Below are 42,518 nucleotides of genomic sequence, written 5' to 3'. Positions count from 1 at the left end.
TTCTGTTCGTCAGCTCGGGATTTTGCCGCCGGCTTCCTTCAGATTCCACCTCGCGATGGACACCCTTGCCTTGGGCTAACAGTTCCTACTGCCAAGCCTGTTGTGGACTTTCACCACGTAGCATTTGCGCATGCTGGGCGCACCAAAAAAATGAGATGTCCTAAAAACTAGGACATCTCATTTTTATTTCAATTTATTGTATTTCATCTGTACCTGTATCCGTTAAAGAATCTCCGTATAATGATTTATAATAACTTGATGTAGCTTCCTCAATAATCTTTTGCAATTCGGTTGTCGAAATAACATCCGATGCTGCTGGGAATTTTGGAAGTTTTGCTGAATCTGTTGTTTTCATCGTGATTGTAAATGCCATCGTTTCTGGATTTTCTTTATCTTTCGTGTCGGTAAGCTTCACTTTCATCTTCATGTTCTCGATTGTATCATCCTTACCAGGTGTTACTGTCGCATCGATTGTGATCGCCGCATTTTTTTTCTTTTTTCTAAGTCTGCAATCGCGTCTTTCATGGACTTCACAGTAGATGTATATTGTTTATCAAAGTCAGCTTCGGATACACCTTGTGATGTCACGATGACTTTCAAATCAGCTTTCACATCTTTATCATCGGCTAATTTCACTAATTGATTCGCTAATTTCGTGATATCTGTTTTCGTTAATTTCACGGTTAACTCGCCATCATCGCCCTCTTTAAAACGATCTTCTGGTAAGCTATTGAAATAATCGGTTACTGTTTTTGTCACTTTTTTTGCTTAGATCTTTCGTTGCTTTTTCTACTTCTTTTGTATTTGTTGCTTCTTTTTTCGCTTCTCCATCGCTTAAGTCTTTTGCAACCTCAGATAGTTCCACGTATTTCGTCGCTAAATCAGGATTGTCTTTCTTGATTTGTGAAAACATGCCGCTTGTTAATTGATCTAATAATGTTGTTAAATTCCCTTTATCGTCGTATAAATCGCTTAATGGGAAATATACTTTCTCTGCTTTTGAATCTATTAATAGATCTACCGTCGCGTCTAGATTAACTAACCCTGCCGTTTTAACTGCAATCGTAGCCGCAGATTTTTGTGCTTTTTGGTCATTGGCTACCGTCATTTTGACAGATAAGCCTTCTAGCATTGCCGTACTTTGATCCGCTTTTAACGTCGCTGGTAATTCATCGATCTTAATTCCAATGGTTGATGTGGATTGATCGGCTGGTTCTGATGTTTTCTCTACACTTTTCGTAAATTTCTCCTGTGGTGTACTCCCACACGCCACTAAGACAAGTCCCATAACTAAGGTTAAAACTAATAATGTAAGCTTTCTCATTTTTATATTCCCTCACTCTCTTTTATAGTCTAAACTTATCATAAAAAATAGCGGAACTCAATCTTATTTCTTGTTTGTTCACAAATTTGGCAAAAATACGTGAAATATCATTTAAATCTCGCTATTTTACACACTGAAAAGAATTGACTTGCCTTTCCAAAAGCATTCCAAGTATACTAGAGTAGGGAGACACAGAAATGAGGTTTTTTTATGTTATTAGCTTATATTGCAGGTTTTTTCATTATTTTATTTTTACTACTATTCTTTATTGACAAAAGACGGGTTAGCAATGGGTTCTTTCTCACATTGGCTCTATTTTTCTCCATCCTTGCCGTAGCCTATGGATTAATGGCAACAGGTAGCAACATTATAGCGCTCATCGTTGTCGGTGTATTCTTCCTTATCATGGCGCTTTCTCCATTTCTCATTATCGGATTGGGCATCGGATTGGTTTACAATGGGCGACTCATGGTAAAACGAGAAGGTCGAAAAATACCGAATCTACTCACGTTATTTGTTGGCATCATGATTCTTGCGCTCATCGTCCTAATCATATTGCAAGTCACGCTATTTAACTCAGTTTGGCTAAGTATTTTTTTTTACCGCCCTATTCTTGATTTTGGGTTACTTTTCATTCCAACTTATCAGCTTTCTACTTTCCTCTTTTATTTATCAGTACAATCGGCCACGCCTAAAGCAGGACTTCATTATTGTACTAGGAAGCGGATTAATCGATGGAACCAGAGTACCCCCATTACTTGCTAGTCGACTGGAGCGGGCCATTGTATTTTATTATAAACAAGCTGCGAAAAAATTTGCCCCACAGATTATCGTTTCTGGCGGTCAAGGGCCTAATGAACTCGTATCTGAAGCTTTTGCAATGAAAAACTATCTCCTAGATAAAGGTATTCCAGAAGAACATATTTTAATGGAAGACTTATCTGTTAATACATTGCAAAATATGCGTTTTTCAAAAACCTTGATGGATGATTTAAAGCCAAAATACCGCAGCATCTTTGTTACGAATAATTTCCATCTTTTCCGAGCTAGTCTCTATGCGCGAAAAGCTGGTTTGAAAAGCCAAGGAATTAGCTCAAAAACGGCGTTGTATTATTTGCCAAATGCATTGATGCGCGAGTTCATTGCGATTATCATGATGTATAAATGGTGGCATATTACAGTCACATCACTTATTTTGCTAGGGATGCTTGCAATAGGTGCTGTGACGGCATTTTTCGGTTAGATACAAAGAGCGGTGACTTACATTTTTTGTGTAAGTCACCGCTTCTTTTCGTAACCGTATTAAGCATTCTCAATAAAATGAGACGTATCGTTCAAACGTTCAATTTTGAATAGGCCATTTTCGTAGGTTAGAACCGTCACGCTCGCGTTGTCCAGCACAAAATCAGCTTTTACGCTTGGCTCTAGTTCATGTACGATATTGCGAATCGTATTGCCGTGTGCGACGATCAACACATTGCCACCCTCTTCACGATGTGCATTGACTACATGCAGAAAACCTTGCTCTACTCGATTCCAAAATGTCATAAAATCTTCCGCATCGTGTGTTGGATCAGCAACTTTGGTACCGTTCATCGTCTCACGTACATTTGCTTTGGCGTAAAGTTCAGCTTTCGACGCAAACCCCATTTTTTTTAGCTACTCTATCCCATGTCATCGCACTCGCATCGCCTTCGAAAGAGCCGAAAAATGTTTCGCGGAATTCACTGCGCGGTTCGAGCGTCAAGCCAAAACCGTGTTTATTTTCCTTTAAGATAAGCTCTGCCGTCGCAATCGTACGGTGCAAATCACTTGAGTAAGCCGCAACAAACTCTGTATCAGCAAGGCCTCGTCCGCTCGCTTTCACGATTTCTGTTCCCTCGGGAGTTAATGGTGAATCGGCCCAACCTTGCATTTTTTCATATTTATTTAAATACGTTTGACCGTGACGCACAAAATACAGTGATAATGGTTTATTCATTCCGTTCCCCTCCAAATCGATATGTACTTTCTTTACTATACCATATTTGGAGAGTTCGAAAAAATAATAGACCTAGCTTATTTTGCTAGACTTCGACGCTTCCATGCGATTTTCAACCATTCGATTCGCCGCTTCGACTGGTGTGACTTGCTCCATTTTGGCAATATCAAAAACTTTCCCAATCTGATCAAAAATTTCACCAATTTTCTTTTGTGCGCGTGCCTCATTGTATGTGTTCAGTTCGTCGGCGATATTGATGACTCCGCCAGCGTTTACAATGTAATCTGGCGCGTATAAAATGCCTGCGTCTGCTAACATTTCACCATGTTTGGTTGCGTCTAGCAGTTGATTGTTAGCGCTACCACAAACAGCCACAACTTTTAAGCTAGGAATCGTTTGATCGTTTAGAATACCTCCTAGGGCGCATGGGGCAAAAATATCGGCTTCAACCGCATAAATATCTGTTGGGGCAACTGCTTTCGCTCCAAATTGGGTAACAGCACGATTTAGAGCTTCTTCGTTGATATCCGTCACGATTAAATTCGCGCCGTCTTCATGAAGCAATCGACATAATGCAAATGCTACGTTTCCCACACCCTGTACTGCAATCGTTTTGTCCGCTAATGAATCAGAACCGAAAACCTCTAAAGCAGTACGTCTCATCGCGCTATATACGCCAAATGCCGTCATTGGACTTGGATTTCCAGATGAACCGAATCGCTCGGAAATTCCCGTCACATGTTTCGTTTCTTCATGCACCGTATCCATATCAGCAACTGTTATACCAACATCCTCCGCAATAATGTAACTCCCGTTTAACCGCTCCACGAAGCGTCCTAATGCGCGGAACATTTCTTCTGATTTATCTTTTTTCGGATCGCCAATAATGACTGTTTTTCCACCGCCAAGGTGAAGTCCAGCAGCCGCATTTTTATATGTCATGCCCCGAGCCAAGCGAAGTACGTCCTGAAGCGCCTCTTCCTCCGTTTCATACGGCCACATTCGGCAACCACCAAGCGCTGGCCCAAGTGTCGTATCATGAACGGCAATAATTGCCTTTAGCCCCGAAGCCTTATCCTGACAAAAAACAACCTGCTCATAATCATACTGTTCCATCTCCTCAAACAACATAACAATCCCTCCTCGTATCTTCCCTTTCATTATACGAAATGAGACAATTGAAGGGAAATTTTTAGATTATATATAACATTTTTCATACTTTATATCTAAATTAGGGTTAATAGACCTAGAAAGCGCTTTCTTGAAAATCGCGAAAAAAAGGCGAATAAACCTAGGTATAATCTATCTGTTTCCACTATTTTTGTAATATTCCTGTTTGCTGAAATACATAAAAAAGAAGCGCCTAACTTGTGTCATTTTTGTATTTAAATGGCGTGAAATTTATAGGTTAAACGGCGGGGATGGGACATCCTCAACTTTCAAAGTCTTCCCTCTCACATACTACACCCTAATCATACACCCCTATTAAGTTTATTCGGATATAGTTTTATACCCTTATCAGACATTTACTTTTTGTTCAAACAACAAAAAAACCACCGCGGAAAAGGGAGTAACCGCGACGGCCAAAAAGGGAGTTAACATTTTCACGCTTCGGGGGGAAAGTATGAAAATGGATTTGCTTGTTGTTAGCTTATAAACCTATAGTACACCTTAAAGAAAAAAAAGTAGCTGTGATCTAGATTAAAATTTCATGAAAAATAATGTTCCCTTTTCAAGGCTATTTTCAGAGTGTACTGGACGCTTTTTTTAGGAATCCACGCAACAAGTCAAAATCGACGGTATCTCCCTCTTTAATTTTCAACCATCTTCTTTCGCCTGGTCCACCAAAATGCTTTGGAAACTCCAAATCAGTCGTATTCATAATCATAAAGGTAAGCGCATCCTTAGATGGGGAAATAACAGCTGCGTAATGTCCATTTTTCAAAAAATGAGGCTTCTTATATTGTATCCGCTCCTCCACTTCCGGAATAACTTCATGAACCAATTTTCGTAAGGTATCTGCCACCTCCACTTGCCATGGTTGACTAAGATTCTCAATAAAAGTGCTCACTTCTGGATTCATTTTTAAAACCTCTTTTCTTTCCATATCATATAAGTTAATCACATAAACAAATGAGATAATAATTATGTCACCATTTAGAACTATTACGTGATAATCTCAGTGTAAACTAGTGTTCAGCTAAAATCTATACAACAAAATGTCGATATAGGTATCTTTCGCACGTATCTCCTATTTGTTGATAGTACAACATACTGAGATTAATGAATGGTCACTGTTTCTGACTCTCCACCTTTCGAGCACTCACACTTCTTTCTGTCTTTATTCCATGTATCATCCGAACATAAACAATTATTGCTCTCGACATGGTATCGACCTCCTTATAATGCAAATCTTTTATACTGTTCAATGGATTCTGCTAAATCTTCGGTTGTATTATGGCCCATTTTTTCATACCAATGAGTCGCTTTGCTATAATAATTGATGGCACTTTTTGTATCTTCTAAAAGTAAAGAAACATCGGTTAAGAGTACATATACTTGGAATATAGCTGCGGGGGATTCTTCTTGTAAATCTGCTCTTTTTATTGCGCTTTCAAGCATTTTTCTAGCTTCTATAGGGCTTTCGTGAGAATAAGCGAGCGTGTTACTTTTCCAATATAATTTTTCAAATCTTGTTTTGTTTGAATGGTCTTTTTTATGGCTATAAGCTTGTGAAAATATAAATTGATTTCCATTAGGATCCGTAATACTAAACCTTCTATCAGCATTCAAATTCTTTGGAATTCCGACTCTAGGTAAGCCAGTTCTAGGTGGAATCTTTCCATTAATCTTTTTATAATTCGATATAAAAAGGTCGTATAATGAATCAATATTCTCGACTCCATATAAATACATATTAGTAGGAGTAGGTATTTCCAATTTTTTATAGGCATAGATTTGAAAATCTATATACCCATTATCCATAATCGCATACCCACCCGAGCGTTTTTCATTTTCATATAGATTGGTAAAACCAAGCTCCTTATAAAATTTTACTGTCTGCTCCATTGAAACTGCTGGTAGAAGTGGTATCCTTTTTTTAACTACGATTTCTTTCATTGAAATTCCTCCTTTAAATCTAGATATAGTATATTTTTTATGCTATATCTAAATCATAGCATATTAATGCAAATGCTAATGTTTCAAAAAAAAGGATGTGTGTTATAATTGTTTTATACATAAAAGCTGTCCTCTACTTTAAGGATTGATTACAAGGAGAAGGAGCCAAAATGAAAGGTATTGACATCGCAAAAAAAACTAAATATTAGTACAAGTGCGTTGAGGCACTATGAATCTTGGGGAATTGTACCTAAAGTAGCACGGGGGGGGAAATAACTATCGCATTTATACCGATGAGCATGAAGCATATTTCTATTGCATCCGAGCTATGCTTTCAGGTTTTGGGATGGATTTTGTAAAAGAAATAATGCCTTTAGTTATCCATGGAGAAATCACACAAGCTCTATGGAAAATTAATGAAGCACAAGTAAAGCTTCATTCAGAAAAACAAATAGTTCAGCATACCATAGATATACTTGACCCAACTGTACTATTAGACATGCCCAAATATAAAGAGCGGAAATATTTTTCTATTGGTGAAGTTGCTAAAGAAGCAGCTGTGTCTACTTCTGCCATTCGCCACTGGGAAAAGGAAGGTTTACTAAGGCCAAGTCGAAATAAAGAAAGTAAGTTTCGAGAATTTAGTGTTCACGATATTAGAAAAATTTTCATTATTAGGACTGTGCAGCGTGCAGTGTTTTCCTTGGGAATAGTTAAAGAAGTGTTAGAAGGTTTTGATAATAATGATATCAGCCATACACGAGAAATTGCAGTTAGTATATTACAACACATTGATGGCATATTATTGGAACAAATTAAGGGAATAGCTTCCTTCAATAACTTATTAAATATAGTAAGGCAAGGAACTAAAATATAGTAATATTAAAACCGCACCGCTTCAAATTATATTACTGGACAGGTTATACTAAACTGGACAGAAAAAATAAGGTGTGTACAATAAAAGAAAAGCACACTGGAGGAATGCAAGATGATAAAAAGGACAAAACGAACATTTACACCGGAATTTAAAAAACAAATGGTGGCATTATATGAATCAGGAAAGCCTCGTAAAGCAATAATTGAAGAATATGATTTAACGCCTTCGGCATTCGATAAATGGATACGTCAGAGTCGAACAACAGGTTCTTTTCAAGCGAAGGATAACCTAACATCAGAGCAAAAAGAACTTCAAAAATTACGCAAACGAAATACGCAGTTAGAGATGGAGAATGATATTTTAAAGCAAGCGGCGCTGATATTCGGACGAAAATCCAAGTAATCCAACAAAATAAACACAAATATCCAATAGCAGCGATGTGCCGTATCTTAGGTGTTTCGAGGAGCACGTATTATTATCAAGCAAGACCTAAAAATTCAGAGGCAGCCCTAGAGCAGGCTGTTGTAGAAGAATTTCATAAAAGCCGTCAAAACTATGGGACACGGAAATTAAAAGTAGCGCTAGCCCTTGGGGGCTTTACCGTTTCTAGACGCAAAATTGCGTGGATTATGCGAAAATTCGGCTTGATTTCAAACTATACCAAAGCGAGTTACAAAGGGCATAAAACAGTTGTCAACGAAGCACCTATTAGGAACCAGTTGGAGCGTCAATTTAAGCAAGAACAAGCACTAAAAGTGATTGTCACCGATTTAACCTATGTTCGAGTAGCAAACAAGTGGCACTATGTTTGTTTCATTCTAGATCTGTTTAATCGTGAAATTATCGGGCATAGTGCAGGACCACATAAAACAGCCGCCTTGGTGAAAGAAGCGATCTATCACATTCCCTTTCCACTGACAGATGTTCAAATGTTTCACACAGACCGCGGAAGTGAATTTGATAATCGAGAAATCGACGAGATACTGGCTAGTTTTGAGATTCAACGTTCGCTCAGCAAGAAGGGTTGTCCTTATGATAACGCAGTTGCCGAGAGTACCTATAAGTCATTCAAAAAGGAGTTTGTGTACCCGAACCAATTTCAAACATTAGAGCAACTACAAGTACAGCTCTTTGATTACGTGAATTGGTGGAATCATATCCGGTTTCACGGGACATTGAATTACCAGAGTCCGGTTAGTTTTCGCATCGCGAAATCTATCGAAAATAAAGATATCACAGGCTAAATCCTGTAACAAGAATTTAGCTGCTTAACACCTTATAAATTTTGTTCGAAAAAAGGGTTGCCATTCCACCTGGATAATCACGCACTTTTTTTCAGCACGTTATATAAATACTTTTTCAATTCATCTTGCTCCACATTATGTCCTCCTTAAATATATTTGCATTGAGCATTATCCACTATATAGAATTTCACTATATTTCCCAACATAAACAATAATCTAGATAGTGTCAAAATTCCTATCCTTCTTTTGATATATTTCAAAGCTTACTTCCAGACATTTTGAAACCGGATTTTCATTCCTTTTAGAAAGTGTCAAAAAGCATACTTTTTGACACTTGAAATAAAAAGCGTGCTAATAGCACGCCAGTTACCGAATTCAATCTTTTCCACCGCTAGTATAATAATGGGTTATTGATCCATAAATGTTTTAACTTCTTTTTCATTCTGAGCTTGATTTAAAACTCCCATTATCTTACCATCCTTCACTTTTGCTAAGTATGGAATTTCTTCAACTCCATACTCAGAAAGAACCTTTTCAAAATCAGTATCGCCTTTATGAGATTTTGTATCATAATAATAAACATTCATTCTATTTTCATTAACAACCTTTTCTAATTTTGGATAGAATTTTTTACAGTACGGACAATTTTGCCTCCCAAAATAAACAAATGTAGTCTCTTTTGAACCATCGTTTAATAGACTTAAAATTTCCTCTGATTTCTCAACCTTGTTAATTCCAACATCATTACTACATGCTACCGACAAGGCAATAAATATTATTGTTATTACAACTATTATATACTTCAATCTTAACTCCCATTTCTATATATCATATTGGATTTAAATTTTTTAAAGGCATGCTAGACTAATCAGTGTATCTAGCATGCCTCATTATACATAGTCTCAATTCAAACAAATATTACTTACTCCCATTCCTTTTTAATTGCTTTAAAAAGATAGATAAGGAAAAGTACACCTGCTACAAGAATATTAGACCACACAACAATGCTAGTCAGTTGCGAATTACCTACTATAGAGCCATCATCTAATGCAATTCCGTAGTTTATGATTTGCCATATGGAAAATACAAAATTACCTGTTATTAACATGCTCGATAATATATATACTTTAGCCTTTCTATCTCTCCAAACCAAAGCAAAGATAAGAACATAGATAAGAATATAAATATAGATATCTTGATTAAACATTTACGTTTTCACTCCTATCTTTTAAATTAGTTACATGTGATAGCTGATGTTTTCTTTTTATAAGGTTCAATATTCCACGGCGTCTTTACGCCTTTCGCGTGGTCTATGTGACACATATATTGTTTTTTTCAATGATTTTTGATTATACCATTTTTTGCTTCCTCCATGTTTTTTCTTGAGACGATCGAAACTATCATTAATGATATAATTTCGTTGAGTGGGACTCACAAATACACCACCCTTTAATGGATTTTTTGGAGAGATAGACAAACTAACCTTCTTACTTCTCGTAATCCATTTAGACGATGAAAAGTAATATGAATATGCCTTCTGACCATTAGCATCAGTGTAGACTACTGGATTATTATTGGTATAATTATATCCGTTCATTGTAAGCGGATCCTCTTCATTCCCTGGATCTGGATCAGAACTGATAAATACACCTTGATCTGGTGCATAGTATCTAGCAATTAAATAGTACATACCAATTTCCTTATCGAAAGTATACCCTGCATATCCAAAGGAATTTTGCTTTGCTTCCTCGGTATTTTCAATAGAGTTCAGGATATTTCCCCATGCATCATAGCTATAACTTGCCACAAGTATACCAGCATCATCAGTTAATCCAATCACGTCTCCATGTGCGTTGTAGTGGTAATAAAGCGTCTTCCCAGCTACTTTCATCGCCAGGCGGTTCCCGTTATCAGAATACACATATTGACGTAACACATTACCCGTACCGTCCGTTTCGTATAACACATCAATGCTATCACCATTATAATAATACTTTATTGCTTCTCCATTAACCGTTTTCTCAATACGACGATCGTCATCGTCGTATTTGTACACTGTAAATGGTGTATTTTCGCCTTTTTTTTGTCACAGCTACAAGTTGATCATTAGCGTTCCATGAATAACTGTACTTATCATCACTCGTTCGGTTACCATTTTTATCATAGGTGAAATTTTTCCCGTTCCAATCAATTAGCTGGTTCTTATCGCTATACTTCGCTTGCACCGTTGCACCTTTCGAGCTTTCAGCTTTGATACGGTTACCAAAGTCATCATACGTGTATAACAATTCTGTACCATCTGGTAAACTCTCTTTCGTTAGCTGATTAATTTCATCATATTTATAGAGCGTTTTTCCATCCTTTTTATTATCGATACTAACACGATTTCCTAGCGCATCATATGTGTAGCTCTCTTCTAATATATTTGCACCTGATTTGTTACCTATCGTAACATCACTTACCTTGTTAGTATAATCATAAACATAGTTTGCCCCTACACCATTACCAGACATATAGGTACTGATATTATCTTGTTCATCATAATAATAAAAATAATTTTTCGTACCATCACTAATTTTTGTGTTTTGATCTAAATTATTATACTCATAGGTGGCTTTATAACTATAGTTACCTTGAGAAGCAGTGATTTCTCCAACTTTATCAGTCTTTCCTTTATTATCTTTTGTAGGCTTATCTTTATAAGCCCAAGAAACACTACTACCTCTTTCTGTTTGCTTGACTATCCTATCAGCGTCATCGTATACTTTGTCACGTGTTAAAGCATTTATTGTATCAATTACTTTTATTTCATTTCCATTTGCATCATATTGGAAATTAAAAGACTGCGAATTATTCCATTTAACTCCTACTTTTCGATCTGCTGAATCATATGCAGTTTCAATCACGTTTCCATTAGGTAAACTGGTTTTGGTTTCATTTGCATTATTGTCATAATCATATGTTACAGTGTTTCCTATAGCATCGGTGAACTTTGTCATCTTATTGTCCACATCGTAAGCGTAACTATTAAGCTGCTCCTTTCCATCTGCAGTAATTCGCTTTTCAGCAATACTCCCATTGTCATCATAAACATATGCAACGGAAGCTCCATTAGCTAACACGACCTTTGCTAATTGATTATCTTCATTGTAACTCATTTTTTTTGTATTATCATTTGCATCTTTTTCACTTAGCTTATTCCCATATATGTCGTAGCTATAGCTTACTTTGCGGTTATATTCATCCTTGCTTTGAATGATATAATTACCTTTTTCATCATATACATTTTCATATAGCACTTCTCCATCAATGATTCGAATATTATCGAACCAAGTTTTCCCAGTATTATTACCCCGGAATAGTGTCCACACATACAAGGATGTGATTGGCTTAGATGCTTCTACAGTGACCGCACTTCTATTCCAATCATTTGTACCTGTAGGATAAGGTGCATAGAAGGATTTACTTGTCCCATCATTATACATTACTTGAGCAAATAAAGCATAATCATTAGATAGTTTTTTCCCATCTGTATTGACTACATTCTCAGATTTCGACATCCCTGTCAAAGTGACATTCTTTCCTGTTTTTTGATTCAAGAAAATCTCTTGCCCATAACGACTATCTGCATCATTTACTGTAGTCCTAGCGATATGTGCTGAAAAATCATCAGTAAAGCCTTCTGTATCGATTGCTAGCTTAGTTGCTCCTGGATTATTATTTGTTTGCCAGTCGGTTGCTACCGTTTCACCTGTATTCCCTTCAAAACTGCTATTAGAGATAGGATTGAAAGTAGACATGACGTCTCCTCTTTTTTCAACTTGCAAATTATCAAACCATGCCGTACCTGAGCCACCGGTTGCAAGTGGTTGTTCTACTTCTAAAAACAGATAACCTTTTGCAGTGTTTTTACTCGTTTGAAAGCTAAACTGACGCTTGGTCCAAGACCGATCAGCTTTAATCTCACTGTACCTATTATTTACCCATACCGTACCATCTGTAATCTGTTTGCCAGTTGCATCTCGTAATTCCATATTGAGAAAAGCGCTCGCATCTCGTATATCACTTGTCTTGATGTATCCACTTACTGTATACGTCGTATCCGGCTCAAGCTCAATCAATTGTTTGGCAGCCGTAAATCCTTTAGCACCACTAGTTGTCGTAACTTTGATAGATGCTCCGCCGCCAATACCTCCTGGGGCAACTTCCTTTTTATCTTGAATAATATTTCCAACAGATACGGAGTTCTGAGTAAACCAATCCGTTGCTGTAAAAGCTTTTTCAAAGCCTGCATTTTTTAATAGATTATCACCTGTTGTTAATGCACTTGATCCTTGAACTTCATTTCCATATTGGTCATATTTACTAACACTGGATGTTGCTGCACCTGACTGATTGGTTTCAGAGATAGCATCTTGACCATCGTATGCAATTGTTGTTTCATTATTGCTTGTATCAAATGAAGAGATAACATTATTACTCCCATTATATACATATGATTCTTTTCCATACGGATCTACTGAGCTTATAATATTTCCTTCTCCATCATAAGTATAACTATCTACTTGGCCTTTCGGACTAACTTCTTCAACCAGATTGTTTGCCTCATAAACATATCTTGTTGTTAATTTTAAATTATTAGCATCGACAATCGTTTGTTCAGGGTTACCCGCTAAATTATACTTATAAATGGTTTTCATACCTTTTGCATTTGTTAAAGATGCTTCTCGGCTACTTGGATTAAAAGCCAAACTGTTTACCTTGCCAAGTGGATCTGTTACTTTAGTTAGTTGTTTACCCGTGTATTCATACACTGTTTTATATGGTTTTTCTACCGTATGTTTTGGGTTATAAATACTTGTGAGTAAGCCATCTGTATAAGCATAACTATATTTTTTCCCACGCGCAGTTGTTAAATCCGTGAGCTGTTTATTCGTATCATAAGTGAAATTTAGTGTTCGGTTTTCTGGTGCTGTTATTTTGCTGACCATCCCATTTGTATACGCAAATTTTATGGAGCGACCAGATGCGTCAGTCAAGCTACTAATTTTTTTTATCTGAGTTATAGTCATACGTCAACCGATTACCACTTGGATCTTGGGTGTAAATAACCTTCCCATCGCTTGTATACTTGGTTTCAGACATATTTTGATCTATCAATATATAATTATCAGAGTGTTTAACCAATGTACTATACACACCCGCCGGTGCCTCATAACTGATTCCTTTCTTTGTAAACCGTTGAATCTTATTGTCCGCCTCTACCATTATGACATCGCCGTTCGGCTCTTCTCGTAAACCAGTCTCCACTGTACTAGTCCACCCTTTTCCAAACAATCCAATTTCCTCATTTTGACTGTTAAAAGTACGTGTAATGTTAATCCTTGGACCGCGCCCCTCCAGTTCAAAATCTGTCACACTAAACAAAAAATTACCATTCGTGGCATTAACTGCTCCACCAATTACAGGAATAGATGTCCAATAGTCAACCATCCCCTGCTGCGAACCCGCTTGTGGAATAATCGGTGTATATACATCTGAAATCTTACTTTCTGCTTGTTTGCCTGTTTTCGTATAGGCTTGAACACGGAACCAATAATTTTTACGTTCCCCGTATATTCCACCTGAATTTCGGTATACTTGCGACGGATCTTGTGCTAATTCAGCACCTTTACCATCTGTATGAATTGTCCATCCACCACCAGCAACTTCTGCTTCAGTTGGCCAAATTCCTTTGCCTTGTGATGTCCATGAATTCGTATTCCCAACATCAAATAAAACATTTTTCTTTCCATCGAAAATAGAAACTTTATACCCTTCTGCATTGGCTACTTGCTCCCAGTTTAACTGTACATAACCGCTGTTACTGCCTTCTAAATTCGCATAGGCTCTCCCATTTGGTGGTGCTGGTGTTTCAAGCGGCATATATACATCTGTTATATCTGATGTAGGGCTATCTCCCCACGGATAAACAGCTAAAATACGCACAATATATTTCTCCTGATTACGCAAGCCAAACGTACTTCCTGCTTGGTAGCCGTTTTCGTACAACGCACGTGGATCACTCGCAAATTCTACACCTTTGCCATCTTGGTGGAACTTGTATTGTTTATTCGCTATTTCCGCTTGTGTTGGGAATATATTCTTTCCTTTGGTTGACCAACTGGTCACATTACCCGTATTAAAATACTCGTAGTTGTAGCCATTCCCGATGACTACTTTATAATCAATAGCACCTGGTACTGCTTGCCATGTAATATCCATATGCCCCGTTCCCGTTCCTACACCACTAGATGTCGTTTTGATGGTCGATTTCTCTGGTTTCGCTGGTAACGTTTCTGGTGGCATTACCGCCTCTGTAATGTCCGATGTTGGCCCATCGCCACTCGTATACGTCGCTAAAACACGCACAATATATTTCTTTTGACCGCGCAATGTCCATGTCGTCCCTGCTTTAAAGGTGTTCTCGTATAGCTGCGTCGGATCATTCGCAAATTCGGTTCCTTTTCCATCGGTATGGAAGCGATACAATCCCTTGTCTAACTCTGCTTTGGTAGGAAAAATACCTTTGCCTTTCGTCGTCCAGGATGTCACATTCCCTACCGTAAAATACTCGTAGTTATAGCCGTTTCCAATAATCACTTTATAACCCGTTGCGCCTGGCATCGCTTTCCATGACAAGTTCATCGCACCTGTCCCTGTTCCAACACCATTCGACACGGTTTTAATCGTTGCTTTTTCTGGTTTCTCTGGCGCAACGCTTCTTCCTCTTCTTACAGTCTCATAGTAAGGATCTTTCCAATCCCCATCCACCTTTACCGAAGGTGCTTCTGTGTCTTCTACTGCTGTCACTTGTGTGTCTTGTGGCTCTTTTTCCACCTGTTCCTCGACAACTTCTGTTTTTTCTGGTGTGCTTTCTACCGTTGTTTCTGTTGGTGGTACGCCTTGTTCCGCATGCGGTTCGTATGCTGGAATCGTAGACACAATCATCGCAATGGCGATCATGACTAATAGTACTCGTGATAGTCCCTTTTTCATCTTGTTAATCCCCTTTTCTGTTTGTAATTGTACTCCTTGCTACTATAGCAATACAGCTCAACTAAAATGTAGCATATTATACATGAGGAAGCAATATCTTTTTTCTTATATATGTAAATATGGGAGAACCATTGTCGCGCATTTCTCCCATTAATCCACTAGAAAGCCTTGCTAATATTGGGTTCATCTAAAACTTTCGACTCCTAGTTATGACACTTCAAAGAACACGGAAACACCCCACATTAAAAAGAGTGCCAAAACTTATAAGTTTTGACACTCTTAGAAAAATTAGCGCTGCACATGCTTCCATTTCACCATTCTTGGCTATGACCATAAATCAATAAGCGTCATTTATCTTAGACAATTTACGCCAGTTAAATCCAAAAGTGACACCAACTTAAAAAGGCGCCTCTCCTATTTACTCGGTAACAATAGCCGTGATGCCTTCTGTTTCAGAGAAGCGTAATTCTAAGCCACAATTTGGATCAAAATGAGCTTCTTTCGTTGCCCAGTATCGAATGGCTTGGATGAGTGAAAAATGGTCTAATGCCTGAACTAGCGTATTGTTTTTCATGACATCTGCGCCAAAACCTTTTTGCTCGTCATATGTCAAAATAACTTCGACATCTTCTAATTGTAGGCCTTTCTCGTGTGTGAAGAAGTGGATGACCGCGTTGGAAATGTTTCCTTCATCGAGAACGATGGTGCTACTCCCTGTTTCCTGCGTTGCATTCGTCGTTCCTTGGTGATCGAAAACGTTCACTTTTGGCTTTGGATTATTGCGATTACGCCATTTTTGGAAGAAGTAAATCAATAGGCGAATGATGACAATAATCGCGATAACATTGATAATCAGGGCTAAAATATCGCCGAACCCACCCATATTGCCGAGCATACTACCGAATAGTAGACCGGCTAATCCACCGAACATTAAGCCGCCCCAGAAGCCACGATTAGATTTTTTGGCAGCTTGGTTGTTTGTTGCTTTGTTTGTCGTGTTGTTGTTGCGTTTGACCTGGTTGTTATTTGGTCGGTAAGAGCGGCTTGGCGAGCGGTAGCCCTTTGCGTGCGCCTCACTTACTTGTTCGTATTTTGACGGCATGACGGTGTTGTATGTCACGGTGCCTAGTGGTGAAAAAACGAGCATCATTGACATCACGAAAAAAAGTAATTTCTTCAATAGTTTTCCTCCTGTTTTGACTAGATTGTTCGCATCAACTTGCCTGAGCTACTCTGCCATTTAAGCGCAAGAAAAAGACCTCACGAATAAACGTAAGGTCTCGCAAACAATCGACAAAAATTGCTAACAATGCCGGGGTTTTATCCCGTACTGACGACATTGCTATACTGCTACTCCCCTTATCGGGCGTACTGATTTTGAATAAGATAAGTATAGTATATTATGCGGATGTTCGCAAGTTATTAAGCCTTTACTTGCCCTATCTCTTCTTGGAAATCGACCACTTTATTCTGCTCGCCTGCTTCAAAAATAGCTTCGATTAGGCGGAGAACGCGGTGTACTTCTTCATTTTTTACGATGGGTTCTACTTCGCCGTTTAGGACTGATGCAAAATTATCGTAGAAACCAGACATGTCTGCTGCTACTGGCGTGATTGCGCTTCTCGTTGTGGATTCTTCGGATGGTGGTGCCATTGTTTTTGTGAGGCCTTGGCCTGCTTGGATTGGTTTTGGTTCTACTTTTGCTACGGTACGGTCTGGTGCGATGATTTCACCGCTTAGATCCCAGTCTTGGATGACCGCCGTGCCTTCTGTGCCTTTGACGTACCAGCGTGGCAGTTTGACATAATTGGTTGTACCGACTTCGATTAGGGCTGTGACTCCGTTTTCGAAGGTGATGAAGCTTGTGAATCCATCATCGACTTCATCGCCGAGAATGAAGCTTAAGTTCGCTGACACGGTTTTGATATTGCTGTTGGTCATGAATAGGAGTTGATCTAGCAAGTGTACGCCCCAATCGAGAAGCATCCCGCCGCCTTGTGCTTTGAGGTGACGCCAATCGCCGGGGATTCCGTTCGCGCCTTGTACGCGAGATTCGACGTGAAATACGTTGCCGATTTTGGCTTCTTTTTGAACCATGTCGCGTACGATTAGGAAGTCAGAATCCCAGCGCCTATTTTGATGAACCGTGAATGTTCGGTTTTCTTTTTTTGCAACGGTGAGGATTGCTTCTAAGTCGGCACTCGTTATTGTGACTGGTTTTTCGCAGACTACGTGCTTGCCTGCTTCTAAGGCTGCTATCGCCAGTTTTCGGTGACTGTCGTTCGGTGTGGCGATTAGGACGGCGTCTACTTTTTCATCGGCAAGAACGGCTTCGAAGCTTGGATATGTTTCGAGGCCTTTTTCCGTGGCTGCTTGGATGCGATCTGGTGCAATATCATAGACACCGGTGACCGTGATTCCACTTGCCGCACCAACTAGCTCGACGTGATACGAGCCCATACCGCCAAAACCTACTATAACTAAGTTTTTCATTACGCCCACCACATGTCTAGCGGTTCATCGTTAATTAAAATCGTTTGCAAATTGGTCACGGCGCGCTGGAATCCTTCGTCAATCGACATCAGCGGATCTTCGTGCTCGATGCTGACAACGTAGTCATAGCCGTATGTGCGCAGGGCACTCATCATGTCGGACCACTCTTTCACGCTATGCCCACAACCCACTGAACGGAACGTCCACGCGCGTGTTTGTACATCGCCATACGGTTGCATATCGAGCAGGCCGTAGCGGTTGATGTTGTCTTGGTCGAGGTACGTGTCTTTCGCATGAAAATGGTGAATCGCGCCTTCTTTGCCGAGAATCTTGATGGCGCCAACTGGATCGATGCCTTGCCACCAGAGATGACTTGGATCGAGGTTCGCGCCAATTGCTGGACTCGTTGCTGTGCGCAGTTCTAGAAGCGTGTGTGGTGTGTGAACGAGGAATCCGCCGTGCAGTTCGATGCCAATTTTGACGTCGTATTCTTCTGCTAAGCGCCCAATTTGTTTCCAATAGGGAATCAATTTTTCTTCCCATTGCCATTTCTTGATATCGCTGTAAACTGTTGGCCAAGGCGCTACTGGCCAGTTCGGAGCTTTCGCTTCGTCACTGTCACCCGCGGTCCCTGAGAACGTGTTTACAACTGGAACGCCCATCATCGACGCTAGACGAATCGTTTTTCGCAAAATTTCATCAGCAGCGCGTGCTTCTTCTGGGTCTGGTGAAATCGGATTATCATGACAACTAAACGCACTAATAATCAAACCACGATCGTCAAACTTCTTCAAATACGCCAAACGTGCTTCCTCACTTGCGAGTAATTCATCGGTTGGGCAATGATGGTTTCCGGGATTTCCGCCTGAGCCAATCTCTACTGCGCCAAGCCCCGCCGCTGCTACTTTATCGAGCATTTCGTCCAAACTTAAATTTGCAAATAGTGGTGTAAATACGCCTAATTTCATGTTATTTTCCTCCGATCTTTTCTAGTGGTTCTGCGTTACCATATTTCGGGTATACCCAAGAAGTCGGGGCACACCAATTGACGCCGTTTGTGATCACTTTTTGAATGGATTCGTTATGATAGGTTGGATACGTTTCGTGGCCCGGCTGGAAGTAAAAAATCTTGCCGTTACCACGCTTATACGTTGCGCCACTGCGGAATACGTGCCCGCCTTCGAACCAACTAATGAAAATCAATTCCTCTGGAGCGGGAACATCGAAATGCTCGCCGTACATCTCTTCTTTTTCAAGGTCAATATATTCCGGAACGCTGTCTGTGATTGGGTGATTCGGCGCCACGACCCAAAGTCGCTCTTTCTCGTCCGCCTCCCGCCATTTCAAATCGCAACTCGTCCCCATCAACTTCATGAAAATTTTCGACATATGCCCAGAGTGCAATACAACTAAGCCCATTCCTTCCAAAATTCGCTTATGGATGCGGTTCACAATTTCCTCGTCGACCTGGTCATGCGCAATGTGTCCCCACCAAACAAGCACATCTGTATCAGCCAAAACTGCCTCCGTCAAGCCGTGTTCTGGCTCGTCCAGCGTCGCCGTTTTGACATCGAGTCCTGCTGTTTTTAAAAAGCTCGCAATTTGACCGTGAATGCCATCTGGATAAATCGCAGCAACTTCTTCGCTCTCTTTTTCGTGGCGAAATTCATTCCAAACCGTTACCTTCGTCATTATTTGCCCACCATCTTTCTCAAGTTCTTCAGACCAATCTCCACACTCACAAGCGGCGCCTTTTCAAATGCTTCTTGCTCAATCACGAACCATTTCACGCCATTTTGTTCTGCCAGTTCTGCAAAACGTCTCACTGCCAATACACCGTTGCCAATTTCCGTACTTTCGATTGGTGCGCGTTTCATATCTTTTAAATGAATCAACGGCATCCGGTCCGACCAACGCGCCATATATGGCACCACGTCAACGCCTGCATGATGCACCCAATACGTATCCAACTCGACTTCCAAGCCATGGACACCCGCTAGCAACACGTCCAGAATGTAATCATTGCCCAGCTTTTCAAACTCATGCGCATGGTTATGGTACACGAAATGAAGTCCAGCCGCGCGAATTTTGTCGGAAATCACGCGTAGCGACTTCGCGAATTCAATCCACTCCGCCTCCGTCTCGAACTGTGCATAGGGACAAACGAGGTAGTCATTTCCTAGCTCCTTTTCAAAAGCAATCACGGCATCCAGCTCATCGCGCAACCGTTCATACGGAATATGCGAACCCGCAATCCCAAGCCCCAGTTCCGCCAATTTCGCCTTCAAATCTGCCGCCGACTTATCATAATAACCCGCGAATTCCACGCCATCATAGCCCATTTCAGCGAGGTGCCTAAGCGTTCCGAAAAAATCCTCCTGGCACGCGTCCTGCACACTCCACAACTGAATCGCAATCGGCGTCGTCATTGGAAAAATACCGGTTGTCCCGTTTGCGATGACTCATAAATCGCTTCTAAAATTTGCGTCACCACAAGCGCCTGCTCCGGTTTCACAACAGGATCCGTCCCGTTCAGAATACTATCAATCCACTGCTGCGCCTCAAGTACCGCCGGATCATCGCCCGCACCATCGTAAAAATCAACGCCGCCCGCTTCCAACTGAATTTCCGTCTCATACATCTGGCTATGCGATTCACCATTAATCCGCAAGCCGTTTTCCATATCCGCGCCGCCTTCCGTCCCGCAAAGCGACGTCTTCGCCTCACCAACATCCAGCGTATTTAGCGCCCAGCTCGACTCGAGCACAATCGTCGCCCCATTTTCCATCGTGATGAAACCAAACGCCGAATCCTCCACGGTGAACTTCGATGGATCCCAAGGTCCCCACGCGTTCGCCGCATTCGCACGTTGCGATAACTTATGATACGCATTCCCAACCACATATTTCGGCTTATAATTGTCCATCATCCAAAGTGTCAAATCAAGCGCATGCGTCCCAATATCGATCAACGGACCACCACCTTGCGCCTCTTCATCCAAGAACACACCCCAAGTCGGAACCGCACGACGACGAATCGCTTTTGCCTTCGCATAATAAATCTCGCCCAACTCATTATTTTCACAAACCTCATGCAAAAATTGCGAATCTTTCCGGAACCGATTTTGATACCCAATCGTCAACTTCTTCCCAGTTTTCACGCTAGCATCAATCATCGCTTGCGCTTCCGCCGTTGTTTTCGCCATTGGTTTCTCGCACATCACGTGTTTCCCAGCATCCATCGCCGCAATCGAAATTTCTGCGTGCGAAATATTCGGCGTACAAACATGAATCACATCGATCGTTTTATCTGCCAATAATTCCTTGTAATCCGTGTATACGCTTGCATTCGGTGTTCCAAAATCCACTTTCGCTTTCTCTGCACGTTCCACTACGACATCACAAAACGCGACCATTTCTGCTCCTGCTACACTCGCCAAACTCGGCATATGTTTCCCATTTGCAATACCGCCACAACCTATAATTCCAATTTTTAAAGTCATCAAAAAACCTCCATTTGTTTTATTATCTCCATGATACAAAACAAACCGAAGTTTTTCTTCCTATTTTATTGCTTACTTATTCCCGAATATTGTCCTCCTGTATTTGAGCGGTGATACACCCATCGCACGCTTGAAGGCATGATGAAACGTCTTCACACTACTAAACCCGGCCAGCTCAGCCACTTCCGTCACCGGCGTCTCCTCATTTAGCAAGATCCATTTCGCCTTGCTGAGTCGGTAATCGTTTACAAATGTCATAAATGTAATCCCCATATTGCGCTTGAAAAGCTTCGTGAAATAGTACGAACTAAACCCAACATGATCCGCGACCTGCTGCAACGTAATCGTCTCCTGATAATGATCCTCGACATACGCAAAAATCTGTTGCAATTTTTCAAGCGTTTCCTGTGATTTACTCGTCGCGTCCTCCGCAGAATCACGCACAAGCCTTGGCACATCCCGCTCCAAAACCGCCAGCATCTCGTACAATTTCGCCTTCACAATATAGCGATAGCCCGCCTTGCGCTGCGAACTCTCCCGATGAATCACCTGCAAAAGTCCCGCAACCAGCCGCGCCACTTCCGGATTCCAATCCGCACTCGACGGCGACACATGCAAAAACAAATCGCGCAACCGCTTGCCCTCGTCCTCCGTAAGCGAAAATTCCTGAAAAACATTCAAATCAAACTGCAACACAATCCGCTCACTGTTCGGCGATGCCAAAAAATAATGCACATCGCCGCCGTTTATCACATAAATTTCGCCTTCTGCCATCTGAATCGGCACATCATTCACGCCAAGATTCAAACGCCCCTCAATCACGTAAATCAGCTCAATCTCCTTGTGCCAGTGAGGATACACGATAACGCCACCCTCATTCGTAAAACTCCGCATCGGAAAATCCTTATCTAGCGCTGGAAACTCCAAATACAGCCCCATAACGCTACGCCGCCTCGTTCATCTGCATAATCTGGATCAAATTCCCACACGTATCATCAAAAACCGCAATCGTCACTTGTCCGTGCGATACAGGCTCTTTCGTAAACACAACACCAAGCGCCCGCAATCGCTCGTGTTCCTCATAAACATCATCGACCGCAAACGACGTAAACGGAATCCCCTGCGCATAAAGCGACGTCTTAAAAGGCCCTACAGCAGGGTTCTCATCCGGTTCTAAAACCAGCTCCACGCCATCCGGCTCCTCTTTTGACACCACCGTAATCCAACGAAACTTCTCCGTTATCGGCACATCCTCTTTTTTCACAAATCCTAAAATTTCCGTATAAAAATGCAACGCCTTGTCCTGATCATCTACAAATACACTCGCTAAATTAATTCTCATTTTTCACAGTCCCCTCACGTTAAATATGGATTTGTCGCTTTTTCATGGCCAATTGTTGTTGCGTCACCATGACCCGCATACACGCGCATCTCGTCTGGCAACACCAACAGTTGACTCGTAATGCTTTCAATCAACGTATCAAAATCCCCCGTATATAAATCCGAACGTCCGATACTTCCTTTAAATAAGGCATCTCCAACCACTACAAAATCATCGAAAATAAAGCTCACACTACCAATCGAATGCCCCGGCGTTGGCACCACACGGAAATTAAAACCTTCTATAGAATATTCCCCAATCTTAAACTCATTCTCCGCAGGCACACAAATAATTTCCTTGTTGCTATACTGCGACATCCCAACCGAGCCATTCAACTCCGGGTTTCCAAGCCACTCCTGCTCCAGCGGACTTACATAAACCGGCACCCCGTAATGCGCCCGAATTTCCTCAAGTGCTCCGATATGATCATAATGACAGTGCGTCAACAAAATCGCGACTGGCTTCGTCCCAGTTTCCTCCACTTTGGCAATGATATTTTCCGCGTCACTCCCCGGGTCAACAATCAAACAATGTTTCCCATCCGAAATCACATAGCAATTCTCCTGCAATAAACCCGTCGCTAAACCACTAATTTCTACCATTATATGCGCCACCTTTTTCTTCTCATTTCCTAAAGTATAGCGCAAACGAAAAAATTAACCAAGGAGGAACCTATAAAAGAAGATGGCTCCATTAAAATTAGAAACCATCCTCTTGCGTTACTTCCTTTAAAACGTTACTATCTCACACTTTTTCTATACCAAAGTAAAACAGCTCCAAAAAGAAGTAACAGACCGCCGAGAAGAATAGAGCGTTCCTCTGACTGATCTCCTGTTTTCACTAATTTCATTGGTTTTACATCTGATTTAAGCTTCGTATCCGGCTTATCGATTGGTAATGCAGGAATATCAGCATGAATTTCTGGCTTATTCTCCGGTATCCGCATTTCCAGTTCTGGCAACACAGGCTCTGGCGTGAGAGCGTGACTATTTTCCTTCACCACTTCCACAGCTGTATCATTTTCCCCAATCCCAAATTCAATCTAAAGCGACACATAAATGTAACAACCCTATATTATACTTCTATTAATCACAATCTTTTTAAGAAAGGCGGTTAGAAAATGAAGTCCACCAGATTCAAAAAAAAAGAAAAAAGATGCGGTTTATTCTCTTTTTATTATTCGGTTTACTAATCATTGGAACCCTGGTCTATCTCTGCATCCTTTACGTCAAAGCAGAAAAAGTATGGAGTAAGGCTTATCATCCTATCTCCTCGACAAACAAAAAAGCAACAGAAGATACGTTGATGTTTTTAGTTATGGGACTAGACAATAATGCGACTAGAAATCTTGGCAGTTCCAGAACAGACGCGATGATGCTAGTCAGCTTAAATAAGCGCACCAAAAAAAATGACGCTCTGTAGCATACCTCGAGACAGTTTTGTACAAATACAGTCCGATAATTATACCGGCATGCAACGAATTGAGTCCGCTTATACTTACGGAGGCCCAACAAGCGCTGTGGATACGGTGAAAAAATTGTTTAATATCCCAATTAATCACTATGTTGTTCTTAACTTCGATTCCTTCATCAACGTAATCGACGCGCTCGGAGGCATTGATGTAAACGTGCCGAAAACATTTGCCGGACCACTTTTCGATACCGGGAAAAAAGTCCATTTCGAAAAAGGCATCCAACATCTAAATGGCGAAGAGGCTTTAGCATTTTCTAGAGAACGCAAAATCGACAATGACATCATGCGCGGTTTCAGGCAACAACTCGTTCTTGAAGCGGTGAAAGACAAAGCCATGCAACTGAATTCCATTTCAAAATATATAAAAATCATCGAATCTCTAGAAGGGCAAATGCAAATGGATCTCAACATGCGCCAAATAAAAACAATATTACAAGACTTTCTGATTGGTAAGGATTATGAGGTAGAACAACTCGCCTTTGATTGGCGTGCTTTTAGTAACCGCGGGCATAGTATGGTGGAGTTATATCAGGACAGCATTGACCACGTCGCACACCAGCTACGAGTCTCACTTGGGCTAGAGAAAAAGGATGAGCGTGACAATAAAAAATTCCAAACAAACGGAAAATATAAGTACAAAAGCGACCACACAACAGCAACCCCAGAATCAGAAAAAAAATGCGGATACATTCCCTGGTGAAGGGCTTTACATTGGGACAGAAGGAAATACAAAGACAGGTGACTTACCAAATAAGAAAACAACGCATGGGTTTTATGATTAATAATTATTAGAAAGAGGCATAACAGTCGCTTGCAAATCTATTTTTGGTTTCAATCGACTGTTTATGCCTCTTTCTAATTCAAGTTAATAGTATGGGAGGGGGATTTTTAGATAATGGTTATACATTAATTAAATCGTTTCCTAATTTGCAATGGCTATATTGACTTGTAAACAACCGCTACTCAACCAATTCCTCTGTGTATATTTATATCAGCCCTTTCTAAGCTATAAAGTTATATAGTAATTCGCATAGCAGCATAAGCTTTTCGGTTTAAAAACAACAAACGATGGGAAACCTATATAAAGAAGCAATTTCAAGAAAGGATGTAACACATATGCCACTAAAAACCAAAACAAAAACCAAACTAAAACAAGCAGGAGAACTCGCCAAAACAAACTGGAAAAGCGCTCGAATCACCTCCCACGCCGCCCAGCTCACCTTTTACATATTGCTATCCATTCTCCCAATGATGCTCGTATTCGGCAATCTGATACCACTCCTGCCAATTCCAAAAGAGGAAGTCTACACCACGCTCCAAACATTCATGCCACCAGAAGTGTACGATATCCTGCACCCCGTCATCGAAAGCATGCTAACCAACGCAAGCGGCACCGCCATCTCACTCGGTCTAATCACCGCGATTTGGTCCGCCTCAAAATGTTTCAGCGCCCTACAAGAAGTCCTAAATATCGTCTACCAAGCCCCTGATCGCAAAAATTTCATCGTGACTCGCATCATGTCTTTCCTTATGATGCTCGTTATCATCGTGATCCTCGGCGCCGTCGTCTTCATTTTCGCATTTGGCGAACAAATCGTAGGTTTCCTACAAGACCAATTCGACCTGAATCTTGATGCCCTCGCCAATTTAGGCGCTGCAAAATGGTTCATCACGCCGATTTTCTTATTCATCCTGTTCCTCATCATCTACTGGCTCGTTCCAAACGTAAAATGGAAAATCAGAAAAAGCGTCATCGGTGCCCTATTCGCCACAGTCGGCTGGCTCGCTGCAACCGAACTACTTTCCGCCTATGTTAGTTTTCAAGGCGATAAAATTCTCGGTTTCGGCAGCCTTAGCATCATGATCGTCATCATGCTCTGGCTCTACTTCGTCTCGATTATCCTACTACTCGGCGCGTTTATAAACGTCATCATCGACTCCTACAAACAACAAAATTTGTAATCAATGCACGGATATATTACAATGAAAACGAGAGAAAATCGCTATTTAGGAGGAATTTTATCATGACTATCAAAATGCTACATACGTGTATTCGCGTCAAAGACTTAGACAAATCGCTAGCTTTCTACACCGAAGCATTTGGCCTGAAAGAAACACGTCGCAAAGACTTTCCGGACCACAAATTCACACTCGTCTACCTTGCATTTGAAGAAGGCGGATTCGAATTGGAACTGACTTACAACTACGACCAAGCGGAAGGCTACGATCTTGGAAACGGCTACGGACACCTCGCAGTTGGCGTCGATGACCTATCCGCAACACACGAAACCTTCGAAAAAGCCGGCTACAGCGTCACCGACTTAAAAGGGCTACCAGGAACAAAACCATCCTATTTCTTCGTGATGGACCCAGACGGCTACAAAACCGAAGTCATCCAAAACCGCTAATTAGCACGCAAAAAAGAGAGCAGTTTCCATCATTGCTCTCTTTTTACTACATATAATTAGGAGGAAACACGTTATGCAACACGCACAGTTTCAGCAAGACATCTACAATCTCGTCCGCCAAATCCCACGCGGAAAAGTCACGACATACGGTCAAATCGCGTATATGCTCGGTCGACCGAAAAATTCGCGTCTCGTCGGTCAAGCCATGCGCCTGACACCCAGTGACGCTAGCATCCCGAGCCACCGCGTCGTCAACTCCCAAGGCCGCCTCGTTCCGGGCTGGTCCGCCCAATACGGCCTACTAAAAGCAGAAGGCATCCCCTTCACACCAAATGGCAACGTTCGTTTAAAAAGCTGTTTTTGGCAAGGCTAAGCCTCCAATCGCAACAACCGTTCCTTCATCGCGACACCACCACGGTACCCCGTTATTTTTCCATTTTTTCCAATCACACGATGACACGGCACCACCATCAAAACTGGATTCGCCCCAATCGCCGTCCCAACTGCCCGTACCGCTTGCGGTTTCCCAATCTCACTAGCAATCTCCGAATACGTCCTCGTCTCTCCATAAGGAATCGCGACTAGTGCCTGCCAAACCGCCTCCTGAAAAGGCGTCCCCGCAATATCCAGCGACAAATCAAAATCCCGTCGCGCCCCCATCAAGTACGCCGCAATCCCCTCGGCATAAGGCTTCACCCGCACCTCATCCACTATCAAATCCGCGCGAACCCTCTCACCCCACTTTTCCAACTCATCTATATCCGCCCCATCCGAACCAACAAACGCCAATCCCCGCTCGCTAATCCCAATATAAAGCGCCATCCCGGCAACCTGCAACCGATTATAAAAAATCTGCTTCATCACACATGCAACTCCTTCCAATTTTTCCGATACCCACTCGGCGTCACGCCCTGCGTCCGCTTAAACAACGTCGCAAACTGCGCCGCATTCGGCATCCCAACCGCAGCACCAATCTCCATCACCCGCATCTCCGTCGTTTCCAGCAACACACACGCCTCCCGAATCCGCACCACATGCACAAAATCAAGCGGCGTCATCCCCGTCTGCGCCTTAAAAACCCGATGCAGATGATACGCACTGCCATGACACCCATCCGCAATCCTTGAAAGCGTCAAATGCTCCCGATAATGCTCATCAATATAAGCCTCAATCTGCGCGACCCATTCCGCGTCCGGCAACCTCACGCCACCCGACTTGCACCGCTTACAAGGTCTGAACCCCGCATCCATCGCATCCTCCGCACACAAAAATACCCGCACATTCTCAAGCTTCGGCGTCCGCGACTTACACGAAGGCCGACAAAAAATCCGCGTCGTACTCACCGCATAAAAAAACTGCCCGTCATACTCCGCATCATTTTCACAAATCGCACGCCACTGCTCCACCGTCACCAATTCCGCCAGCCCCTTCCACTTATCTATAAACCCATTATACCGCGTTTCCTCAAAAAAAATAACCCGTTAGAGACATAAAAGCAAGATTTGAAAAGCTAATCCGTGATATAACTATCTATATCAACCAAAACCAACCAAACAAAAAATCGAGCAGCTCGCTAAAAAACGGACGACATTGGAAATATAAATCATGTTTTACCTCTAGCAAGGCATTATAAAAAAACCGTATGCAAGCAGTCCCCAAACACTGCTTGCATACGGCTTTTCCATCACTCATAATTTTCTCTAATCTCCAGAACCATCGCATCAAAAATACTCTCCTGATACCCAGCCTTTCCTTTTTTCAAAATCGCTCGTTTCAAACGAAGCAAGGAATCCGACTGGACCCCATCCAATTTTTTCATACTAGATTCCGTAATCACGCCCGCTGGATTCGAGCTCTCATATAATTCCTCATTCATCGCGAAAACCCGCGCCTGATCCACAAATCGCTGTAATAACGTCTCCGCCATCAACAAGCCCTCCGGATCAAAATCTCCCGCATAATAAAACATCACATTCCCAGGTGCCATCCTTTTCAACAACAACCACGTCGCAAATCGAAACTGACCATGCGTACAAATCGCAGGTAAATCAGGAAATACATCCAAAAGCGCCGAATAAATACTCGAGTTTTCAATCAACCAAACCGAATCCCCATTCGCCGGATAAGCCACATCAATCTCTAATAAATGTTTTGCTGGCACATTCCAAGGCACATTACCATCTACCGCTGCACGCCACATTGGATGCACTTTCCCATCTCGCTCCCCCAGCAGCCCATTAACCGTCACAAAATTCATAATATCATCACGAATAATATTATTCTCCAACAACACCTGATTTTTCCGCTCCGTATCAGAAATGCCATACGCCACATCATCCGATTTCACAAGTAACATTCGGTATAAAAGCCCGCCTAATTTCCCATGCAAATCAAAAGCATGCGGATTCCCCGTCACTTTCTGCGCAAAAACAGGAAGTCGCATCGGCACATCAGGCAACATCACCATCGCCTCATTCAAAATACTTAGCTCAGCATCCGTAAGCTCCGCATCATACAAAAATTTCTCGTTTCCCATCATAAATAGTAATCCATCAAACGCCATCAGCTTCCTCGAAAATATCTCTCGTTCCATTTCCATCCGCTCTCGCATTTCCGAATTACTAACTAAAGGCACGCCCGTCACCTTCGCAACAACCTCTTCAAAAGGCACCATAGCAAAACGCCCACGCGCATAAACCTCCAACCACCGCTTAAAAGAAATACGCTTCTTACCAACAAGCTAAATTCCGAAACCCCTAAAAAATTCGCAATATCCGCCAATTCAGCCTCATCAAACGACGCTAACGAAAACGAGCCAGTCACCTTCCCATACGTCCGATATTTCTTTTCAGCAAGCTCACAAATCTTCACATACGTCTTATTCCCCTTGAAAAAAAGAACAGCCTCATCGAACAGCTTCTGACTCATCAACTTCTTCTCCAATCTGCACACGCTTATTCCCGTTCCAGTGATATGCCAAATAGGTGACAAAGTTAGCATTTTTCGGTCTGATAAGCTGATAAATATTCAAATCCTGCACCGTTGCATAATCACCCCAAAGCGACTGCGAATTAAGAATATAATCAAACCCAAGTTCCTCCGTCGCTTTAAATAATTCCGCAATATTCAGCTCATCTATACCAGCAAAAGCCTCATCCAAAGCAATGATGTACGGCGCCATATTCTCCGCATCCTGGTATCTCGAATACACCGCAGTAAATAATGGCAAATACATCGAAATCGCTTTTTCACCGCCACTAAACTGATAGAATTTAGTATTGGATAACTCTCTTTTCGGCTCATTTTCCTTCTTATAACTCAGTTTAAACTCAAACCACTTACGATAATCCAGCACATATTTCATCACATCATGAAGCGTCTGAATCTCCTCATCCTTCTCCATCACAACTTTGGCATAATCAATCTTAGAACGAAAATGCTGAATCATTCGCTCCACTTCCTCCTCACTAAGCGTTTGAGGTCCTCTGCGCAACAACTCCACAAGATCCTTCGTATGCAGCTCCGCTTCCTGATCCGCCGCTTTCGCTCTCCATTCAATCGATAAACTAAGTCCCGAAGAATTCTCCTGCCGTTTCAAAATTTGGTTCATCTGAATCGCCCATTTCTCCGCTCGATTAATCAATTGCCGCAACACATTTCCAATCGAATGAAGCAAAATCTCTTCAAACAACTTGTGATCCTCCGCTTTCAAATAACCCTCTTGCTCCGAAATATACATCTGCAACTCCTCAATAACTGCAAAAATCGAAGCTCTCCGATTTTGCTCATCCGCCACATCTAGTAACTGCCGAACCGAGTATTCGCGCCACTCCGTAACCATCATTTGTAAATCATCGGAAAACGCTTCTTCCATCCAATTTTCCATAGGCAACATCACCGATTCCTGCAATGTCGGACTATACTTACTTAAATCCTGCATCAATTCCACCGTCAAACTAGCCAACCTTTTCCGCGTACTAACCGCCCCATCTTCCTTAAATCGCTCCTGATAATAAAGCGCTAAAGACGACCAATCCGCCCCTTCTCCATCCTCGTAACGCACATACTCCTGCTTGAAAAGCCGCTTCCAAGAAACCGTAATTTGCCCATAAAAATGATTCTCCGTTTGCAATTTCGCCAGCAACTGATCTGCAGTTCTTAAATCAGCTAAAATATAAGGATGCTTATTGCGCAAACGCACTTCCTCCGCCGCAAGTACCGTTTTCTCCTTCAAACAACTATCAATACGAGCTAATATCTCTTGCTCCCCTTCCAATTGCAGTTGCGCCCTAATCGAAGCTAACGAATCCACTACCTTCTCCAATTGCTGTAACCGATCTGCCAACATCAGTTTCTTCTCCTCGACTTCCTCACGAAGCCCATCTAACCGCAACTCACTATCCACAATATTTCGCTCCGTATGACGCAAATTACGACTATTATCTTGCAAATCGCCAAGCGCTCCAATATAATCGTTCGCAGATTTCATACTATCTAAAATATCCACTTCCGTCATTTTAAGCCCATATTCCTTCCTCCACGCATTTAACTCCAACTCAATAATAGAATGCGTTTCTTTTTGCTCGGCTAATTCTTGTTTCAATGCCTCTAACCGCGCTTCAAATTCCCGCAACCGCGCACGAGTAGCCTTTATTTCCTTATCAGCCACCATCAAATTCGTATCCACCGGCAAACGGAGCAATTCACTATTTCCCATTTCGATTCGCTCCTCAATGTGCTGAATCGAATGCTGTAAGGCAACCTTTTCCTGTTCTATCGTAACAATAACTGCTTCCAATTTCTCAATTTGCGACTGCCGATAACGTTCCCGATTCTCACGCCCCACATACATCGCCTCATACATCGGCAAACTAGTCCCATCCAAAATCCCAATCCTATAACTACCATCACTCGCAATAACCGTTGTCGATTGCGCTAAGTCAGAATCCACCTCAATCGACTGCAAAACCGCAGCCACATGTTCCGAATTAATCCCTACCATTTCCACAGGATACAAAAAATCCTCTAAAGTTTGCGACAATAAAACCGGATTTGCAATAATTTGCTTGTTCGCCTTTAATTGCAACGGCTTCTCAGAAACAAGCGCATCCATAATTCCCGCCTGATTCAAAGCCCCTTCCATACGATTCCTCACATCTTGCGGCACATGCTCATGAAAATCAACCAATTCATAAAATGACCACACCCGTTCCCCAGCCAATTCAAGTTCTCGCCGTTCCTCATTCAAAGCAGGCTCACGTCCTGGCTCCGGTATCTCCGTCTGTTGCCAAGACTCCAGCTCCCGCGTCGTTTCCACTAGCCACCTCTGCTTCATCTCCATTTTATAATTCAAATCCACTTTCCTGAGCTCAAGCTCTCCCTTAAAACGATCCAAAGCCTTGCGAATCGGCTCCAACGCAAGATAAAAACTCGGTGTCTCATCATATAATAAATGCAACCTTTGCAACACCTCTTGCCACTCCGAATCAGAAATCGGAAAAATGCTTTCCTCCTTCCATCCCAAAAGCGAGGTCTCTATCTTCTCCATTTCCACATCAAAAATTCGCAACCAATCCTTCTCTTGAATTTGCTCCGTATCCCGCGCCTTCTCACATTCCCCAACTTTCCGAGAACTCACCACAAGCGCCTCCATCAATCGATCCTGCTCCACAATCTTCGCCCGAATATCCGTCAATAAAAGCAAATGATCCCGCGCCCCTTTCGACCAATAAGAAAAATCCATTTCCCCAAGCAACCGCGCATAATCCTCATTCAACGTTTCGTGTGCCTTAAAACAACTCCCCTGCGCATGATCCTCCAGTTCCTCTTGCAATTCCCGAATATCCTTTTGCGTCATCTCCAATTGCATCACAAGCGCTTCCGATGCCACCTGCTGAGCCGTCAAATCTCGTTTCTTACGACTAAGCTGATCTTCCACATCCGCTAGCTCCTTCTTAAGCCGACTCTCCAACTCCTCCAGATTTTTGCGCTCCTTGCCCAACATAAACACATTATGCTGCTTCAAACTACTCTCTTCCTCATTCAAAATTACCAATCTATTACGAATCACATGCAGTTCCCGCTCCATCTCTTCTTTTTGACGCGACAATGAGTTCTGCTCTCGTTCAGTCTCTATAAGATCACTTTTTTTCTGCGCCAATTTCTCCTCAACATACAACCACTTATCTGCAATCTTCGCAAGTACTGCCCGATGATACTTCGAATAAACATCCCCCAGCCTCTTCAAAAGCTCAAACTCCTGTTTCGCCTGCTGCAATTGCCCCTGCGCCACATCAATATTTTCTAACGAATCCGATACAGAATGAAGCGTGTCATCCTTTAACGGTGGCAACGCATCCTCAAGCAAACTATAAATAACCGTTGGCGTAAAATCCTTCGACAACTTAGGTTTCCGCAATTCCACCAACAAATTAACCATATCCTCAAAAGCATCCATCGTTTCAAACCCAAATAAAAAACGGTTCACAAGCTCTGCATACTCCCGTCTTGTCTGAACAACAAAACCACCACCAGCCACAACATTCTCCAATTGTTTACGCGAAAGTGGACGCTTCGAATCCCCTTCCTTTTTTTAAAAGTTCAATATCCGTCCCAATTCGCCTGCCATCCGTAATCACAAAATACCACTTCGTTGGTTTATTATCACGCCTCGCCTGAATCCCAATCCCCGTCGTAATATACTTCTCCATCCCCGCACTTTTATACTCCAACATCAAATAACCAGTACGCTCCTCATACGTTGAAACATCCTTCTCCCCAAGCAAATAATCCTCAATCTTCCGCGCCCCCGATCCAAATGGGTCAAGCCTTGTCGGATTCGTTTTACCATCCAAAAGCATCGGCAAAAGACTCGCCGTTGTCACCGATTTTCCCGATCCATTAGACCCGCGCAACAACATCTTCCCGCCTGCAAAATCAAAATACGTCTCATCATAATACCAATAATTAAAAATCCCAGCTCGATTCAAATGCCACTTGGCCTCACTCATTTCTCCACCTCTTTCTTCTCATTCAAACTATATTTCCCAGCAAACCTTGCAAAAGTCGGATACATACAAATTCCCGTCACTTCCCGATCCAAAAATCCCCACGCCTTACCATGTTTCATAATCGCTACTTCCAAAGCATCCTTCTTTTTATCCCGATATTCCTTCGACCAACCATATTGATAAATCGCAATTAACTCATCTATTAAATCATCCCATTGCTCCGTCGACACATGCATTTCACTGAACGCATCCACAGGATAATCATGCTTGCGTACCAAAGCCATCAAATGAAGCAAAATATCATCCAACGCCTTATTTGCTGGAAACGATATATTCCTCGCCTTATTCTCATGCATCACCAACATCGCGACATCCTTGTACAACTCCAAATGATACTCCGAATACCGCTCCGCAAAATTCTCAATCGACGGGCGCTGGTTTCGTATGTAATAAAAATCCGCCTCACTCAGTTTCCCACGCAATAATTGAGGTTGCATAAATAACTTTTTATAGACCAAATGACGTTGCGCGTTCTCATTATCCTGGGTCTCATCCTCTATTAAATCCGACCAATGTGCATAATCATAAATATTTTGAGGATACGGCCGCATAAAATAACGCGCATACACCGTCGTCACATAAAGCACTTCTGCATCATCCTCAAACAAAAATTTCTTCACATCTCCATCAATCGTCTCAATCAAATGCAAATCCAACATCTTCTTAATGACCCGAATCAATGACTTCCGATGATTATAATTCAACCAATCCACTTTCGGCGTCCCTGGGTAACTCTCCAATATCTCCTCACAAATATGACTCAACAAAAAAATATTCCTTAATATCCTTCTCCTCAAAAAAAGCAAGACCACAACAAAACAATGCATAATCCATCGGCTCCTCAAATTCAAGCAACCCCATCCAAGCTTCCGGCTCCACAGGAATTTTCTCTAACTTAATAAAATCCGTATGAAAATACACACGACATCCAAATTTATCCGAAATAATCTGACGCAAATCCTTCTCCATACTACGCAAAAACTGATATTCCTTAGGCAAAGCGCTCCGTAAAATCCAATAATTATCCATCAAAAGTTGCAGTCCTTCTTTTAATTTATCCTCTTTCGTTAACATCGATGTCACCATCCTCAAATGTAAAAATAATTTTTGGTATTTCCATAACGCCATCATCCGATTCAATTTTTATCCGCTCATTCTCATCCACATGAACCATCACTCGATTTCCAAACTCCGTAAGCACGACCTTAGATTCCTCCAGCATTGCCTGTGAAACCCAGCCTAGTAGCACTTTTCGAACACTTATATCCACATAAGTCAACATACTTAAATCAATTTCACCGTCCTGAACATACCCGAGCATCTTCGCTTCCGTACTTTTCAGCTCTTGCAAATACGCCTGTTTCGCGGCCTCCTTCTCAACCGTATTCAACGTAAAACTAGTCGGCTTCGTTCGTTCACGGTACCCTTGCACACGTGGCTTCAGCAATTTCCAATCCGGTTCCGTCTCCCAAATTTCCCGGTAAGCCCCAGAACCTACTTCTGGCTCCACAACATAATGACGTACTTCCGACAATCCAAAAACAATCGCCGATAACTCATGCGCCCGCTCTATATCCGCTTCCTCCGCAAACCATTTCGCAATGTGTAAATAATCCCGCTTTCGACTAATATGCTGCTGATGCCGCTCTCCCAAACGTTTAATATTCCGCGTTATTTTCTTAATCGTATCATCCGTACGCACTCGCAAAATACTATACTCGCACAGATTTCCATTCCGATCCAAGAACCACATCACAAAACTATCCCAAATTTCAAGTAACTCCTCTTTCTTCTCCTCCGCATTAGGTACAATTTCCTCAAAACGAGGCGCAAAATCTGGTTTCTGACTAATCTCATCAAATATCCTATCCAATTCATCCCGATCCAAATCCAATAAAATTGCTTGAATTTTTAATGCAGTCTGATGTGACCCCACAATAAAATCACGTAAATATGCCACAAATCGATCTTTATACACCAAAAAATTATCCTTTTGCATATTCTCTTCTGCATTCGCACTACTCACATACGCCAAATAATCCGCTGTATTCGTTCGTATCGTCGAGAACAAATCTATCATATCCTGCCATTTTTCTAGAATCGGTACATCATCCTGACTTAAAAAAAGCACGTAATGCAAGCAACAACTTCTCAAACGGGCGCTTATCAAGAGATCCCTGAAACTCGTCCCCAGACTGTTCCAATCCCGCCAACATCCGCTCAATCTGTACCGTATAAGGCGCAATCTGATAACGGAAAGACTTCTTATTAAACTCCATAATCGTCTTCGGATTCCGAACTTCTTGACGTGGCGTAATATTTCCCCATTTTACCAATGCCGCTAAATCCTGCTCTAATTCCGCGTCCTTATACTCCTCCATACCTTCCACCGACCGCACATGCCATAAAATATCATTTGAGTACAAATAATCCCGCATCCGTTCATGCTCCACAAAAAAATAACGCAAAATAATTCGATAGCGTGCCACATTTTGATCCGCCACTAAATAAGAAGCCTCGCTAATTTTCCTATAATCCTCTAAGTTTCTCGAGATTCTACCCATTCCATCACCCACCGTTTTTCTTAAATTTTAACATATATCATCTACTATTACACAAAGTTCCAATATAATTCACAAATCCGTAACCAAAATGCTTGCAATTCCTAACTGCCTGCATTAAACTAAATTTGTTGCACGAAGGAAACATTGAGAGGATTTTGACTATGACAGATAAAAAAGAGAAGAAAAAAAATAATTCAACATACCCCACCCAACGGTTCAAGTTTGGGAGAAATAAATAATAGCGTCAGCATCCCAAAAAACGGCGGATTCTGGCGTAAACTCATCGCCTACTCAGGCCCCGGCGCGCTCGTCGCAGTTGGCTACATGGATCCCGGTAACTGGATCACATCCATCCAAGGTGGCTCACAATACGGCTATCTATTACTAAGCGTCATCCTGATGTCCAGCCTCATCGCCATGTTACTACAAAGCATGTGCGCAAAACTCGGCATCGTCACCGGTCTGGATCTAGCCCAAGCCACCCGTTTAAAAACCGGAAAAAAAAGGCGGCTTTGCCCTGTGGATTGTAGCCGAACTCGCCATCATGGCAACAGACATCGCCGAAGTCATCGGTAGCGCCATAGCCCTGAACCTGCTATTTGGCATACCACTCATACTCGGCGTCATCATCACCGTGCTCGACGTATTCCTACTTCTCGTACTCGCCAAATTCGGCTTCCGCAAAATCGAAGCCATTGTTGTCACACTTATTATCACCATTCTCGTGATTTTTTTATACGAAGTCATCCTATCCGATCCAAACATGTCCGACATGCTCGGCGGCTTCATCCCACAAAAACAAGTTTTCACAGACAAAGGTGCACTATTCCTAGCACTCGGCATCATCGGCGCGACCGTCATGCCACATAATCTATACTTACACTCATCCATTGTTCAAGCCAGAAAATACGACCGTAACGACAAAAAATCACTAAAAGAAGCCATCAAATTTTCGACAATCGACTCCAACATCCAACTAACCGCTGCATTTGTCGTCAACTGCCTACTACTCATACTCGGTGCGGCCCTATTCTTCGGGCAAGACACCAGCAACCTGGGCCAATTCACACAACTCTATGACGCCCTACAAAACAATGCCATCGTTGGCGCTATCGCGAGCCCCGTCCTCAGCGTACTCTTCGCTATTGCACTACTCGCGTCCGGACAAAACGCCACCATCACAGGCACACTAACCGGTCAAATTGTCATGGAAGGCTTCATCCATATGAAACTACCCGTCTGGATTCGCCGACTTATCACACGCATACTCGCCATCATACCAGTTATCATCTGCATCGTCATTTACGGCGACCAAGAAAACGCAGTCGAGCAACTCCTAATCTACACCCAAGTATTCCTAAGCATCGCCCTACCATTCTCCATGATTCCACTCACCATCTTCACCAGCAGCAAGAAATTAATGGGCGATTTCAAAAACCACCTATGGGTCACGATTCTAGCATGGGTCATAACCGTTATCCTAAGCATTCTAAACATCCAGCTAATCATCCAAACCCTCTCAGGCATCAGCTAACAAAAAAATCCAGAGCACTCGAAATCTGAGTCGACTCTGGATTTTTTGTCTTGTATAAAATCGAAAAAAGCCGCGACACAAGGCCACGACTTTTCTCAGCGCAATCAAAAGGAGAAATTCACACAATCAAATAAAGGGGGTATTTGTATTGTGATTTATTTCACGTCAATAATATACCACATCTAAACTAATAATTCAACATTTCACAAACTTTATTTTTATAATATCTCTTTTCATCTCCATCCAGATAATCTTCATTCGCAAATAAAAATAGACATTAATAAAGAATAACTCGCATATCTACACAAATTCCCCATAAAACCCGCCTTTTCCTCACCCTAAAACCAATTAAATAACAAAATAAGGTTTTCTATGCTATAAATAATAAAATAGGATTCTCATTTAAGAATCCTACTTTATCACTAATAAAAATATAAATTTATTTTCTAACACTGCTACTTTTCACAAACAAGTGCTATTTAACCAACTTCTCCAGCTCATTCAACCGTTGCTCAAATACCTTCAACGCATCCGTCACTGGCTTAGCCGTCGTCATATCCACACCAGCTTTTTTCAGCACCTCAATTGGAAAATCGGAACTTCCCGCTTTTAGGAATGCCAAATATTTCTCAACAGCCTCAGCACCACCATGCAAAATACGATCACTAAGCGCCGATGCTGCACTAAATCCTGTCGCATATTGGAACACATAATAATTCATATAAAAATGCGGGATACGTGACCATTCAAGCCCAATTTCCTCATCATACACAATCTCACTGCCATAATATTTCGCATTCATCGCAAAATAGTTCTCCGTCAAGAATTCAGCCGTTAAAGCCTCACCATTCTGATCCGCTTGATAAATGAAATGCTCAAACTCAGCAAATTGCGTTTGGCGGAATACCGTTCCTTTAAACCCATCCAAATAATGATTCAACAAATACGCCCGCACTTTCGGATCATCATATTTCTTCAACATGTAGTCCGTCAATAAATTCTCATTCGTCGTCGAAGCTACCTCAGCCAAGAATATCGAATAATCCCCATAAACAAACGGCTGATTTTTGCGCGTATAGTAACTATGCACACTATGGCCTAACTCATGCGCCAACGTAAACACGTTATCAATCGTGTCCTGCCAGTTCATCAAAATATACGGATTCGTACTGTATGCACCAGAAGAATAAGCCCCACTACGTTTCCCTTTGTTCTCCACGACATCAATCCAGCGATTATCAAACGCCTCTTTCAAGATAGCTTGATATTCTTCTCCAAGCGGCGCTAAACCATTCAGAACAATGTCCTTCGCTTCCTCATAGGTGAACGCTAAATGCACATCCGTTGAAAGTGGCGTATACATATCATACATACGCAATTCATCCAGATTCAACAACTCTTTACGAAGCCCAACATAACGCTGTAATAGCGGCAACTGCTCATTCACAGCCTCTACCAACGAATCATATACAGCCTCCGGAATATGGTTCCCAAATAAAGCCGCATGACGCGCAGACTCATAGCCATGAACTTTCGCATAGAAATTCCCCTTCTTCACCTGACCCGTTAATGTCGTTGCCAACGTATTCTTCAAGCCATCATACGCACTGTACATCCCTTTAAACGCAGCTTGACGAACATCGCGATTCTTCCCTTCCATCATCTTGCCATAGCGACCATGCGTAATCTCTACCTGATTACCGTTCTCATCCTCAATCACTGGAAACTTCATATCCGCATTATTTAAAATACTATATGTTCGCGAAGCATTCCCTAAAACTTCCCCAGCCTGAGCAAGCAAAGCCTCTTCCTTCTCAGAAAGCACATACGGACGATTCAAATTCACTTCTTCCAACAAATGCGAGTACAGTTGCAAATCCTTGTTCTCCGCGATAAAGCCCTTCAATTTCGCCTCATCTATCGCCAATATCTCTGGTTCAAAGTAAGAAATCGCTGCTGACGCTTCCGTCAACAGACTTCCCCCACGACTATTTAATCCCTGATATGTCGTATTTGTCGTGTCCTGATCTTGTTTTAAATGCGCATAAACATACAGATTTCCTAAGCGATCATACAATTCATCACGATAACGCAACGCCTGCAATAAGCTATCACTACTATCGCCAAGCTTCCCTTGAAACTCCTTGCCTTCCTCCACTTTATCCTTCAACTGCGCAAAATCGGCCTCCCACGCAGCATCATCTTTAAAAATCGTCGTTAAATTCCATGTTGCACTTACTGGTACTTCTTCCCGCGTTGGCAATGCAGCTACTTTATTCTCACTCATAAATCCTATACCTCCAATAATTACTTTTTCATTCATTATGAGCTAATCCCATTAAAATTGCAAAAATCAAACATCCAAAAAGCGTGCCTCCTCATTCACCAATTCCGTCATCTGTCGCATCATCGTATAACTACCGGCCCCATTTGTACGCAAAATTCCCTGCTTACAAAGAAATTGTAAATAAGCTAAACAAAGCCCCTCCCGATCCTCATCCCAAATCAAAGGCATCCGAACAACCTGTTTCTCAAAAATCGGCAACACACTAGCCATCCCAAATGAATCTCCAACTCCCAGTGTACAGAAAAATAAGTTCCACAAATAAAACTGCCATTCCATTGCCGGTGTCTTCACTCTAAATTGCATCGGCAACGAAACCCCAACTTCCATAGGCAAATGCTGCAAATAATACCCCTGCTCATACACTTCCTTCAAAAAGCCACTCTGCTTCTTAAACCGCGTATAAAAATAGCATTGCTTCTGTCTCTCAAAAGCCAAATCCCGCTTCACATAAAAAGTCGCAAACTTAATCCGCTGCATTGCCTTCTTAATAACACCCAACCCCACACGCCCATCAAAAGTCATGGCACGCGCATAAAAACGATTCGTCGTATCCATCGTAATATGATATAACAACGTCCATCGATTTACTTCCGGCAAATACTGCATCAAGTAATAGCCCAAATTTGGCTCCTTCTTAATAAAAGCCTGCTGAAAAGCCGTTAAATAATACCTCCCCTTCACCATCCGTATATCCTGACCTAGAATCCAGTGTACGCAAAGCCCCGCCATATGATAATCCTCGGTTCTCTGCCTTAACTCCTGCACAGGAACCGTAGAACATTGATATTCGATCACAGTACGCCCATCCACAAGAATATCTGCCTGTCGTTTTATATCGCGTAGGTACACCTCTACATCCGCCTGACGGTCCTGCAAAATCAGCCACTCCAAAAAATACTTTTTTCCACTCAAGTGTCGCTCCGACTCACCTTCTGAAGCAAATCGGCACTTGCTTGAAGCTAAATGCGCAAAATGAGGCATATTAATCTCCCCAGCCTTCAAAATCAGCCGTTCCGCACAACACCCACACGTATATTGATCCCTTCTTGCTTTCAAAAAAGCCACATTTCCCCTTGTCACAACAACATCTCGTCCATTCTGATCTTTTGCGGTAAACATAATTTTCACTGCCTCTCTAGGTCTGTATACTAACTATATTCGCCCAATTCTCCGCAATTCCTCCCTCTTCTTCCAAAAACGCAAAAAGACTCGATTCACGTGTTTTTCACAGCGCAAATCGAGCCCAAAAAGCTTTTTTAGTTAAAATATTTCTTTACTTGCGGCAAGGCGGGGTCATCAAAAATAACTTTGGCATATTCATCAAGGACATACCCCGTTAAATTCGTTTCATCGCCATACTCTAATAGAATACTGACTACATTGTCAATGGTTTTTTTCATCAAATTTTGCTTCAGGAAACTCCACATACAAATAATAGTTATCTTTGTAGTGGTACAGTTTCGTTGATAACTGATCGAGCCCAGTCGCTTTAGACAAGGTAATCAAGTCCTCAAATTCGCGAAACTGCAAAATAAATTCTAACGTATCTTCATCCCCGCCCTCCGTAATCTTGGCAGGAGTAAAATGTTCTTCTAGCAGTTTCTCAATACGTTCCTCGGCTAGCTCATCGGCTTGATCCATATTAATCTCAAAGCCAGATTCACCTTTACCTAGGTTAGCCTTCGTAACTAGCACTTCTAAACCGTGCTTCAAAGCCTGTACCTGAATCCAGAGTGGCCCATCAGGAGAGAACTCGTCTTCATACTTAAGTTCGTCCATCATATCCCAGAAAAGCTCCTCACTCTTCTCACGGTCATACCAAATTTCTTCATGATTAAAACCGCGTTCTTCCAGATCCATATAAGAGATATAAAACTTTATGGTATTCTCATTAATACGTTCAATTTCCATCGTCACACACTCTCCCTTCCATCTTCAACATTGACAATGAAGGGTAATTCATTTGTTGTTAGTATCATTGTAGCCTAATTCAAAAAAAAAGGGCTAATAATTGATTTCGCTAAAAGCCACTATTTAATTGAAGAATACTATCTTAGCCTATATTTACCCAGAATTCAAGAGTAGAAACTCCCAATTCCCTCAAAAAAGGCCTATATTTATAAAAAAATTATGATAATAATCCATGAAAACCCTAATCTGCT

Annotated in this window: 36 protein-coding genes and 6 pseudogenes; 9 read left to right on the top strand and 33 right to left on the bottom strand. The window is 41.9% G+C overall.

What is annotated here, in order from left to right; genetic code table 11:
- Nucleotides 1-193: 193 nt before the first annotated feature.
- The 3 genes from PCORN_RS00370 to PCORN_RS00360 are packed head-to-tail and all read right to left on the bottom strand — an operon-like array spanning nt 194 to nt 1,324.
- Nucleotides 194-421, bottom strand: coding sequence for a hypothetical protein (locus PCORN_RS00370; RefSeq protein ID WP_149024189.1), 228 nt, complete (start codon nt 419-421; stop codon nt 194-196).
- 35 nt (nt 422-456) lie between these two features.
- Complete coding sequence (locus PCORN_RS00365) at nt 457-759, bottom strand: hypothetical protein (RefSeq protein ID WP_036076548.1); 303 nt, start codon at nt 757-759, stop codon at nt 457-459.
- On the bottom strand, nt 728-1,324 hold the full coding sequence (locus tag PCORN_RS00360) for a hypothetical protein (protein WP_036076546.1): 597 nt from the start codon (nt 1,322-1,324) through the stop codon (nt 728-730). The genes PCORN_RS00365 and PCORN_RS00360 overlap by 32 nt, the downstream gene beginning before the upstream one ends.
- A 210-nt stretch (nt 1,325-1,534) precedes the next feature.
- Between PCORN_RS00360 and PCORN_RS00355 the strand changes: the two are divergent.
- A pseudogene (locus tag PCORN_RS00355) lies at nt 1,535-2,567 on the top strand (YdcF family protein).
- 59 nt (nt 2,568-2,626) lie between these two features.
- Here the strand turns inward: PCORN_RS00355 and PCORN_RS00350 are convergent.
- From PCORN_RS00350 to PCORN_RS00335, 4 genes and pseudogenes are all read right to left on the bottom strand, one after another.
- Nucleotides 2,627-3,305 (bottom strand): annotated as a pseudogene (locus PCORN_RS00350) (histidine phosphatase family protein).
- A 72-nt stretch (nt 3,306-3,377) separates the two neighbouring features.
- A complete protein-coding gene (locus PCORN_RS00345; protein WP_036076545.1) occupies nt 3,378-4,436 on the bottom strand; it encodes a Glu/Leu/Phe/Val dehydrogenase dimerization domain-containing protein in 1,059 nt (352 codons plus the stop codon).
- Nucleotides 4,437-5,049: 613 nt separating this feature from the next.
- Entirely contained in the window at nt 5,050-5,388 is a 339-nt protein-coding gene (locus PCORN_RS00340) for a DUF1801 domain-containing protein (protein ID WP_036076543.1), read from the bottom strand.
- A 317-nt stretch (nt 5,389-5,705) separates the two neighbouring features.
- Nucleotides 5,706-6,425, bottom strand: coding sequence for a VOC family protein (locus PCORN_RS00335; protein ID WP_051999141.1), 720 nt, complete (start codon nt 6,423-6,425; stop codon nt 5,706-5,708).
- Between the two features lie 346 nt (nt 6,426-6,771).
- Between PCORN_RS00335 and PCORN_RS00330 the strand changes: the two genes are divergently transcribed.
- Both PCORN_RS00330 and PCORN_RS00320 read left to right on the top strand, forming a co-directional pair.
- A complete protein-coding gene (locus PCORN_RS00330) occupies nt 6,772-7,302 on the top strand; it encodes a MerR family transcriptional regulator (protein WP_206537414.1) in 531 nt (176 codons plus the stop codon).
- A 111-nt stretch (nt 7,303-7,413) separates the two neighbouring features.
- Nucleotides 7,414-8,546, top strand: a protein-coding gene (locus tag PCORN_RS00320; protein ID WP_149024188.1) for an IS3 family transposase whose coding sequence is annotated in 2 segments (ribosomal slippage) — nt 7,414-7,696 and nt 7,696-8,546 — 1,134 coding nt in all. Because the reading frame shifts where the segments join, the coding sequence is not laid out codon by codon here.
- A 407-nt stretch (nt 8,547-8,953) separates the two neighbouring features.
- Here PCORN_RS00320 and PCORN_RS16895 read toward each other — a convergent pair.
- The 14 genes and pseudogenes from PCORN_RS16895 to PCORN_RS00245 all read right to left on the bottom strand — a co-directional run bounded on the left by PCORN_RS16895 (nt 8,954) and on the right by PCORN_RS00245 (nt 23,969).
- Entirely contained in the window at nt 8,954-9,352 is a 399-nt protein-coding gene (locus tag PCORN_RS16895) for a thioredoxin family protein (RefSeq protein ID WP_051999139.1), read from the bottom strand.
- 116 nt (nt 9,353-9,468) lie between these two features.
- A complete protein-coding gene (locus PCORN_RS00310) occupies nt 9,469-9,753 on the bottom strand; it encodes a hypothetical protein (RefSeq protein WP_036076539.1) in 285 nt (94 codons plus the stop codon).
- A gap of 321 nt (nt 9,754-10,074) precedes the next feature.
- A pseudogene (locus tag PCORN_RS21155) lies at nt 10,075-11,977 on the bottom strand (RHS repeat domain-containing protein); the annotation flags it as partial.
- A 1,612-nt stretch (nt 11,978-13,589) separates the two neighbouring features.
- Nucleotides 13,590-15,584, bottom strand: coding sequence for a DUF6531 domain-containing protein (locus PCORN_RS00295; protein WP_036076535.1), 1,995 nt, complete (start codon nt 15,582-15,584; stop codon nt 13,590-13,592).
- 418 nt (nt 15,585-16,002) lie between these two features.
- On the bottom strand, nt 16,003-16,764 hold the full coding sequence (locus PCORN_RS00290) for a DUF2653 family protein (RefSeq protein ID WP_036076533.1): 762 nt from the start codon (nt 16,762-16,764) through the stop codon (nt 16,003-16,005).
- A gap of 242 nt (nt 16,765-17,006) precedes the next feature.
- A complete protein-coding gene (locus tag PCORN_RS00285) occupies nt 17,007-18,077 on the bottom strand; it encodes a Gfo/Idh/MocA family protein (protein ID WP_036076531.1) in 1,071 nt (356 codons plus the stop codon).
- Nucleotides 18,077-19,045, bottom strand: a complete 969-nt coding sequence (locus PCORN_RS00280) for a sugar phosphate isomerase/epimerase family protein (protein WP_036076529.1) — start codon at nt 19,043-19,045, stop codon at nt 18,077-18,079. Before PCORN_RS00280 ends, PCORN_RS00285 begins: the two co-directional genes overlap by 1 nt.
- Nucleotide 19,046: 1 nt before the next feature.
- Complete coding sequence (locus PCORN_RS00275; RefSeq protein WP_036076527.1) at nt 19,047-19,769, bottom strand: ThuA domain-containing protein; 723 nt, start codon at nt 19,767-19,769, stop codon at nt 19,047-19,049.
- Nucleotides 19,769-20,506, bottom strand: coding sequence for a sugar phosphate isomerase/epimerase family protein (locus tag PCORN_RS00270; RefSeq protein ID WP_036076525.1), 738 nt, complete (start codon nt 20,504-20,506; stop codon nt 19,769-19,771). The genes PCORN_RS00275 and PCORN_RS00270 overlap by 1 nt, the downstream gene beginning before the upstream one ends.
- Entirely contained in the window at nt 20,503-21,579 is a 1,077-nt protein-coding gene (locus tag PCORN_RS00265; RefSeq protein WP_036076524.1) for a Gfo/Idh/MocA family protein, read from the bottom strand. Before PCORN_RS00265 ends, PCORN_RS00270 begins: the two co-directional genes overlap by 4 nt.
- A 72-nt stretch (nt 21,580-21,651) precedes the next feature.
- The gene (locus PCORN_RS00260; RefSeq protein WP_036076521.1) at nt 21,652-22,518 is read right to left on the bottom strand and encodes an AraC family transcriptional regulator; all 867 of its coding nucleotides are present in this window, start codon (nt 22,516-22,518) and stop codon (nt 21,652-21,654) included.
- 4 nt (nt 22,519-22,522) lie between these two features.
- Nucleotides 22,523-22,921, bottom strand: coding sequence for a VOC family protein (locus PCORN_RS00255; protein WP_036076520.1), 399 nt, complete (start codon nt 22,919-22,921; stop codon nt 22,523-22,525).
- Nucleotides 22,922-22,935: 14 nt separating this feature from the next.
- Nucleotides 22,936-23,562, bottom strand: a complete 627-nt coding sequence (locus PCORN_RS00250) for an MBL fold metallo-hydrolase (protein ID WP_036076518.1) — start codon at nt 23,560-23,562, stop codon at nt 22,936-22,938.
- Between the two features lie 137 nt (nt 23,563-23,699).
- Nucleotides 23,700-23,969 (bottom strand): LPXTG cell wall anchor domain-containing protein, encoded by a 270-nt coding sequence (locus tag PCORN_RS00245; RefSeq protein ID WP_036076517.1) that lies wholly within the window; start codon nt 23,967-23,969, stop codon nt 23,700-23,702.
- 146 nt (nt 23,970-24,115) lie between these two features.
- On the opposite strand from PCORN_RS00245, the gene PCORN_RS19885 reads away from it, so the two are divergent.
- From PCORN_RS19885 to PCORN_RS00225, 5 genes are all read left to right on the top strand, one after another.
- Complete coding sequence (locus tag PCORN_RS19885) at nt 24,116-24,382, top strand: hypothetical protein (RefSeq protein WP_241433020.1); 267 nt, start codon at nt 24,116-24,118, stop codon at nt 24,380-24,382.
- Complete coding sequence (locus PCORN_RS00240; protein WP_241433019.1) at nt 24,369-25,133, top strand: LCP family protein; 765 nt, start codon at nt 24,369-24,371, stop codon at nt 25,131-25,133. The genes PCORN_RS19885 and PCORN_RS00240 overlap by 14 nt, the downstream gene beginning before the upstream one ends.
- 416 nt (nt 25,134-25,549) lie before the next feature.
- The gene (locus PCORN_RS00235; protein ID WP_051999138.1) at nt 25,550-26,395 is read left to right on the top strand and encodes a YihY/virulence factor BrkB family protein; all 846 of its coding nucleotides are present in this window, start codon (nt 25,550-25,552) and stop codon (nt 26,393-26,395) included.
- A gap of 62 nt (nt 26,396-26,457) precedes the next feature.
- Nucleotides 26,458-26,841 carry a lactoylglutathione lyase gene (gloA, locus tag PCORN_RS00230; protein WP_036076515.1) on the top strand — a complete coding sequence of 128 codons (384 nt, stop codon included), beginning with the start codon at nt 26,458-26,460 and terminating at the stop codon, nt 26,839-26,841.
- Nucleotides 26,842-26,914: 73 nt separating this feature from the next.
- On the top strand, nt 26,915-27,214 hold the full coding sequence (locus PCORN_RS00225; RefSeq protein ID WP_036076513.1) for an MGMT family protein: 300 nt from the start codon (nt 26,915-26,917) through the stop codon (nt 27,212-27,214).
- Here PCORN_RS00225 and PCORN_RS00220 read toward each other — a convergent pair.
- The 9 genes and pseudogenes from PCORN_RS00220 to PCORN_RS20630 form a co-directional block, all read right to left on the bottom strand.
- Nucleotides 27,211-27,702 carry a methylated-DNA--[protein]-cysteine S-methyltransferase gene (locus PCORN_RS00220; RefSeq protein ID WP_036076511.1) on the bottom strand — a complete coding sequence of 164 codons (492 nt, stop codon included), beginning with the start codon at nt 27,700-27,702 and terminating at the stop codon, nt 27,211-27,213. The genes PCORN_RS00225 and PCORN_RS00220 overlap by 4 nt on opposite strands.
- Nucleotides 27,702-28,256 carry a bifunctional transcriptional activator/DNA repair enzyme AdaA gene (locus PCORN_RS00215; protein WP_277620132.1) on the bottom strand — a complete coding sequence of 185 codons (555 nt, stop codon included), beginning with the start codon at nt 28,254-28,256 and terminating at the stop codon, nt 27,702-27,704. Before PCORN_RS00215 ends, PCORN_RS00220 begins: the two co-directional genes overlap by 1 nt.
- Before the next feature lie 269 nt (nt 28,257-28,525).
- The gene (locus PCORN_RS16890; RefSeq protein WP_051999137.1) at nt 28,526-29,515 is read right to left on the bottom strand and encodes a DUF2399 domain-containing protein; all 990 of its coding nucleotides are present in this window, start codon (nt 29,513-29,515) and stop codon (nt 28,526-28,528) included.
- Nucleotides 29,482-29,769 carry a hypothetical protein gene (locus PCORN_RS18870; protein ID WP_036076507.1) on the bottom strand — a complete coding sequence of 96 codons (288 nt, stop codon included), beginning with the start codon at nt 29,767-29,769 and terminating at the stop codon, nt 29,482-29,484. Before PCORN_RS18870 ends, PCORN_RS16890 begins: the two co-directional genes overlap by 34 nt.
- Nucleotides 29,747-33,379, bottom strand: a complete 3,633-nt coding sequence (locus PCORN_RS00200) for a TIGR02680 family protein (protein ID WP_241433018.1) — start codon at nt 33,377-33,379, stop codon at nt 29,747-29,749. Before PCORN_RS00200 ends, PCORN_RS18870 begins: the two co-directional genes overlap by 23 nt.
- A gap of 16 nt (nt 33,380-33,395) precedes the next feature.
- The gene (locus tag PCORN_RS00195) at nt 33,396-33,851 is read right to left on the bottom strand and encodes a hypothetical protein (RefSeq protein ID WP_036076504.1); all 456 of its coding nucleotides are present in this window, start codon (nt 33,849-33,851) and stop codon (nt 33,396-33,398) included.
- A pseudogene (locus tag PCORN_RS00190) lies at nt 33,848-34,940 on the bottom strand (TIGR02678 family protein). The gene PCORN_RS00195 and the pseudogene PCORN_RS00190 overlap by 4 nt, the downstream one beginning before the upstream one ends.
- Nucleotides 34,941-34,965: 25 nt before the next feature.
- Nucleotides 34,966-36,042, bottom strand: coding sequence for a TIGR02677 family protein (locus PCORN_RS00185; protein WP_277620133.1), 1,077 nt, complete (start codon nt 36,040-36,042; stop codon nt 34,966-34,968).
- Nucleotides 36,020-36,475: a DUF2397 family protein gene (locus PCORN_RS20630; protein WP_051999133.1), complete on the bottom strand. Its 456-nt coding sequence runs from the start codon at nt 36,473-36,475 to the stop codon at nt 36,020-36,022. The genes PCORN_RS00185 and PCORN_RS20630 overlap by 23 nt, the downstream gene beginning before the upstream one ends.
- Nucleotides 36,476-36,664: 189 nt before the next feature.
- Here PCORN_RS20630 and PCORN_RS00180 point away from each other — a divergent pair.
- Nucleotides 36,665-38,009, top strand: a pseudogene (locus tag PCORN_RS00180) (Nramp family divalent metal transporter).
- A 475-nt stretch (nt 38,010-38,484) separates the two neighbouring features.
- Here PCORN_RS00180 and pepF read toward each other — a convergent pair.
- From pepF to mecA, 3 genes and pseudogenes are all read right to left on the bottom strand, one after another.
- Nucleotides 38,485-40,296 carry an oligoendopeptidase F gene (gene pepF, locus PCORN_RS00175; protein ID WP_036076503.1) on the bottom strand — a complete coding sequence of 604 codons (1,812 nt, stop codon included), beginning with the start codon at nt 40,294-40,296 and terminating at the stop codon, nt 38,485-38,487.
- Nucleotides 40,297-40,362: 66 nt separating this feature from the next.
- Nucleotides 40,363-41,475, bottom strand: a complete 1,113-nt coding sequence (locus PCORN_RS00170) for a competence protein CoiA family protein (RefSeq protein ID WP_051999132.1) — start codon at nt 41,473-41,475, stop codon at nt 40,363-40,365.
- Nucleotides 41,476-41,612: 137 nt separating this feature from the next.
- Nucleotides 41,613-42,267: pseudogene (gene mecA / locus PCORN_RS00165) on the bottom strand (adaptor protein MecA).
- Between the last annotated feature and the right edge of the window lie 251 nt (nt 42,268-42,518).

Source organism: Listeria cornellensis FSL F6-0969 (assembly GCF_000525855.1).
Lineage (GTDB): Bacteria > Bacillota > Bacilli > Lactobacillales > Listeriaceae > Listeria_A > Listeria_A cornellensis.
Note: the sequence above shows the minus strand (reverse complement) of the source record. Positions and strands in the feature narration are given on the sequence as shown.

What these genes read in the sequence shown, in the direction of transcription:
- pepF (WP_036076503.1), bottom strand. Translation starts at nt 40,296, where the DNA reads ATGAGTGAGAATAAAGTAGCTGCATTGCCAACGCGGGAAGAAGTACCA.
- PCORN_RS00260 (WP_036076521.1), bottom strand. Translation starts at nt 22,518, where the DNA reads ATGGGGCTGTATTTGGAGTTTCCAGCGCTAGATAAGGATTTTCCGATG.
- PCORN_RS00280 (WP_036076529.1), bottom strand. Translation starts at nt 19,045, where the DNA reads ATGAAATTAGGCGTATTTACACCACTATTTGCAAATTTAAGTTTGGAC.
- PCORN_RS00270 (WP_036076525.1), bottom strand. Translation starts at nt 20,506, where the DNA reads ATGACGACGCCGATTGCGATTCAGTTGTGGAGTGTGCAGGACGCGTGC.
- PCORN_RS00240 (WP_241433019.1), top strand. Translation starts at nt 24,369, where the DNA reads ATGACGCTCTGTAGCATACCTCGAGACAGTTTTGTACAAATACAGTCC.
- PCORN_RS00310 (WP_036076539.1), bottom strand. Translation starts at nt 9,753, where the DNA reads ATGTTTAATCAAGATATCTATATTTATATTCTTATCTATGTTCTTATC.
- PCORN_RS00345 (WP_036076545.1), bottom strand. Translation starts at nt 4,436, where the DNA reads ATGTTGTTTGAGGAGATGGAACAGTATGATTATGAGCAGGTTGTTTTT.
- PCORN_RS00265 (WP_036076524.1), bottom strand. Translation starts at nt 21,579, where the DNA reads ATGACTTTAAAAATTGGAATTATAGGTTGTGGCGGTATTGCAAATGGG.
- PCORN_RS00285 (WP_036076531.1), bottom strand. Translation starts at nt 18,077, where the DNA reads ATGAAAAACTTAGTTATAGTAGGTTTTGGCGGTATGGGCTCGTATCAC.
- PCORN_RS00195 (WP_036076504.1), bottom strand. Translation starts at nt 33,851, where the DNA reads ATGAGTGAGGCCAAGTGGCATTTGAATCGAGCTGGGATTTTTAATTAT.
- gloA (WP_036076515.1), top strand. Translation starts at nt 26,458, where the DNA reads ATGACTATCAAAATGCTACATACGTGTATTCGCGTCAAAGACTTAGAC.
- PCORN_RS00330 (WP_206537414.1), top strand. Translation starts at nt 6,772, where the DNA reads ATGGATTTTGTAAAAGAAATAATGCCTTTAGTTATCCATGGAGAAATC.
- PCORN_RS00225 (WP_036076513.1), top strand. Translation starts at nt 26,915, where the DNA reads ATGCAACACGCACAGTTTCAGCAAGACATCTACAATCTCGTCCGCCAA.
- PCORN_RS00370 (WP_149024189.1), bottom strand. Translation starts at nt 421, where the DNA reads ATGAAAGTGAAGCTTACCGACACGAAAGATAAAGAAAATCCAGAAACG.
- PCORN_RS16890 (WP_051999137.1), bottom strand. Translation starts at nt 29,515, where the DNA reads ATGGTGCCTTTTGAAGAGGTTGTTGCGAAGGTGACGGGCGTGCCTTTA.
- PCORN_RS19885 (WP_241433020.1), top strand. Translation starts at nt 24,116, where the DNA reads ATGCGGTTTATTCTCTTTTTATTATTCGGTTTACTAATCATTGGAACC.
- PCORN_RS00255 (WP_036076520.1), bottom strand. Translation starts at nt 22,921, where the DNA reads ATGAGAATTAATTTAGCGAGTGTATTTGTAGATGATCAGGACAAGGCG.
- PCORN_RS18870 (WP_036076507.1), bottom strand. Translation starts at nt 29,769, where the DNA reads ATGAGTCAGAAGCTGTTCGATGAGGCTGTTCTTTTTTTCAAGGGGAAT.
- PCORN_RS00335 (WP_051999141.1), bottom strand. Translation starts at nt 6,425, where the DNA reads ATGAAAGAAATCGTAGTTAAAAAAAGGATACCACTTCTACCAGCAGTT.
- PCORN_RS00275 (WP_036076527.1), bottom strand. Translation starts at nt 19,769, where the DNA reads ATGACGAAGGTAACGGTTTGGAATGAATTTCGCCACGAAAAAGAGAGC.
- PCORN_RS00360 (WP_036076546.1), bottom strand. Translation starts at nt 1,324, where the DNA reads ATGAGAAAGCTTACATTATTAGTTTTAACCTTAGTTATGGGACTTGTC.
- PCORN_RS00295 (WP_036076535.1), bottom strand. Translation starts at nt 15,584, where the DNA reads ATGAAAAAGGGACTATCACGAGTACTATTAGTCATGATCGCCATTGCG.
- PCORN_RS00250 (WP_036076518.1), bottom strand. Translation starts at nt 23,562, where the DNA reads ATGGTAGAAATTAGTGGTTTAGCGACGGGTTTATTGCAGGAGAATTGC.
- PCORN_RS00220 (WP_036076511.1), bottom strand. Translation starts at nt 27,702, where the DNA reads ATGAAGCAGATTTTTTATAATCGGTTGCAGGTTGCCGGGATGGCGCTT.
- PCORN_RS00170 (WP_051999132.1), bottom strand. Translation starts at nt 41,475, where the DNA reads ATGTTTACCGCAAAAGATCAGAATGGACGAGATGTTGTTGTGACAAGG.
- PCORN_RS00235 (WP_051999138.1), top strand. Translation starts at nt 25,550, where the DNA reads ATGCCACTAAAAACCAAAACAAAAACCAAACTAAAACAAGCAGGAGAA.
- PCORN_RS00340 (WP_036076543.1), bottom strand. Translation starts at nt 5,388, where the DNA reads ATGAATCCAGAAGTGAGCACTTTTATTGAGAATCTTAGTCAACCATGG.
- PCORN_RS20630 (WP_051999133.1), bottom strand. Translation starts at nt 36,475, where the DNA reads ATGGGTAGAATCTCGAGAAACTTAGAGGATTATAGGAAAATTAGCGAG.